Origin of the sequence: Amycolatopsis xylanica (assembly GCF_900107045.1) — a bacterium.
In the GTDB taxonomy this organism is placed as follows: Bacteria; Actinomycetota; Actinomycetes; order Mycobacteriales; family Pseudonocardiaceae; genus Amycolatopsis; species Amycolatopsis xylanica.
On the sequence record NZ_FNON01000002.1, the window covers coordinates 1,185,489 to 1,241,618 of the forward strand.

56 protein-coding genes and 1 tRNA gene (2 of these 57 running past the window's edge) are annotated in these 56,130 nt (G+C 68.7%); 36 read left to right on the forward strand and 21 right to left on the reverse strand.

Translation table 11 applies throughout. The features are described 5' to 3' along the window. The 5 genes from BLV57_RS13430 to BLV57_RS13450 form a co-directional block, all read right to left on the reverse strand. Window positions 1-685 carry the beginning of a glycosyltransferase family protein gene (locus BLV57_RS13430; protein ID WP_245757294.1) on the reverse strand. It extends 1,106 nt beyond the left edge of the window, so 685 of the gene's 1,791 nt are visible here — the first part of the coding sequence; its start codon is at window positions 683-685; its stop codon lies off the left edge, out of view. After that, the gene (locus BLV57_RS13435) at window positions 682-1,059 is read right to left on the reverse strand and encodes a hypothetical protein (protein WP_091288954.1); all 378 of its coding nucleotides are present in this window, start codon (window positions 1,057-1,059) and stop codon (window positions 682-684) included. Before BLV57_RS13435 ends, BLV57_RS13430 begins: the two co-directional genes overlap by 4 nt. Next, the gene (locus BLV57_RS13440) at window positions 1,052-2,953 is read right to left on the reverse strand and encodes a glycosyltransferase family 4 protein (protein WP_091288955.1); all 1,902 of its coding nucleotides are present in this window, start codon (window positions 2,951-2,953) and stop codon (window positions 1,052-1,054) included. Before BLV57_RS13440 ends, BLV57_RS13435 begins: the two co-directional genes overlap by 8 nt. Window positions 2,954-2,994: 41 nt before the next feature. After that, entirely contained in the window at window positions 2,995-4,302 is a 1,308-nt protein-coding gene (locus BLV57_RS13445) for a flagellar basal body-associated protein FliL (protein WP_091288956.1), read from the reverse strand. A 129-nt stretch (window positions 4,303-4,431) separates the two neighbouring features. Further along, window positions 4,432-5,517 (reverse strand): hypothetical protein, encoded by a 1,086-nt coding sequence (locus BLV57_RS13450; RefSeq protein WP_091288957.1) that lies wholly within the window; start codon window positions 5,515-5,517, stop codon window positions 4,432-4,434. Between the two features lie 264 nt (window positions 5,518-5,781). Here BLV57_RS13450 and BLV57_RS13455 point away from each other — a divergent pair, with 264 nt between their 5' ends. Further along, window positions 5,782-6,072: a helix-turn-helix domain-containing protein gene (locus BLV57_RS13455; RefSeq protein WP_245757295.1), complete on the forward strand. Its 291-nt coding sequence runs from the start codon at window positions 5,782-5,784 to the stop codon at window positions 6,070-6,072. Between the two features lie 59 nt (window positions 6,073-6,131). Here the strand turns inward: BLV57_RS13455 and BLV57_RS13460 are convergent, their stop codons facing one another. After that, a complete protein-coding gene (locus BLV57_RS13460; RefSeq protein WP_143047049.1) occupies window positions 6,132-6,590 on the reverse strand; it encodes a DUF6247 family protein in 459 nt (152 codons plus the stop codon). A gap of 167 nt (window positions 6,591-6,757) precedes the next feature. Between BLV57_RS13460 and BLV57_RS13465 the strand changes: the two genes are divergently transcribed. From BLV57_RS13465 to BLV57_RS13495, 7 genes are all read left to right on the forward strand, one after another. Further along, entirely contained in the window at window positions 6,758-8,260 is a 1,503-nt protein-coding gene (locus BLV57_RS13465) for an LVIVD repeat-containing protein (protein WP_143047050.1), read from the forward strand. 60 nt (window positions 8,261-8,320) lie between these two features. Further along, window positions 8,321-8,659, forward strand: coding sequence for a DUF2750 domain-containing protein (locus tag BLV57_RS13470; protein WP_091288961.1), 339 nt, complete (start codon window positions 8,321-8,323; stop codon window positions 8,657-8,659). 235 nt (window positions 8,660-8,894) lie between these two features. Further along, complete coding sequence (locus tag BLV57_RS13475) at window positions 8,895-10,409, forward strand: serine/threonine-protein kinase (RefSeq protein WP_091288962.1); 1,515 nt, start codon at window positions 8,895-8,897, stop codon at window positions 10,407-10,409. Window positions 10,410-10,449: 40 nt separating this feature from the next. Beyond that, a complete protein-coding gene (locus BLV57_RS13480) occupies window positions 10,450-10,854 on the forward strand; it encodes a hypothetical protein (RefSeq protein WP_091288963.1) in 405 nt (134 codons plus the stop codon). Window positions 10,855-10,991: 137 nt separating this feature from the next. Next, the gene (locus BLV57_RS13485) at window positions 10,992-11,549 is read left to right on the forward strand and encodes a DUF2716 domain-containing protein (protein WP_091288964.1); all 558 of its coding nucleotides are present in this window, start codon (window positions 10,992-10,994) and stop codon (window positions 11,547-11,549) included. A gap of 1 nt (window position 11,550) precedes the next feature. Then, window positions 11,551-11,961 (forward strand): Imm7 family immunity protein, encoded by a 411-nt coding sequence (locus BLV57_RS13490; RefSeq protein ID WP_091288965.1) that lies wholly within the window; start codon window positions 11,551-11,553, stop codon window positions 11,959-11,961. Between the two features lie 59 nt (window positions 11,962-12,020). Beyond that, window positions 12,021-12,314: a YiaA/YiaB family inner membrane protein gene (locus BLV57_RS13495; RefSeq protein WP_091288966.1), complete on the forward strand. Its 294-nt coding sequence runs from the start codon at window positions 12,021-12,023 to the stop codon at window positions 12,312-12,314. Here BLV57_RS13495 and BLV57_RS13500 read toward each other — a convergent pair. Both BLV57_RS13500 and BLV57_RS13505 read right to left on the reverse strand, forming a co-directional pair. Beyond that, on the reverse strand, window positions 12,311-13,777 hold the full coding sequence (locus BLV57_RS13500) for a phosphocholine-specific phospholipase C (RefSeq protein WP_091288967.1): 1,467 nt from the start codon (window positions 13,775-13,777) through the stop codon (window positions 12,311-12,313). The genes BLV57_RS13495 and BLV57_RS13500 overlap by 4 nt on opposite strands. Before the next feature lie 245 nt (window positions 13,778-14,022). Further along, a tRNA-Gly gene (locus tag BLV57_RS13505) sits at window positions 14,023-14,095 on the reverse strand. Window positions 14,096-14,280: 185 nt separating this feature from the next. Between BLV57_RS13505 and BLV57_RS13510 the strand changes: the two genes are divergently transcribed. The 3 genes from BLV57_RS13510 (at window position 14,281) to BLV57_RS13520 (ending at window position 17,176) form a co-directional block, all read left to right on the forward strand. Next, complete coding sequence (locus BLV57_RS13510) at window positions 14,281-15,762, forward strand: sigma-70 family RNA polymerase sigma factor (RefSeq protein ID WP_091288968.1); 1,482 nt, start codon at window positions 14,281-14,283, stop codon at window positions 15,760-15,762. A gap of 104 nt (window positions 15,763-15,866) precedes the next feature. After that, window positions 15,867-16,307 (forward strand): DUF983 domain-containing protein, encoded by a 441-nt coding sequence (locus tag BLV57_RS13515; RefSeq protein ID WP_091288969.1) that lies wholly within the window; start codon window positions 15,867-15,869, stop codon window positions 16,305-16,307. Between the two features lie 17 nt (window positions 16,308-16,324). Then, window positions 16,325-17,176, forward strand: coding sequence for an Fpg/Nei family DNA glycosylase (locus BLV57_RS13520; RefSeq protein WP_091288970.1), 852 nt, complete (start codon window positions 16,325-16,327; stop codon window positions 17,174-17,176). Window positions 17,177-17,284: 108 nt separating this feature from the next. Here the strand turns inward: BLV57_RS13520 and BLV57_RS13525 are convergent, their stop codons facing one another. Then, window positions 17,285-18,325, reverse strand: coding sequence for a serine hydrolase domain-containing protein (locus BLV57_RS13525; RefSeq protein ID WP_091288971.1), 1,041 nt, complete (start codon window positions 18,323-18,325; stop codon window positions 17,285-17,287). Window positions 18,326-18,468: 143 nt separating this feature from the next. On the opposite strand from BLV57_RS13525, the gene BLV57_RS13530 reads away from it, so the two are divergent. From BLV57_RS13530 to BLV57_RS13575, 10 genes are all read left to right on the forward strand, one after another. After that, a complete protein-coding gene (locus tag BLV57_RS13530; RefSeq protein ID WP_091289136.1) occupies window positions 18,469-19,755 on the forward strand; it encodes a sensor histidine kinase in 1,287 nt (428 codons plus the stop codon). 17 nt (window positions 19,756-19,772) lie between these two features. Then, window positions 19,773-20,618 (forward strand): S49 family peptidase, encoded by an 846-nt coding sequence (locus BLV57_RS13535; RefSeq protein ID WP_091288972.1) that lies wholly within the window; start codon window positions 19,773-19,775, stop codon window positions 20,616-20,618. A 197-nt stretch (window positions 20,619-20,815) separates the two neighbouring features. Then, the gene (locus BLV57_RS13540) at window positions 20,816-22,240 is read left to right on the forward strand and encodes a glycoside hydrolase family 16 protein (RefSeq protein WP_091288973.1); all 1,425 of its coding nucleotides are present in this window, start codon (window positions 20,816-20,818) and stop codon (window positions 22,238-22,240) included. Between the two features lie 154 nt (window positions 22,241-22,394). Then, window positions 22,395-23,231: a LytR/AlgR family response regulator transcription factor gene (locus tag BLV57_RS13545; RefSeq protein ID WP_091288974.1), complete on the forward strand. Its 837-nt coding sequence runs from the start codon at window positions 22,395-22,397 to the stop codon at window positions 23,229-23,231. Between the two features lie 4 nt (window positions 23,232-23,235). Next, the gene (locus tag BLV57_RS13550; protein WP_091288975.1) at window positions 23,236-23,742 is read left to right on the forward strand and encodes a DUF485 domain-containing protein; all 507 of its coding nucleotides are present in this window, start codon (window positions 23,236-23,238) and stop codon (window positions 23,740-23,742) included. Window positions 23,743-23,772: 30 nt separating this feature from the next. Further along, a complete protein-coding gene (locus tag BLV57_RS13555) occupies window positions 23,773-25,599 on the forward strand; it encodes a sodium/solute symporter (RefSeq protein WP_091288976.1) in 1,827 nt (608 codons plus the stop codon). 192 nt (window positions 25,600-25,791) lie between these two features. Beyond that, the gene (locus tag BLV57_RS13560; protein ID WP_091288977.1) at window positions 25,792-26,124 is read left to right on the forward strand and encodes a DUF485 domain-containing protein; all 333 of its coding nucleotides are present in this window, start codon (window positions 25,792-25,794) and stop codon (window positions 26,122-26,124) included. Then, window positions 26,121-27,755: a solute symporter family protein gene (locus BLV57_RS13565; protein WP_091288978.1), complete on the forward strand. Its 1,635-nt coding sequence runs from the start codon at window positions 26,121-26,123 to the stop codon at window positions 27,753-27,755. The genes BLV57_RS13560 and BLV57_RS13565 overlap by 4 nt, the downstream gene beginning before the upstream one ends. 33 nt (window positions 27,756-27,788) lie before the next feature. Beyond that, the gene (locus tag BLV57_RS13570; RefSeq protein WP_091288979.1) at window positions 27,789-28,139 is read left to right on the forward strand and encodes a rhodanese-like domain-containing protein; all 351 of its coding nucleotides are present in this window, start codon (window positions 27,789-27,791) and stop codon (window positions 28,137-28,139) included. Between the two features lie 3 nt (window positions 28,140-28,142). Then, on the forward strand, window positions 28,143-29,081 hold the full coding sequence (locus tag BLV57_RS13575; RefSeq protein ID WP_091288980.1) for a DUF4328 domain-containing protein: 939 nt from the start codon (window positions 28,143-28,145) through the stop codon (window positions 29,079-29,081). 106 nt (window positions 29,082-29,187) lie between these two features. Here BLV57_RS13575 and BLV57_RS13580 read toward each other — a convergent pair whose 3' ends face one another. Beyond that, a complete protein-coding gene (locus tag BLV57_RS13580; protein WP_091288981.1) occupies window positions 29,188-30,345 on the reverse strand; it encodes a cytochrome P450 in 1,158 nt (385 codons plus the stop codon). Window positions 30,346-30,401: 56 nt separating this feature from the next. Here BLV57_RS13580 and BLV57_RS13585 point away from each other — a divergent pair, with 56 nt between their 5' ends. From BLV57_RS13585 to BLV57_RS13600, 4 genes are all read left to right on the forward strand, one after another. After that, on the forward strand, window positions 30,402-31,277 hold the full coding sequence (locus tag BLV57_RS13585; protein WP_091288982.1) for a DUF5926 family protein: 876 nt from the start codon (window positions 30,402-30,404) through the stop codon (window positions 31,275-31,277). Next, window positions 31,274-31,627, forward strand: coding sequence for a DUF952 domain-containing protein (locus BLV57_RS13590; protein WP_091288983.1), 354 nt, complete (start codon window positions 31,274-31,276; stop codon window positions 31,625-31,627). The genes BLV57_RS13585 and BLV57_RS13590 overlap by 4 nt, the downstream gene beginning before the upstream one ends. A 197-nt stretch (window positions 31,628-31,824) precedes the next feature. After that, the gene (locus BLV57_RS13595; RefSeq protein ID WP_245757296.1) at window positions 31,825-32,331 is read left to right on the forward strand and encodes a SigE family RNA polymerase sigma factor; all 507 of its coding nucleotides are present in this window, start codon (window positions 31,825-31,827) and stop codon (window positions 32,329-32,331) included. Beyond that, window positions 32,328-33,152 carry a hypothetical protein gene (locus BLV57_RS13600; RefSeq protein ID WP_091288984.1) on the forward strand — a complete coding sequence of 275 codons (825 nt, stop codon included), beginning with the start codon at window positions 32,328-32,330 and terminating at the stop codon, window positions 33,150-33,152. Before BLV57_RS13595 ends, BLV57_RS13600 begins: the two co-directional genes overlap by 4 nt. Window positions 33,153-33,234: 82 nt before the next feature. On the opposite strand, the gene BLV57_RS13605 is transcribed toward BLV57_RS13600, so the two are convergent. Beyond that, window positions 33,235-33,786 carry a ferritin gene (locus tag BLV57_RS13605; RefSeq protein WP_176968589.1) on the reverse strand — a complete coding sequence of 184 codons (552 nt, stop codon included), beginning with the start codon at window positions 33,784-33,786 and terminating at the stop codon, window positions 33,235-33,237. A 151-nt stretch (window positions 33,787-33,937) separates the two neighbouring features. Beyond that, window positions 33,938-35,149, reverse strand: coding sequence for an arginine deiminase (locus BLV57_RS13610; protein ID WP_425425991.1), 1,212 nt, complete (start codon window positions 35,147-35,149; stop codon window positions 33,938-33,940). 107 nt (window positions 35,150-35,256) lie between these two features. On the opposite strand from BLV57_RS13610, the gene BLV57_RS13615 reads away from it, so the two are divergent. After that, complete coding sequence (locus tag BLV57_RS13615; protein ID WP_091288987.1) at window positions 35,257-35,769, forward strand: DM13 domain-containing protein; 513 nt, start codon at window positions 35,257-35,259, stop codon at window positions 35,767-35,769. Here the strand turns inward: BLV57_RS13615 and BLV57_RS13620 are convergent. Further along, window positions 35,766-36,566, reverse strand: coding sequence for a CPBP family intramembrane glutamic endopeptidase (locus BLV57_RS13620; protein ID WP_091288988.1), 801 nt, complete (start codon window positions 36,564-36,566; stop codon window positions 35,766-35,768). The two genes, BLV57_RS13615 and BLV57_RS13620, sit on opposite strands and share 4 nt — an antisense overlap. A 23-nt stretch (window positions 36,567-36,589) precedes the next feature. On the opposite strand from BLV57_RS13620, the gene BLV57_RS13625 reads away from it, so the two are divergent. Then, window positions 36,590-37,051 carry a PPOX class F420-dependent oxidoreductase gene (locus BLV57_RS13625; protein WP_091288989.1) on the forward strand — a complete coding sequence of 154 codons (462 nt, stop codon included), beginning with the start codon at window positions 36,590-36,592 and terminating at the stop codon, window positions 37,049-37,051. Between the two features lie 112 nt (window positions 37,052-37,163). Here BLV57_RS13625 and BLV57_RS13630 read toward each other — a convergent pair whose 3' ends face one another. Next, window positions 37,164-37,952, reverse strand: a complete 789-nt coding sequence (locus BLV57_RS13630; protein WP_091288990.1) for a DUF2470 domain-containing protein — start codon at window positions 37,950-37,952, stop codon at window positions 37,164-37,166. A 109-nt stretch (window positions 37,953-38,061) separates the two neighbouring features. Between BLV57_RS13630 and BLV57_RS13635 the strand changes: the two genes are divergently transcribed. Beyond that, a complete protein-coding gene (locus BLV57_RS13635; RefSeq protein ID WP_143047051.1) occupies window positions 38,062-39,093 on the forward strand; it encodes a hypothetical protein in 1,032 nt (343 codons plus the stop codon). A 10-nt stretch (window positions 39,094-39,103) separates the two neighbouring features. Continuing rightward, window positions 39,104-39,718, forward strand: a complete 615-nt coding sequence (locus BLV57_RS13640) for a LysE family translocator (protein ID WP_091288992.1) — start codon at window positions 39,104-39,106, stop codon at window positions 39,716-39,718. Here the strand turns inward: BLV57_RS13640 and BLV57_RS13645 are convergent. The 3 genes from BLV57_RS13645 to BLV57_RS13655 form a co-directional block, all read right to left on the reverse strand. Then, the gene (locus BLV57_RS13645; protein ID WP_091288993.1) at window positions 39,704-40,441 is read right to left on the reverse strand and encodes a hypothetical protein; all 738 of its coding nucleotides are present in this window, start codon (window positions 40,439-40,441) and stop codon (window positions 39,704-39,706) included. The genes BLV57_RS13640 and BLV57_RS13645 overlap by 15 nt on opposite strands. A 13-nt stretch (window positions 40,442-40,454) precedes the next feature. Next, window positions 40,455-42,236, reverse strand: coding sequence for a substrate-binding and VWA domain-containing protein (locus tag BLV57_RS13650; RefSeq protein WP_091288994.1), 1,782 nt, complete (start codon window positions 42,234-42,236; stop codon window positions 40,455-40,457). Window positions 42,237-42,304: 68 nt separating this feature from the next. Then, window positions 42,305-43,477, reverse strand: a complete 1,173-nt coding sequence (locus tag BLV57_RS13655; RefSeq protein WP_091288995.1) for a homogentisate 1,2-dioxygenase — start codon at window positions 43,475-43,477, stop codon at window positions 42,305-42,307. An 85-nt stretch (window positions 43,478-43,562) separates the two neighbouring features. On the opposite strand from BLV57_RS13655, the gene BLV57_RS13660 reads away from it, so the two are divergent. Both BLV57_RS13660 and BLV57_RS13665 read left to right on the forward strand, forming a co-directional pair. Beyond that, complete coding sequence (locus BLV57_RS13660) at window positions 43,563-44,417, forward strand: hypothetical protein (protein WP_281244411.1); 855 nt, start codon at window positions 43,563-43,565, stop codon at window positions 44,415-44,417. Beyond that, a complete protein-coding gene (locus BLV57_RS13665; RefSeq protein ID WP_091288996.1) occupies window positions 44,414-45,043 on the forward strand; it encodes an IclR family transcriptional regulator in 630 nt (209 codons plus the stop codon). Before BLV57_RS13660 ends, BLV57_RS13665 begins: the two co-directional genes overlap by 4 nt. Here BLV57_RS13665 and BLV57_RS13670 read toward each other — a convergent pair. Together BLV57_RS13670 and BLV57_RS13675 are read right to left on the reverse strand one after the other, a co-directional pair. Further along, window positions 45,024-45,605 carry a DUF998 domain-containing protein gene (locus BLV57_RS13670; protein WP_091289139.1) on the reverse strand — a complete coding sequence of 194 codons (582 nt, stop codon included), beginning with the start codon at window positions 45,603-45,605 and terminating at the stop codon, window positions 45,024-45,026. The genes BLV57_RS13665 and BLV57_RS13670 overlap by 20 nt on opposite strands. A gap of 123 nt (window positions 45,606-45,728) precedes the next feature. Continuing rightward, the gene (locus tag BLV57_RS13675) at window positions 45,729-46,322 is read right to left on the reverse strand and encodes a TMEM165/GDT1 family protein (RefSeq protein WP_091288997.1); all 594 of its coding nucleotides are present in this window, start codon (window positions 46,320-46,322) and stop codon (window positions 45,729-45,731) included. Window positions 46,323-46,501: 179 nt separating this feature from the next. On the opposite strand from BLV57_RS13675, the gene cutA reads away from it, so the two are divergent. From cutA to BLV57_RS13700, 5 genes are all read left to right on the forward strand, one after another. After that, complete coding sequence (gene cutA, locus BLV57_RS13680; protein ID WP_091288998.1) at window positions 46,502-46,816, forward strand: divalent-cation tolerance protein CutA; 315 nt, start codon at window positions 46,502-46,504, stop codon at window positions 46,814-46,816. A 126-nt stretch (window positions 46,817-46,942) separates the two neighbouring features. After that, window positions 46,943-48,433 carry a cytochrome ubiquinol oxidase subunit I gene (locus tag BLV57_RS13685; protein ID WP_091288999.1) on the forward strand — a complete coding sequence of 497 codons (1,491 nt, stop codon included), beginning with the start codon at window positions 46,943-46,945 and terminating at the stop codon, window positions 48,431-48,433. 271 nt (window positions 48,434-48,704) lie between these two features. After that, on the forward strand, window positions 48,705-49,697 hold the full coding sequence (gene cydB / locus BLV57_RS13690) for a cytochrome d ubiquinol oxidase subunit II (protein WP_091289000.1): 993 nt from the start codon (window positions 48,705-48,707) through the stop codon (window positions 49,695-49,697). Then, entirely contained in the window at window positions 49,694-52,627 is a 2,934-nt protein-coding gene (gene cydD / locus BLV57_RS13695) for a thiol reductant ABC exporter subunit CydD (protein ID WP_091289001.1), read from the forward strand. Before cydB ends, cydD begins: the two co-directional genes overlap by 4 nt. 14 nt (window positions 52,628-52,641) lie before the next feature. Next, a complete protein-coding gene (locus BLV57_RS13700; protein ID WP_091289140.1) occupies window positions 52,642-53,754 on the forward strand; it encodes a GAF domain-containing sensor histidine kinase in 1,113 nt (370 codons plus the stop codon). 3 nt (window positions 53,755-53,757) lie between these two features. On the opposite strand, the gene BLV57_RS13705 is transcribed toward BLV57_RS13700, so the two are convergent. Next, window positions 53,758-54,381: a response regulator gene (locus tag BLV57_RS13705; RefSeq protein WP_091289002.1), complete on the reverse strand. Its 624-nt coding sequence runs from the start codon at window positions 54,379-54,381 to the stop codon at window positions 53,758-53,760. 9 nt (window positions 54,382-54,390) lie between these two features. Next, window positions 54,391-56,130 carry the 3' portion of a helicase-associated domain-containing protein gene (locus BLV57_RS13710; protein WP_143047052.1) on the reverse strand. It continues 636 nt past the right edge of the window, so only the last 1,740 of its 2,376 coding nucleotides appear in the window; the start codon falls outside the window, past its right edge; its stop codon occupies window positions 54,391-54,393.

The following is a 56,130-nucleotide window of genomic DNA, read 5'->3' on the forward strand; positions in this document are numbered from 1 at the left end:
AGCCGTTGGACATCGCTTCGAGCGTGCGCACCCATTCGAGGGTCTGCTTCTGCTCGCGGTGCAGATTGAGGATGAACCGCGAGGCGGCGAGGTGCTCGAGCTTCGCCTTGCCAGGCAGGAAGTCGACGCGCGCGGTCGCCATCATCTCGTGCGGCGGCGTCAGCAGCCGGGTGCGCAGGCCCGCGAGGTCACGCGCGTACGAGGCGAGCAGCTTGGAGCGGCGTCGCTCGGCCGTGGCGAGGTAGGTGACGTCGATGTCGCGCGTGCTGTCGGGGTCGCCGCCCCAGAGGTCCCACAGCGGGCTGTAGCCCAGCTGGAAGTGCTCGACCTTGATGCCGCGGCGGTTCAGCTCGGCCGTCGAGTCGTGGTTGATGTCGACGGCCCCACCCAGGCCCTGCACCAGCGCGGCGTTGCGCTCGAAGGTGTCCGTGCCGGGGTGTTCGACGCAGAAACCGATCGTGCGGCGGCACTGCTCGGCGCTGGGGAAGTCCGCGTCGGGCGCGACCACGAAGTACTCATGGGGGACGACGACGTAGACCGTGTCGGGCTCGGCTTCGGGAAACCGGCCGACGACCGACCGGGCGCGGCCGCCCGCCGACCGCACCGCGTCGGCGACGACCTCGAGCAGCTCTTCCATGAACGCCGAGCCACCCTCGGCGGAGACGAAGCAGAGATCAGCGCTCACGGCCGGTCCATCTTCTTGCGGACCGCGCGCAGCGGCGCGGTGACGCGCCAGCTGACCGTGCGGTGCGTGGCGTCCAGCTCACGGGCCATTTCGGCGGCGCGGCGCTCGGCCTCGAACAGGCGCTGGCGCTCGGGCGTCTGGTCACCGGTGACGTCGAAGCCCGCCGCCTCGGCGCCGCCAGCGGACAGCACGAGCTCGGCGTCTAGCAGCGCGAGGCGCATCTTGTCGCGCTCTTCGCGGGTCGCGGCCAGCTCGGCGCGCAGCGAAGCACGCTCCTGGCGCAGCACGGCCAGGTCGGCTGCCAGCGCCTCGGCGCGGTCGGAGATCTCCTTGTGCTCGGCGCGCAGCTTGGTGATCTCTTCGTGCTCAGACATGGTGACCCCTGGCGAGTTCGGTCAGGATGTGGGAAAAGTCGCGGGCGTAACCGGATGGGTCGAGCCAGGGTTCGAGCTTCTCGTACGCGGCCTTCGCCATCTCGCGCCTGCGCGCGGGCGTCGCGTCCAGCGCGCGGAGCAGCGCCGCCGCCATCGCGTCGACGTCGTTGGTCTCGAAGAGCCAGCCGGTCTCGCCGTCGGTAATCATCTCGCGCGCGCCGAACACGTCGGTCGCGGCGACCGGCACCCCACAGCAGACGGCTTCGAGGATCGACCGCGGCAGCGACTCGATGTCCGAGCTGTTCACGAACAGGTCGGCGGCCTGAATCCAGCGCAGCGGCTCCGGCGTCACCGGGATCAGCTTGACCACGTCTTCCAGCCCGGCGCGCTCGACGGTGTCCTCGAGCGCGAGGCCGTAGGGCGACGGGTGGTGCCCGACGATGTTGAGCTTGGCGTTCGGGTGGATCCGGTGGATCCGCTGCATGGCGCTGATCAGCGGGCCGTTGCCCTTGCGGGACTCGACGATGCCCAGGTTGATCATGACGAAGTCGTCCGGCGAGAAGCCGAGCGTCTGCCGGGCCTGACGCCGCGTCTCACCGCGGGTGCGGCCCTTGAACTTGTGCATCGGCGTGCCGTAGCGGACGGTCTGGCACCGCTCCGGCTTGCTGTACGGCAGGAACATCTCGCGCGTGGCGTCCGCGACGAAGATCAGCTTGTCCGCTTCGCCGAGCGCGCTGACCCAGCGCTGCCAGACCGCGTTCGGCGGCTTCGCCGGTCCCCAGTTCTGGTACGCGAACGTCGGCAGCTCGAAGCTCTCGTGGATGACCCACGCGGTCGGCAGGCCGGCGCGCTTGGCCGCGTCCGCGCCGACGAACCCGCCGAGCGTGTTGACCAGCGCGACCCCGGCGCCGGAGCACTTCGCGAACCGGGCCATCTCGGCGACGTGGCCTTCATAGCCCGGCACGGTCTGATAGCGGTAATGCGTGGTCACGTGCACGGGGATGCCCAGCTCGGCGCAGTCCGCGCGCAGCGGGCCATCGGTCTCGCTGACCAGGCTGATCTGCCAGTCGTGCTCCTTGACCATGCGCGTCAGTAGTTCCTGCAGCCACAGCTGACCGCCGCCGACGCCGAGGCTGTGCGTGAAGACCAGCAGATGCTTCGGGTCGGTCTGGACGTGCACACGCGCCATCGCCTTGGCCGTGTCGCCCGCCAGCTCGTCGGCGAGCTCCGCGTCGTCGAGGTCGGCCTCGGGGTTGCGCAGCAGGAACGGCCGCTTGGCCGAGACGTGCTCGCCGACGCCATCGGTCCGGTAGCGGACGCGGATCGAGAGGTTCCGCTCCTCACCCGGCTCGATGTCGATCGGCACCCAGGCCTCGAATCCGCTGACCCCGGCGTCGTCGAAGGCGGGGAACTCCTTGGCGACGTCCTCACGCGGCAGCCGCGTGCGCGCGCGAATGGTCCGGCCGCCCTCGACCATGACCTCGATCAGGCTCGGCGCGCGGCCGTCGAGCAGCGCCCAGCCGGTCACGTAGACGACCCGGCCCTCGGACACCTTCGTCGTCTTCGGCGCTTCCAGCTCACCGAGCCACAGCGGCTCTTCACCGGGCAGTACGCCGACGAAGAACGGGCTTTCGGTCAGCGTCTCGCCGTTCGGGCCCTCGACGACCACCTTCTGCGCGCCGGACGGCACCCAGCTGCTCGGCACCGCGCGGAATCCGAGCGCGCCGGCGGGCGCGCCGGGGCACGGCTCGGGGTGCAGGTTCGCCTCGACCTCGCCGAACTTGACGGTGACGTCGTCGACCCTGCTGACCCCACTCGTCCAGCCGCGTAGCTCGAAGAGATGGCCGACCGGCCGGTCCGGCGCCAGGATGGCGGCGGTGTAGAGGGTCATCATCTTCCTAGCTTGTCAGGTCCACGTGCTGGTCGAGTGCGTTTTCAGGAAGCGGGGAACGGCGTGAGCGTCTTCTTGACCGCGCGCTGGTAGCTGCCGCTCAGCGCCTTCTCGTCCTCGATCTTGTCGGTGGGGAACTGCTGGTCGATGCTGACCCGGATGACGTTGTCGCCCGAGACCCAGGTGCCGCGGTAGATGCCGGAGGTGTCGCCGGTCTTCTTGTGCAGCGCGACCGACTCCGGCATCTCCGGCAGCGGCTCAGAGATCAGCGTGAACCCGTTCGCGGCCTGATAAGCGCGCAGCTGCTTGAGAAGCTCCGCCGCGGCAGTGGGGCTGCCGACCGGGATGACCATGACCGAGATCTTCGCGGGCTGCGGGCCGAACTCGTCCGGCTGCTTCTGTGAGCCCTTCCAGGCGACCTCTTTGACGTTCGCCGCGGTCAGCAGGTCGACCTCGCCCTGCTCCAGCACGCTCGTGCCGACGAGCTGGCCGACGCCGAGCACGTTGTTCTTCGGGTCCGGCTCGCCGCTCGGGTTCGGGATCTTGTCGAGCAGAAGCTCCATCGGCGACTTCTGCTTGGGCGGGGGCGCCGCCTGCGAAGTCGGGGCAGGCGCGTTGGTCTTCTCGGCCTCGGGGGTCTCGCCCGACGGCTTGAACAGGAAGTAACCGCCGACGCCGAGACCCGCGAGCACGAGCAGCGCGACCACGACCATCACGGCGATCTTGCCGCCCTTGCCACGGCCGGTGCGGTCCTCGAAGACCTCGGGACCCTGTTTCACCCATTCGGAACTGCCCGCCGGTGCGATCGGCGGGAAGTCGGAGCCACCCCACGGCGGCGTGACGTCCTGGTCAGGCGCGTTCCAGGCAGGCTGCTGCTGGTACTGCGGCTGCTGGAATCCGCCTGCGGGGGAGTGCGGCTGCGGGAAGCCACCGGCAGGCGAGTTGGGCACGACCTGGGTGCGGTTCGGGTCGGCGTGCTGCGGTTGCTGCTGCCAGGAGTTCACGACCTGCGTGCGCTCCGGCGCGACATCCGCGCTCGACACGATCTGCGTCGACTCCGCGTTGGGGTTGCCCTGCGGCGGGCTGACCGGCGCGATGATCTGCGTCGAGTCGGCCGAAGGCTGCGGCGGGTTCTGCTGCCCTTGCGGGGGCTGCGGCTGCTGATACTGCTGCTGCGCCGGCTGCTGGTACTGCTGTTGCTGGGGCTGCTGCGGCGCCTGCTGCTGACCGGAGTCGCCGTACGCGACGGCTGACGACAGCACCTGGTCACGGCGGACGCGGTAGTCGTCGGCGGAGAGGCGGCCCGATGCGAGCTCCTCGTCCAGATTGCGCAGTTCCTCCTGCCAGGACAAGGCAAGCCCCCTTATCTTTTAGTGCCCAGACGGCGCACTCCCGGCCGTCGTGATACCACTTAGTACGGTGACGTGAGCATTGTGCACGTCCACGCCGTGGCGCGCAGGCGCGGGTCCAATCGTGACCTGCTACTTCCCCGGCAGTGTTTTCTGGATCTCCGCCACCGTCTTGGCCAGCCGCTGGTTGAGCGCGGCGGGGTTCCCGTCGAGTGCCTGCGAGACCCACGCGGTCACCGCGAGATCCCCGGAGACGTACCCGGTCCCGCTCATCTGCCCGTTGGCGTTCTTCCCGGTCAGCGCGGACAAGGCGCCCACCTTCTGCTCCTTGAGCCCGCTGCCGAGCGAGTTGTCACGCAGGTACTTGAGGATCGCGGCGGCGTCGGCCGGGTTCTTCGCCGGAATGACCAGGATCAAGTACCCGTTCGAGCCATCGGCCGAGCCGCGGAAGACCACCTCGGTCACGCCTTTGGTACCGAAGAACTCGGCGGCTTCCTTCGAGTAATGCCCCAGCTCGGCGCCCTTCGCGACGGACATGATCGAGTTGTCCTTGTCGGGCGTGCCGGGCAGCACGGGCAGCTTGTCCTCGAGCGTCGGCTCCTTGACGCTGTTGCTCGGCGCACTGCTGGTCGGCACCGCCGGAACCGGGCTGGGCACGGGCGGCGCGGCGGTGTCCTCGGTCTTGCCGCTGTCGAACCACCACACCCCGCCCACGATCAAGGCGAGCACCAGCAGCACCCCGACCGCCAGAAAAGCCCAAACCGGCTTACGCCTGTTCTTGAGCGGCGCGGGCCGGAATCCGTCCTCGATGGGCGGCGGAGGCGGCGCCGCGTGCCGAGGCGCCGCGATCGGCGGAATCGGCTGCACGGCCGCATGCACGATGGTCGGCTGGTCGAACGGGTTCGGATACGCGATCGTCTCGGTCGGCCGCTGATCGGCCGGACTGGGCGCGGTCGTCCGCCGCCCATTGGTCAACGCCTCGTGCAACGGCTTCGGCGGTTCAGCCCGCGGAGCAGCATGCCCCGGATTCGCGCTCTGCCATCCCTGCTGCTGCCGCTCACCGGCAGGCCGCCGCAACGGCGAGGCGACCGGCGAAGGTGAACCCCCACCCGAAGCACCCGCGAGCAGCTCATCACGAAGCTTCCGGTGCTGATCGTGACTGAGCTTGCCGGCGGCCAGTTCGGCATCCAGCCGTCGCAGCTCTTCCTGCCAGCTCATGGACCAACCCCCTGCCCTCGTGGGGCCACAGTGTTACACGGCGCTTCCCGCACGCGACGCGCTCGGTTCCGCGGCGTGCGCCAGCAGTATGTCGTGCCCCAGCCCCCGGCGACACGGTCCTTTTCCCGCCCCGCCCACCCGGCCGCCCACTCCGCACGAACGTGACAAGGGCGGCTTTCGCCCGGTCGACAACTCGCGTATTGACGGTGGGTGATGAACCCTGCGCGAAGCGTAGGTACGACGGAGGGAAGAAAATGCCTGAGCGTGCTGGCTGGAGCCAGCTTCGGGACGAGCGGATGGGCCGAACCCGGAGCGGCCGAGGCCTACGAGGCGACTCGGCTTGCCTTCGAGCTGGGCAAGACGGTCCGAGAACTGCGCGACCACCGCGGTTGGACCCAGGCGCAGCTCGCGGAGGCCGCGCGGATGACCCAGCCCGCTATCGCCCGGTTCGAAGCGGGCGGCACGGTGCCGACGATCCCAGTCCTTGAACGGCTTGCCAGCGCACTGGGGGCCGAGTTGATCGTGCGGTTGTCGCCGCGATCATCGGTGGCGTGACTCGCGATCAGTCCGTCGCCTTTGGATGTGACGCGATCTCCGCGTTTCGCGGGCATCCGTCACCCGTCCACCGGAGGCGCGACCGGTCCGAGATCGTCACCAAGCGGTTCGGAAAGCCGTCGCGCGAGCTTCGGGTCGGCGTGGATCGCCGCGGTACTGCGCCATTCCCTGACCGTCTGCTCCAGTACGGACCACTGGCCCAACTCCGCGGATGCCTGAAAGGCCCTGGCGAAGTCGGACACGAACTGTGCGCGTTCCTCTTCGGGAAGGACGTCCACCCAGGGAAACTCGTCGAGCAGGGCCTTCGCCGCGATATCCGCTGGCAGGTGGGCAAGCACGTTCCGGAGTGCCCGCGCGGCTGAAACAGCGCCCTCGGCCGCCGAACTCGCGCGGTCCTCGCGGGTGAGCAGCAGCGCGGCACCATCACGACGCCGAACCCGCACGTCGCCGCTGTCGGCAAGCGCGGCGACACTCTTCGGGTCGCGCTGGAGCTCACTCCACTGCACTTCGGTAGTCACCTCTCAATTCTGAACTTTTTCAGAAGTCTCCGCAAGTCTAACTGACCACCCTGTAAGTGATAACGAAGGGTGATCGCCGCGAACGGTGGGTAGCATGGCTGGAATCGGACAGTTCAACCGACCTTCGTACGTAGTCGGGTGATCACCGCCGCTGACACGCTCTGCTTATGAGAGTTCTCGCTACGTTGACAGCAGGCCTGTTGATGGTTCTCACCGTCCAAGGCACCGCCACCGCAGCCCAGAGCACTGAGCAGCCCGCTCTTTCCGCGGCCGACAAGAACGTGAAGCTGCGCAACACCCTGCCCGGCACCGAGCGGGCGATCTCGATCGCGTTCGCCGAGTACGGGCGCAAGGACGTCGCCTTCGTGAGCGGCGAGTTCGGTTTGAAGACCTTCGACGTGACCGACGTCGAGCATCCGAAGTTCCTCGATCACCTGACCAAGCAGGAGATGGCGCTGCCGGGTGACGACCCGAGCCAGCGGTTCTGGGAGAACGAGGACGTCAACGTCGACCCGAAGCGCAAGCTGGTCTTCCTCGCCCGCGAGGTCAACTCGTTCGGGCGGAAGCTGCCGGGTGACCGGCCGACCGGGAACTACCTGGTCTCGGCCGCGGACCCGGCGAACCTGGAGCTGCTGGGCTTCCATCGGCAGAACACCGGGCACACGACCACGTGCATCAACGACTGCCAGTACCTGTGGACGGCCGGGCTGGACCGGTCGGACGCGAAGACCGGGCGGATCTTCGTCACGGACATCCGCGATCCGCGCAACCCCAAGGAACTGCCGGTCTCCGTCGACGTCCGCGGCACGCCGGGGCAGGGCAAGATCACGCATGACGTGCAGGTCGACGCTCTGGGCATCGCCTGGGTCGCCGGCGACGACGGCACCCGTGGCTACTGGACCGATGGCTGGCACAAGGATCCGCTGACCGGAAAGGTGCGCTGGGCGACCGCGGCCGACCCGGTCCCGTACGCGGGTGGCGCCGTGCCGAAGATCGACATGCCGACCTCGTTCACGCACAACTCGTTCCGCCCGGTCGGCCGGACGCTGGCCGACGGGCCGAAGCCGTCGGCGGCCAACCCACCCGGCAGCCTGCTGCTGCACACCGAAGAGGCGTTCGGCTCGTCGACGTGCAAGGACCAGGGCCGGTTCGTGATCTCGTCGCTCAAGGGCACCGAGCACGGCGAAGGCTGGGGCACCAAGCCCGCCGAGATGAAGACCGTCGGCGTGTGGAGCCCTGACGACCAGGAAGGCACCATTCCCGGCGACGTCACCTGCTCCGCGCACTACTTCGACGTGCAGAAGCGGATCGTCGCCTATTCCTGGTACGAGCAGGGCACCCGGTTCCTCGACATTTCGAACCCGGCCAAGCCGATCCAGATCGCTTACTGGCGACCGGAAGCCGCGATCTCGTGGGCGCCCTACTGGCACAAGAACAACGTGTTCATCGCCGACCTCCAGCGCGGCGTGGAGATCGTTTCGCTCACTAAGGGCGCTTATGACGCGCAGGACAGCGGCACCAACGTCCAGCTCGTCTCGACGCCTGGCAAGGCGAAGCCCGGAAAGCCCGCGCGGCAACGCCTGCCGCTCGCGCCGGACCCTGACTTCGGCTGGGCCTGCCCGATGCTCGCCGGGCGTGAAGGCGACTGCTCGCCGGGCGCCTGCTGCTGACAAAACCGCTGGGAGCCCTCGTTTCGGCGAGGGCTCCCTCGCGTCGGTACCGTCGACGTCGTGAGTCAAAGTGCGGCGCACGCCGACGCGTTCTTCCGAGACATCGCACGGACCGGCGTCGTGTGGCAGGTCCGTGACGACCAGGGTTCGCCGTCGCCGACGGACGAAAGTGGTGCTCGGGTGCTGCCGTATTGGTCCACCCAGGCGCGAGCGGCACGGGCCGCGAAGGTCTGGGGTGGTGGGCTCAAACCCGCGTCACTTCCGTTGGCGCATTGGGTCGAGCGTGAACTCGCCGGGATTGAGAAGGACGGGTTCCTCGTCGGACTCAATTGGTCTGGCCCGGGCATGACCGGCTTCGCGCTGACCGCCCGCGAAGTGCTCGCGCGGCTGTCCGGCTGAGCGTTTTACGAAATGGATACGGGTATTGACTGAGGATCACTCGATCGTGTGGGCCTGCGATCGAGAAAGCCGTGATCGACCGTCCGATATCGACTGATCGAATTCGTCCTACCGGCGCGTATCAGCCCGTTGACCAGCGGGTTCGAGTCCAGTGAGCACCGCCGGAAATGCGCTCGGGTCGCTGAATCGCCGCGGATTTCGGCTGCTTAGCCTTACTGCCTCGAAAGGGGCTGGCATGAGACTCGTCGCGGGTAGGTACGCGGTGCTCGGCGAGCTCGGCCGTGGCGGCATGGGTGTCGTCTGGCGGGCCGAGGACCGGGTGCTGGGGCGGCAGGTCGCGCTCAAAGAGCTGCAGACACCGCCCGGCACGACGCCTGCGCAGATCGAGCGGGTGATGCGCGAGGCACGCACGGCCGGGCGGCTGAACGATCCCGCCGTCGTGACCGTGTACGACGTGGTCGCCGAGCCCAAGGCGACCTACATCGTGATGGAGCTGGTCAGCGCGCCCACCCTCGATGACCTGCTCGAACGGAGTGGCGCGCTGCCGGGCAGCCGGGTGAGCGAGCTCGGGCTCAGGATCCTCGGCGCGCTCGAGACGGCGCACGCGGCAGGCATCGTGCATCGGGACGTCAAGCCGAGCAACATCATGGTGCTGCCGGGTGACCGGGTGAAGCTCGCCGATTTCGGGATCGCGCGTGCGATGGACGATCCGGGGCTGACGCAGTCCGGTGGCGTGATGGGCTCGCCCGGGTACATGGCGCCCGAATTGTTCGCGGGCGCCAGGCCGACGCCCGCCTCGGATCTCTGGTCGCTCGGGGCCACGCTCTATCACGCCGCGGAAGGGCGCGCGCCGTTCGAACGCGAGACGACCGCTGCCGTCTTGCACGCGATCATGTACGAGACGCCGGTGCTGGAGCACACGACCGGTGCGCTCGCGGCCGTCATTCGCGGCCTGCTCGCGCAGGCGCCGGAGGAACGTGTCGACGCGCGGCGGGTGCGGGCACTGCTCACCGGGAAGGCCGAGGTTCCGGTCGAGCCGCCGACCGTCTACATCGAACCGGTCAAGCCCGTGGAACCCAAGCCACGGCGGCGTTTCGCGCTCGCCGGTATCGGCGTCGCGGTGGTCGCCGCGCTGGCCGCGATCTATTTCCTCAGGCCTGACAACGAAAAGCAAGCCGTCGCGGCGCCGGAGCCGAACACGGAAGCCACGGTCACGCAGACCACCGTGCCCAGCAAGGTGAAAGCCGACGCGTCATCGACGGAAGCCGCTAAGTCCACTGAGGACAGTGCGCCGCCATCGGGCGCGGCCGGGCCAGCCGGGGAGAATCCGCCAGAGGCGCCCAGTCCGTCGGCGTCCAGCGCCGCGCAGCCGGAGCGGAAGCTGGTGCCATTGACGCGGTATCGCGCCGAGCGCGGGCACTCGACGGCCAGTCGCAAGGTGCAGGCGCCGAAGGGGTTCGCCGCGGACGGTTCGCTCGGCGCCGTGGTCGCCAAGGCCGAGCCCGGCACCGCGAAACTCTTCGCCTGCAAGGCGAGTAACGACGACGACTGGTTCACCGCGGTCGGTGGCTGTGCTGGCCAGGAGACGCTCGGGCAGCTCGGCTTCATCTTCACCGCGCCTCCCGCGACGGGCACCGCGCAGCCGCTCTACCGGTGTAACGCGGGCAACGACCATTTCGACTCGCTGAGCGCGGGCTGCGAAGGGAAAGCTCAGGAGACGACACTCGGATACGTGCTCATTTCCGTGTAGGTCCATACGGGTACTTGCGCGCGTCGCTAACGTGTGCGGGATGAGTTATGAGCTGAACTTCGTTCGCAGAGAGCCGGGCCAGTCCTGGGACGAGGCCTTCGAGGAGATGGCGGAGAACGCTTCCTCCGGTCCGCTCTCGGCGAAATGTGCCGGGCAGTGGGACCGCATCTTCGCGGAGGCGACCACGCTGCTGGGCACGCTCGAGCACGTCGACGGGGGCGATTCCCGCGAGCTCACCCACGAGCCGACCGGCATCCAGCTGAGCTTCTCCGATGGCGACGTGACCATCACCGTTCCCCACTGGCACCAGGGTTCCGCCGCGACCAAGACGAAGGTCGACGTCTACGCGCTGGCCGACATCGTCGAGCGCGAAACCGGCCTGGAGGGCTACGACCCCCAGCTGGACCAGCCACTTTCGGAATTGCGCGCCGTCTCAGCCGGGTAACCGAGTGTGACGGTGGCACCGACCACAAAGATCAGTTTCGCAGCCTTTACAGTGACTGTACGCAGACGCGTAAACGGGCCGTTTCGTGTTCCGCGAAGCTCTCACCCGTCTATCCGGCCGAGTATCAGAGGTCGCTCGTGAATCCAGCCTGGGAACAAGTATCGAGGGTCGTCGACGAACCCGCGTGGTACTGGGTGTACGACAAACTCCGCTTCTGGCCGAGTACTTTTCCGCACGCCTGGCCGGGTTTCGCCGAGCCATCACCTTCGGTCACGTGGGACCTTTCGGCGAGTGACGCCGACCGCGGGTCGGCGGAGTTCCGCCTCGGGCCGAACTCGATCGAGGCCGACGAGGTCAACCGGATCGCGCTGCACGCGCTGCGCGACTGCGTGAAGCTCGACGAGTGGGTGTGGGTGCTGCACTGGCAGCACCAGTCGTACAAGTTCTATCCGCACCGGATGGGCGAGGGCCAGCCGTGGCCGGTCTCGGTGTTCCCGCAGGGCGACTACCACCTGTTCCTCGCGTCGGACTACCGCTTCGGCACGCTCGGGCATCCGTGGGAGCGCTCGTTGTGCGTCTACGGCAAGGATTTGACGACCGCGTTCGAGCGGCACGGCAAGGAGAAGTTCGCCAAGGAACTCCGCCGCGACGGGACCGCTCTCGATAGTGGATCGACCGCACGCCTAGGCTCTTGACGTGTACGAATACCACGGCTGGGTGACACTGCAGGCGACCTCGTCCGGCGACGACGACCCCTCGCTGCTCGAGCGCATCGTCGAGCGCGTGCACCGTGCGGTCCGCGACTTCGGTGAACTGGACGTCGTCGATCTGCAGTGGATCAACGGGGTCCCGCAGCTGCACCTCGGCGGGCTGGCCAAGCACGGCGCGACGTTCGGGCCCGATCTGCTCGAGCTGTACACCCGCGTCGGCGAGCTGGCGCCGGGTTCCTATGGGCTGCTGCACGTCTGGGACGACCAGGACGAGGACCACGACAACGACTTCCGCGTGCACCGCATGGCGCGCGGGCAGGTCACCGAGGTCGCCGACAAGCACCTCTCGCCGGTCGCGCCGACGGTCATCGACGGGTATCCCGAATTCGACTCGTGACCGGCTTTTGAGTAGCCGTACTCAAGACAGCGCGGCCGCCGTGGCCGAAATTCGGGGACATGACCAAAACCGTGTCCCCGAGTTCCCCCACGACGACCGCGTTCTACGCGCAGGCTGGCCTTTCGTTCGGCCTCGCGCTGACCGCGGTGACCGGCGGCATCGTCTACCTGCCGGTCAGCGGCTGGGTGCGTGCCTTCCTCGCGGTCGGCATGCTGTACCTGGTGACGTCGGCGTTCACGCTGGCGAAGGTGATCAGGGATCGCCAGGAGGACACCTCCGTCACCAAGCGCATCGATCAGGCCAGACTCGACAAGCTGCTCGCTGAGCACGACCCGTTCAAGGAAACCGTCTAGCGCTTCGGCACGTGCGGCCGCCGTCCCGGCTCCTGCCACGGCGGCTGCTGGTCCGCGCCGGGGAAGACCGGCGCTGGCAGGTTCGCCGCCTCGTACTTGGACAGCGTGAGCGGACCACTCGTGTCGGGCAGCGTCGGCGGCTTCGCCTGGTGGTCGTCGAAGCGGAACGCCGACGTCAGGTCGCCGAACGTCCGGCGGCGCCACGCGCTGATGTTCGGCTCGGCGACGCCGGTGACCTTCTCCAGGAACTGCAGCACCGAGGTGTGGTCGAAGTTCTGCGAGCAGACCCAGCCGCCCGCGGTCCACGGCGAGACGATGATCGCGGGCACGCGGTACCCGGCGCCGACCGGCAGGCCGTTGCCCTTGGTGCCACCCGGCGAGGTCTTGGTGACGAACTCGCCCGGTGTGCCCGCCGGCGGCGTCGGCGGGATGACGTGGTCGAACAGGCCGTCGTTCTCGTCGTAGTTGAGGATGAACGCGGTCTTCGCCCACAGGTCGGGGTTGGCGGCGATCGCGTCGATCTTGCTGGCCACGAACGCGGCGCCCTCGGCGGGCGTGTAGTTCGGGTGCTCCGAAGCGGTCGAGGTGCAGATGATCCAGGAGACCGTCGGCAGCTTGCCGTTGCGCGCGTCGTACTCGAACTGGCCTTCCGGCCGGTGCGTGAGTCCGTTGACCGCGAGCGGCGAATCCGCCGGCGCCTGGCGGAAGCTCGCGAACTGCTCCAGCATGTTGCAGCCGTAGGTGTCGGCCTGCTCGTAGACCTTCCAGCTGACGCCTGCCTCCTGCAGCCGCTCGGCGTAGGTCTTCCACGTGTAGCCGCCGGCCGGCGCCTTGTTGTCGAGGATCGGCCCGCCGTGCTCGCCGTCCGGGTCGATGGTGCCGGTCATCCACATCATGCGGTTCGGCCAGGTCGGGCCGAAGACCGAGCAGTGGTAGGCGTCGCAGATGGTGAACGCCTCCGCCAGCGCGAACTGGAACGGCAGGTCGGCGCGCTTGTGGTAGCCCATCACGTACGGGCCGTTCTTGCCGTCGGCCTTGCGGTGGGCCGGCAGCCAGTTGTCCATCTTGCCGCCGTTCCAGGCGTCGTGCTGGACCTGCCAGGCGTGCGAGGTCGACGGGATCTTCTGCGCGTTGGTGGCGTGGGTGTCGAGGTGGAACGGCAGCGCGTAGCCCGCCGGGTTCTGCGCGTCCGGCTGGTAGAAGACCGAGCGGCCGTTGGGGAGTTTCGCGGCGTTGGGATCGGCGAAGCCGCGAACCCCGGAAAGCGTCCCGAAGTAATGGTCGAATGATCGGTTCTCTTGCATCAACAGCACGACGTGCTCGATGTCGCGCAAGGAGCCATGGCGCGGCGGGCCTTCGGCGAGCGCGCGCTGGACGTTGGGTGGGAGGAGGGTGGCCGCGGCCGCGGTGGCGGCAGCTCCGGCGGCGATACCGAGCAGGCGTCGACGAGTCAGTTCGGTCATGCCTGCCACTGTTCGGCGAGCGGGCGCCGGTTGCCAGGTAACGAACAGCGAACTTTGAACGACTAATCCTGCCGAACCGGACAGTCCACGCCAACGGCCTAGGCATACGTGCGTCTGGGTGGTGGGTACCAGGTCAACGGTGACCGTCAGCGATCTTGACGGCTGAACAACACGTGCGGAGCTGTGACCGATGTGGTCTAGACATTGCTCCAAATGGCCGTACGATGGCCAGTGGAAGAGGAGAGAGCGGATGACGGGATTCGAACCCGCGACCCTCACCTTGGCAAGGTGATGCGCTACCAGCTGCGCTACATCCGCATGCACCCCGTGTGGGCGGTGCGGGAGCTACTCTATACCGGAGGCCGTTGCCGCTTTTACCCACCCCCGGAAACGCTCTGTGGTGTTACACCTGGCGTACAAGAGGTGACGATTGCGGGTTCGCTCCGTATGGTGTCCCCATTCGACCGAATGGTTTGTCCTTCGGGGAGGAGGTGCCTGGCCGGATGACCGAGCAGGGCACTGTGCCGCAGATGGCGGCCTCGGGATCCGACGAGCAGGCACTCCTGCAGCGGCTCCGTGACGGTGAGGACGCTGCCTTCGGGGAGCTGTTCGAGCTGCACGCCGCCGCGGTCAGACGTCTTGCCCGCAGCCTCGCCTCGGACCAGTCCGAGGCCGAGGACATCACCGCGGAGACCTTCTTCCGTGTGCTCCAGGCGCTGCGCAGAGGCGCCGGTCCACGCGACTACATCCGCGCCTACCTGCTGACGGTCGCCCGTCGCGTCTCCTGGGAATGGCACGGCGCGCGCCGCGACGTCCCCGTCAGCGACGACGAGCTGACCTTCCGCGCCGGAGCCGGCGCGGACACCAACGCGCGCACGGCCGAGCACTCGCTGATCACCCGTGCCTTCACGAGCCTGCCGGAGCGCTGGCGGACCGTGCTGTGGCAGACCGAGGTCGAGGGCGAGCAGCCCGCGATGGTCGCGCCGCACTTCGGGCTCAGCGCCAACGCGACCGCCGCGCTCGCCAGGCGCGCCAGGCAAGGACTTCGCGCCGCGTACCTGCAGGCGCACCTCTCGGTCGGCCGCAGCTCCGACGGCTGCCGCGCGGTGGTCGAGAAGCTCGGCGGGTTCACCGCCGGCAGTGTCACCGGCGCCGAAGCCCAGCGGATCAGGGCGCACCTGGTCGGCTGTTCGTCGTGCCGGAACACCCATGACGAGCTGCGCGACGTCTGCTCCTCGCTGCGTGCGAACGCGGGCGCGGTGCTGCTGCTGGTGCCCGCGTCGGCGTTCACCGTCGGCAAGGCGGGCGGCGGCGCGCTGGCCGCGGTCAAGAGCCTGCTGATCGGCTCCAAGGTCAAGGTCGGCATGGCGCTCGCGTCCACCGCGGCGGCAGGCGCGTTCGGTATCGCCGTCGGGCCCGCCATGTTCGATTCGGACCAGACCCAGGCCATCGGGCTGGAAGGCCGTGGCGGCGGCGGGCCGGAGCTGGGTGTGGTCAAACCGGCCGTCGAGGTGCCGGACACGCCCAAGGTCGAGCCGATCAGCGATCACCTGACCGTGCACGGGCCGAACGCGGTCGCGGGTGAACCCGTCGAACCGAGGCTCGGCGGAGACGTGCCTGCCGACATGCCCGAAATCCCGGCAGGCGGTCAGCCGGGCGTCCAGATTCCCGCCGGCCAGGCGTCCGCGCCGCCGAGCGGCACCGTGACCGACCCGAGGTCCGACACCGGCACGCACGCGCCGGTCGCGGGCGGCACCACGGCGTCGGACACCTCGCCGATGCGCTCGGACACGACCACGACCCCGAGCGACAAGACGGCCGTCTCGCCGACGACCACGTCCACTCCGACCACCACGACGAAGTCCTATGGCAAGTCCTGGTCCGCGTCTTCGCTGCCGAGCACCTGGAGCTCTTCGCGGGTGATCGGCGACGACGCGACGACGGCCGAGGACGAGACGCCCGCCGCAGATCAGCCGTCCGAGTAGCTCGTACTGGGGATTTGCGTGCATCTGGCAGTCGCGCTCCCGGTCATGATCACGGTACGGTTGAGCGTGCTCACCCGGAGCGAGCGTTGTGCGGGAGGACGTGGATGAACCGGCTGGTTCAGGGCGAAGACGGCCGGGACTGGGTGGTCAGGGCCCAGCTCGAGTGGCGGCCACCGGCCACCGCGGACGATTTCGAACACGACGTCGCGGGTAGCTATGGCCCGGGTGTCGCGATGATCTTCGTGACCGTGCTGCTGGCCGTGGTGCTGGTGGTGTGGACGCCGGTCGGGGTCAAGATCCCCGCTTGGGTGATCCTGACGCTGGTGCTGGTGATCCTGTTCTTCCCGCTGCGCTGGATCCTGCGCAGGCCATGGACCGTGGTCGCCGAGACCGAAGGCGACATGGCGGGCGATCACCCGTCCGAGCGCTGGGTCGGCACCATCCGCGGCATGTTCACCGTGCGCGGCGAGGTCACCAAGATCGCGAAGACCATCCGCAAGCACTCCTTGCCCGACTTCGACGGGCCGTTGCATCCGGTCGAGTAGCGAACGAGACTGGGCGTATGCCGGAGCTGCCGGAAGTCGAAGCACTCGCCCACCACCTGCGTGAACACGCCGTCGGCAGGTCCGTGAGCCGGATCGACGTGGCCTCGCTGAGCGTTCTGAAGACGTTCGACCCGTCCACGATGGACCTGCACGGCCGCGAAGTCACCGACGCGACGCGGCACGGCAAACATCTCGACCTCGTCCTGGGCGACCTGCACCTGATCACGCACCTGGCCCGCGCGGGCTGGCTGCGCTGGTCGGATTCGCTGGCGCCGGCGCCGCTGAAACCGGGCAAGGGCCCGATCTCGTTGCGGGTGCACCTGGGCGGCCCGGGTTTCGATCTCACCGAGGCCGGAACCAAGAAGGGCTTGGCGGTCTGGATCGTCCGCGACCCGTCGGAAGTGCCGAGCATCGAGCGGCTCGGCCCGGACGCGCTGTCACTCGACCGGGCAAAACTCGGCGAGCTGTTCTCGGGGCGCACCGAGCGGCTGAAGACCGCGCTGACCGACCAGCGCGTGATCGCCGGCATCGGCAACGCCTACTCCGACGAGATCATGCACATGGCCAAGCTGTCTCCCTACGCGACGCCGGGCAAGCTCCCCGACGAGGCGCTCGACCGCCTCGCCGACGCGATCCACGAGATACTGACCGGCGCGGTCGCCCGCTCGGTCGGCCAGTCCGCCGCCCGCCTCAAGGGCGAGAAACGCTCCGGTCTCCGCGTCCACGCCCGCACCGGCCTCCCCTGCCCGGTCTGCGGCGACACGGTCCGCGAGATCTCCTTCGCCGACAAGTCCTTCCAGTACTGCCCGACCTGCCAGACCGGCGGCAAACCCCTGGCCGACCGCCGCATGTCCCGCCTCCTCAAGTAACCCCGGGAAAAAAATCCCAATGTGGCTTTCGTCAGGTTTGAGCTGACGAAAGCCACATTGGCGGCCTGAAAACTGACCAATGCCACATTGGGATTTTTTTCCCCCAGGTCAGGGGCAGAGGGCGGCTGCCAGGGCGGCGGCTGGGCGGGTGGGGGCTACGTGGTCCCAGTCGCCTCGGAGGTCGGCGGCGAGGTCGTAGGTGGTCAGCGCCAGGGTGATCTGGCGGCGGTTGTCGGGGCTGTGGAGCGAGAAGCTGAAGTAGCCGGGGCCCGCGCCGGTGTGACCCCAGACCGTTCGGGTGCCGCCTGGGCAGGGGAGCGGCAGGGTTTCGACGCCGGGCAGGTCCGGGGAGAGCGTGCGCTGGAACGTGGCGACGTCGTCCACTGTGGACACCATCGCGCCCGCCGTCCAGTCGTAGGACGGGCTGAACGTGGTCATGTCGTTGCCCGCCATGTCGTAGCCGTGCAGATGCGGCCCGTGCAGGTACGGATCCGTGAGGGGAAACGACGTCTGGCGCAGACCGAGCGGGCGCAGGAGCCGGTCGCGGATCTCGGAGCGGACGTCGTGGCCGGTGACGCGTTCGATGATCCGGCCCAGCAGCAGGTAGCCGGTGTTCGAGTACTCCACATGCGGCGGGTCGAGCAGCGACTGCCGGATCACTTCGTCGACCGTGTAGACGTAGCCCCGGTCGCCGCCCGGCTTCAGGTAGACGTCGAAGAACGCCGGGTTGCGCGGGTCATGGATGCCGCTCGTGTGCGTCAGCAGCTGGCGGACGGTGATCTCGGACGGCCGGTAACCCGGGCCGCGGACGACGCCGGGCAGCAGCGACTCGACATCGGCGTCCAGTGACAGCCTGCCCGAGGAGACGAGCTGCATGACCACCGTCGAGACGAAGGCCTTGGTGTTGCTCGCGATGCGGAAGCGGTCGGTGACGCGGGCCGGTCGCCCGCCGAGGGAAGCCACCCCGGCCGCGTAGTGCCGGACGCTTGCATCCTCCCGGACGACGGCCACGGCGGCCGGGAAACCGGCGCGGACGAGTTGCCGGATCTCGGTTTCGACCCGATCGTTACCTAAGGCCGAAGCGGGCATGGCGGTTACCCCCAGCAATGCGGCGGTGGTCGCCGCGGTCAGCCACCTGCTCAAAGTCATGCTCAGAGCCTTGCCGACGGATACGGGGTGTGACCACCAAGGGAGCCCCCGGGTCATGGGTAGGGTTGACCCCACCGTCAGTCCCCGAAGCGGCACAGAAAGTAGGAGAGTAAGCCTTGCACCCGGTTGGCCGAGCGCAGAGCATTGACGCCGTGTCCGGGTTGCCGATTGCGCAGATCATCCCGTGGGGAGTCGCGCTACTGCTCGCTGTGCTGGTCGTGGTGCTGCTGATCAAGTCGCGACGGCCGGGCAACGTGGTCGACGACGCGGTGCTCGAGGCCGTCCACGGCCTCTCGAAGGCGACCCCCGATCTCCGCGAGGGGCTCGACGAGGAAGCCGCCGACAAGATCACCACGCAACTGCTCGAAATGCTCAAGTGCGTCGCCGTCGGCATCACCGACAGCGAAGGCACCCTGCTCTCCTGGGACGGCGAGGCCAACGACCACTACGTCGATCTGGTCGACGCCATCGGCAACGCGATCCGCAAGCACCGCCGCGAGGTCGTGCAGCACGACCGGATGCCGTGCAACCACCGCGGCACATGCAAGATGCGCACCGCGGTCATCGTGCCGCTGATCGTCGAAGGCGAGACCGAGGCCGCGCTGATCGTGGTCGGCCGGACCCGCGGCCGCCTGATCCAGATGGCCGACGCGGTCGCGCACTTCGTGTGCACCCAGTTCGAGCTGGCGCGGCTGGAGGAGTCCAAGCACCAGCTGCAGCAGGCCGAGATCAAGGCACTGCGCGCGCAGATCTCGCCGCACTTCGTCTACAACGCGCTCAACACCATCTCCTCGCTGATCCGCACCGACCCCGAAGAGGCGCGCGAGCTGCTGCAGGACTTCGCGGACTTCACGCGCTACTCGTTCCGCACCTCGGGCATGTTCACCTCGCTCGCCGAGGAGCTGCGCAACATCGACCGGTACCTGACCATCGAGAACGCCCGCTTCGGCGGACGGCTGACCGTGCGCCTGAAGATCGCGCCGGAGGTCCTCAGCGTGGTCGTGCCGTTCCTGATCATCCAGCCGCTGGTGGAGAACGCCGTCAAGCACGGCCTCGCGAGCAAGCCGGGCGGCGGCACGGTCACCGTCATCGCGCAGGACTACGGCGCCGAGGCGCTGATCAGCGTCGAGGACGACGGCATCGGCATGGACCCGTCGCGCCTGGCCGAGCTGCGCAGCTCGCACCGGACCGGCGCGCACGTCGGGCTCGGCAACATCAACCAGCGCATGCAGCAGGTGTTCGGCAGCGACTACGCGCTGATGGTCGAGACGGCGCCCGGCGCGGGCATGAAGGTCACCCTGCGGGTGCCCAAGTTCGTCCCCGGTGTGCGGCCCAACCTGCCCGACTACTCGGCCGAGGTGCCCGAGCAGGAAGCGCGCGACGCCGACGAATTCAGCGGCTCGCGAAGCGGAATGCTCGACGCGTCGTAGGTCCGTACGCTGGGCGCATGAGCGTCACGGACAAACTCGCCTCCCGTATCCCGATGCTGGCCGACCGGGTCGAGCACAAAGACGTGGTGGCCGTGGTGAAGCTGCACGGCGTCATCACGCCGTCGCCCTCACCGCTGGGCCGGGGCGCGATCAACCTCGCCGCCGTGGAGTCGGCGCTGACCAGGGCGTTCGCGCACGACCGGCTCAAGGCGGTCGCGCTGCAGATCAACTCGCCCGGCGGCGCGCCGACCCAGTCCGGCCTGGTGGCCGAGCGCATCAGGCAGCTCGCCGACAAGAAGGACGTGCCGGTGCTGGCCTTCTGCGAGGACGTCGCCGCGTCCGGCGGGTACTGGCTGGCCTGTGCGGCCGACGAGATCTACGCGCACCGCACCTCGATGGTCGGCTCGATCGGCGTGATCAGCGGCGGTTTCGGCTTCACCGGGCTGCTGGAGCGCTTCGGCATCGAGCGCAGGCTGCACACCGCCGGCGCCAACAAGTCGCGGCTCGACCCGTTCAGCCCGGAAAAGCCGGAGGACGTCGAGTGGCTCAAGAAGATGCACACCCAGCTCCATGAGTTGTTCGTGGAGTGGGTGAAGGAGCGTCGTGGCGCGAGGCTCACCGACGCCGAAGATCTTTTCACCGGCGATGTCTGGCTCGGTCAGAAAGCCGTCGAACTCGGGTTGATCGACGGCGTCGGCAGCCTGCGTGAAATCCTCGCCGACCGGTACCCGGACGCGCATATTTCCGTTGCGGAGCCCAAAAAAGCCCTCCTCGCGAAGCTCGGCATCGGCGCGCCCGCCGCGGCATCGGCGATTCTCGACGCCGTCACCACCAAGGCAGCTTGGTCCCGCTTCGGCCTTTGAGGCCCCTTCACGGCGGTTCACGATTCTGAACCGAAGCGGGCAAATCGGTCCTCTCACTATGTGATAGGAGTCACAGCTTCACCTGAATGGCGGATAGGCGCTGGTCTAGACCTTGGGTTCTGATGGGCGCAGGCTTTGTTGTGACCGGCAACAAATCCTGACGCATCGGCCGGTTCGGGTTGACGAGGAGGTCACCCATGCCCGTCAGTTTCGCCATACGCAGGCGTCGAATGTGGACCGCGCTCGGCGCGGCCGCGGCGGCGGCAGCGATCGCCGTTCCGCTCACCATCCACTCCGCGCAGGCCGCGGTCCCACCCCCGGAAGCGGGCTGGACCACCGTGTTCGCGGACGACTTCAACGGCGGGGCGAACACCTTGCCGTCCGGCGCGAACTGGATCATCGACACCGGACACTCCTATCCCGGCGGGCCAGGGAACTGGGGCACCGGCGAGATCCAGAACTACACCAACAGCACCAGCAACCTGTCGCTCGACGGGGCGGGCAACCTGCGCATCACCCCGCTTCGCGACGGCGCGGGCAACTGGACCTCGGCGCGCATCGAGACGCAGCGGCTCGACTTCAAACCGCCTGCCGGTGGCGTGATGCGGATCGAAAGCCGCATCCAGATGCCGAACGTCACCGGCGCCGCCGCGCTCGGCTACTGGCCCGCGTTCTGGGCGCTCGGCGGCCCGTATCGCGGCAACAACTGGAATTGGCCGTCCGTCGGCGAGTTCGACATCATGGAGAACGTCAACGGGATCAACTCGGTCTGGGGCGTGCTGCACTGTGGCGTGAACCCCGGCGGCCCGTGCAACGAGACCACCGGCATCGTGAACAACCGCGCCTGCCCAGGCACGACCTGCCAGGCCGGGTTCCACACCTACCGGTTCGAATGGGACGCGAGCGTCAGCCCGCAGGTCTTCCGCTGGTTCGTCGACGGCCAGCAGTTCCACTCGGTCAGCCAGAACCAGGTCGACGCGGGCACCTGGACCGCGATGACCGGCCACGCCGGGTATTTCGTCCTGCTCAACGTCGCGATCGGCGGCGCCTTCCCGAACAACAACTCCGGCACCACCACCCCGGGCCCCGGCATCGTCCCCGGCCACCCGATGGTCGTCGACTACGTGACCGTGACGACCAAGGGATCCGGCGGCGGGACCACCACACCGACGACCCCGACCACGCCGACGACCCCGACCGGGCCCGGCGGCGGTGACGCCTACGGCACGATCCAGGCGGAGTCGTACACCCAGTCCGCTGGCGTGGCCAAGCAGACCACGTCGGACACCGGCGGCGGACAGAACATCGGCCCGCTCGGCAACGGCGACTGGGCCATGTACCCGAACGTCGCTTTCGGCAGCAACGCCGCACACCAGTTCCAGGCGAGAGTCGCGTCCGGTGCGGGCGGCGGCGTGAGCGGACTGGTCGAGGTCCGGCTCGACAGCCTGACCAGCGCGCCGGTCGGCAGTTTCGCCATCGCGAACACCGGCGGCTGGCAGAGCTGGCGCACCGTGCCCGCGAACGTCAGCTCGATCACCGGGACGCACAACGTGTATCTCACCTTCACGAGCGGACAGCCAGCCGACTACGTGAGCGTGAACTGGTTTACTTTCGCGCACTGATTGAGAAATCCACTTTCGACACTGAATTACTCGAGGTGTCGGTGTCCCCGGCGCGGGGGACACTGACACCGAGAGTTGAGTGGCCGGTTTCGACTCCATCTCATCCGGGCAAGGGGGCCGGGCGGGCTGGACATCGTGACTCGCAATAGGCAGGATGCGAATCACTGTGAGTGCTCAAGATGACACCCGCCGGCTCGTTGTCCTCGCTGTCGACGACGAGCCCCACGGGCTGACCGCGTTAGTCCACTGCCTGACCAGCAACCCGAACATCGGGAAGGTGTTCAGTGCGGTCGACGCCTCCGAGGCCCTGCGCCGCCTCATCGCCTCCGACGGCGACGAACTACGTGCCCGTAAGGAAAGGGGACTACCGCCGGTCGACGCGGTGTTCTCCGACATCCACATGCCCGGCCTGTCCGGGATGGAGATGTCACGGGTGTTCGCCGCGTTGCAGCCGCCGCCGGTGCTCGTCTTCGTCACGGGCCACTCGGAGGAGGCGGTCAACGCCTTCGACCTGGGCGCGGTCGACTACGTGCTCAAGCCGTTCAACCAGGAACGCTTGGACAAGGCCGTCAAGCGGGTGCTGGAGAAGCTGAACACCCGGCCGATGCCGCAGGCGGCTGGCGGCGGCCCGGAGCCGGTCAAGGACGACGGCGAGGTCATCCCCGTCGAACTCGCGGGCACCACCAAGCTCATCCCGCGCTCCTCGGTGCGCTGGGTCGAAGCGCAGGGTGACTACGCGCGGTTGTTCACCGCCGACGGCAGCCACCTGGTCCGCATCCCGCTCGCGCAGCTCGAAGAGCGCTGGGAGAAGGCGGGCTTCGTCCGCATCCACCGTTCCTTTCTGGTCGCCTTGCCGCTGATCACCGAACTGCGGATGGCGCAGGGCGGTTACCAGGTGGTCATCGGCAACGAGGAGAAGGTGCTGCCGGTCAGCCGCCGTCACACCCGTGAGCTGAAGGACCGACTGGTCGGCTCCGGCCGAAACGGCTAGCGAGATGACCAGCGAGGACTACTACCGGCGGGTGAACGGGGTCCGCGAACCGGACCCCACTTTGGGCAAGAAGGCGAATCTCACGCCGGAACGCGCGGTCGTCGAACCGGTGGCCGCCGCGCCGACCGAGCCGATGCCGCAGCCGGAGCTGCCGAAGATCAAGCGCACCAGGGTCATCCTCGCTGACCCGCGCCAATCGGCAGGCACCTTGCGCGCGCGGGTCGAGCTCGAAGAGCAGACCAGCTGGGGCGAACTGCTGATCAAGGACCTCGTGAAGGCGCAGCTGAAGACCGGGATGCTGCTGTGGGGCCTGGTCATCGTGTTGCTGGGCTCGTTGCCCGCGCTCTTCTACTTCCTGCCGGGGTTCGGGCGGGTCACGCTCATCGGGGTCCCGCTGCCCTGGCTTTTACTCGGGGTGGCGCCGTTTCCGCTGCTCTTCGGCGTCGGCATCTGGTACAACCGGCTCGCCGAACGACATGAGCGAGACTTCGTGGACATGATCGAAAACTAGTTTTCCGAGCGCTCATGCGAGGATTCCCCCGTGCAGCTGAACCCATGGGCGTTGACCGGCATCGTGCTGGTCGCCGTGGCGACCTTTTATCTCGGTCACCGCTCGTCCCGGTTCGCCGTCACCACCCATGACTTCCTCGTCGCGCGGCGCACCGTCCGGTCGCGCCGCAACGCCGCCGCGATCTCCGGTGAGTACCTGTCCGCGGCCTCCTTTCTCGGTGTCGCGGGCATCGTGCTCAAGGAAGGCGCGGACGCGCTGTGGTTCCCGATCGGGTTCACCGCTGGCTATCTGGCGCTGATGCTGTTCGTCGCCGCGCCGCTGCGGCGGTCCGGCGCGTACACGCTGCCCGACTTCGTCGAGGCGCGGCTCGGGTCGAAGTCGCTGCGCAAGTTCTCCACCGCGTTCGTGGTCTTCATCGGGATCCTTTACATGGTCCCGCAGCTGCAAGGCGCCGGGCTGACGCTCGCGACGATCCTTCCGGTGCCGCCGTGGTTCGGCGCGGTGCTGGTGATGTTCCTGGTCGCGTTCAACGTGATCGCGGGCGGCATGCGGGCGATCACCGTGGTGCAGGCCTTCCAGTACTGGCTCAAGCTGTTCGCCATCGCGGCGCCGACGTTCGTGCTGTGCCTGGTGTTCGTCACCGGCGGCAGCCCTGGCGGCACGCGCGGGCTCGGCGATCCGGCGCCGCCGGTGTTCCTCGAGAACACCACGGTCACCGTGCAGGCCGACGTGATGGTCAGCGTCACCACGCGGACCACGCTCGAAGCGCACGGGACCGTCGACAGAGGACCAGCCGACGGCGAGGCGATCTGGGCGCCGGACATCAAGCACTCGGTCGCCGAGGGCACCAGGCTGGTGTTCAAGAAGGGCACGCCGGTCCCGGTGATCAGCGACGCGCCGACGACCAACGCGAACTGGCTGCGGCCGAGTTCGGGCAGCGGCACCGATCTGGCCCAGACGTACTCGCTGATCTTCGCGCTCTTCCTCGGCACCATGGGCCTGCCGCACGTGCTGGTCCGCTTCTACACGAACCCGGACGGCAAGGCCGCGCGCCGCACGACCGTGCACGTGCTGCTGCTGCTCGGGCTGTTCTACCTGTTCCCGACCCTGCTGGGCGCGCTGTCGCGGATGTACGTGCCGGAGCTGCTGGTCACCGGCAAGACCGACGCGGCCGTGCTGCGATTGCCGTCGGCGATGCTGCCGGGGTTGCCAGGCCAGATCCTCGGCGCGGTGACGGCCGCGGGTGCGTTCGCGGCGTTCCTGTCCAGCTCGTCCGGCCTGCTGGTGAGCGTCGCCGGGGTGGTGTCGACCGACGTGCTGCCAGGGCGGGTGCGCGACTTCCGGGTGGCGACCGGGATCGTGGCGATCGCGCCGATGGCGCTGGCGGTGCTGCTGCGGCCGGAGGACATCTCGCTTTCGGTGGGGATGTCGTTCGCGCTGGCCGCGTCCACCTTCTCGCCGCTGCTCGTGCTCGGCATCTGGTGGCGGAAACTCAGCTGGCCCGGCGCGATGGCGGGCATGGTGGTCGGCGGCGGGATGGTGCTCGCCGCGCTGGTGGTGAACATCGTCAGCGGCTACACCGGCGGCTGGGCGCCGTGGTTCGCCGTCCAGCCCGCGCTGATCACGGTGCCGTCGGCCTTCTTCACGTGCTGGTTCGTCAGCAGGGCGACCAAGTACGGCGTCCCGGACGACCTCAACAGTGTCATGTTGCGATTGCACGCGCCTGATCCGCTCGGTTTCATGCGTGACCGCGCGGTCGCGCGGTTCGGTCAGGCGGAAGAGAAGCATGACAAGGCCGAGAAGGCCGAAAAGGTGGAGAAAGCCAAGCCCGCGACCCGCGGCAGGCACCGCAAGTAATCCCGTCAATCATCCGAGTGGTCAGAGCGTGACGACCTGATTGTTATACGAAGAGTCATGTCGTTCACTCGATCGGATTATCAGCATTCTCGCTGACCAGGAGCATGATCTCCCTAGCGTGCCGCTCAACGAGGATTCGACTAGATTTGTTGATCGGCCCGTCACCTGAATGGTTGAACGAGGAGGTCCGACATGAGCACGGAACAAGACCTCAACGATGACACGGAGTGGGAACGGATCCAGGCCAGTCCTGAATTCGTCGAGTTGCGGCGGAGACTGCGCAACTTCGTCTTCCCGGTTTCGGCGCTCTTCCTCCTCTGGTATCTGCTTTACGTGCTGCTGGCGGACTACGCGCACGAGTTCATGGCCTCGAAGATCTTCGGGAACATCACCGTCGGCCTGGTGCTCGGCCTGCTGCAGTTCGTCTCGACCTTCCTCATCACCTGGCTGTACGTCCGCTATGCCAACCGCAAGCTCGACCCGGTCGCGGACGAACTGCGCGCGAAGATCGAACGGGGCGAGTGATGACACTCGCGGCAGGCGTGGCGGGCAGCAGCCCGGCGCTCAACATCGGCATCTTCGGCGTGTTCGTGGTGATCACCCTGGTGATCGTGTTCCGCGCCAGCCGCAACAGCAAGACCGCCTCGGACTACTACGCCGCCGGGCGCGCGTTCAGCGGCCCGCAGAACGGCATCGCCATCTCCGGTGACTATCTGTCAGCGGCCTCGTTCCTCGGGATCGCGGGCGCGATCGCGATCAACGGCTATGACGGGTTCCTGTACTCGATCGGCTTCCTGGTCGCGTGGCTCATCGCGTTGCTGCTGGTCGCGGAGCTGCTGCGTAACACCGGCAAGTTCACCATGGGTGACGTGCTGGCGTTCCGCATGAAGCAGCGCCCGGTGCGCGCCGCGGCTGCCACGTCGACGCTGGTCGTCTCGTTCTTCTACCTGCTCGCGCAGATGGCGGGCGCCGGCGGCCTGGTCGCGCTGCTGCTCGGCATCGAGGGCAAGGCGGGCCAGGCGCTGGTCATCGCCGTCGTCGGCGTCGTGATGATCGTGTACGTGCTGGTCGGCGGCATGAAGGGCACCACGTGGGTGCAGATCATCAAGGCCGCGCTGCTCATCGTCGGCGCGTTCGCGATGACCATCTGGGTGCTCGGGAAGTACGGCTTCAACCTGTCTTCGCTGCTGCAGAGCGCGGTCGACAAGGCGGGCAAGGGTGGCGAGGCGATACTCGGACCGGGCAAGCAGTACGGCAAGACCGGCACGACCAAGCTGGACTTCCTCTCGCTCGGCATCGCGCTGGTGCTCGGCACCGCGGGCCTGCCGCACGTCCTGATGCGCTTCTACACCGTGCCGACCGCGAAGGACGCACGTCGCTCCGTGGTGTGGGCCATCGGCCTGATCGGCGTGTTCTACCTGTTCACACTGGTGCTCGGCTACGGCGCGGGCGCGCTGGTCGGGCCGACGGCGATCAGCAAGGCGCCCGGCGGGGTGAACTCGGCGGCGCCGCTGCTCGCACAGGCACTCGGTGGCCCGGTGCTGCTCGGGTTCATCGCGGCGGTCGCGTTCGCGACGATCCTCGCGGTGGTCGCCGGGCTGACGATCACGGCTTCCGCTTCGTTCGCGCACGACGTCTACGCCAACGTCATCAAGAAGGGCAAGGTCGAGAACCCGGACGCCGAGGTCAAGGTCGCCAGGATCACCGCGCTGGTGATCGGCGCGGTCGCGATCGCGGGCGGCATCCTGGCCAACGGGCAGAACATCGCGTTCCTGGTCGCGCTGGCGTTCGCGGTGGCGGCGTCGGCGAACCTGCCGACGATCCTGTACTCGCTGTTCTGGAAGCGGTTCAACACCCAGGGCGCGCTGTGGAGCATCTACGGCGGCCTGGTGGTCACGATCGTGCTGATCGTGTTCTCGCCCGCGGTGTCCGGCAAGCCGGTCGACCCGAAGACGGGCAAGAGCGCGTCGATGATCCAGGGCGTCGACTTCCACTGGTTCCCGCTCGACAACCCGGGTCTGGTCTCGATCCCGGTGGCGTTCTTCCTCGGCTGGTTGGGCACCGTCTTGTCGAAGGAGCACAACGAGAAGAAGTACGCGGAGATGGAGGTTCGTGCGCTGACCGGGGCCGGCGCCGAAAAAGCCGTTGAGCACTAGCCTCACACGCGCGATACGTCCGCCCATGGGAGCATGGAGAACGTGGTGAGCCCTGCAGAAATCCCGGCCGTGAACATCGCCGACCTGCCAGCCGACGGTGTGCTGCTCGACGTGCGCGAGGACGACGAATGGCAGGCCGGGCACGCGCCCAAGGCCGTGCACATTCCGCTCGGCGAGCTGCCGTCGCGGGTCGGTGAACTGGCCGATCTGCCCGAGGGGCCGGTCTACGTGGTCTGCCGCAGCGGCGGCCGGTCCGCGCGCGCGACGGCGTGGCTCAACGCCAGCGGCTGGGACGCGGTCAACGTCTCGGGCGGCATGAAGTCGTGGGACGCCGAAGGCCGCGAGGTCGTCAGCGAATCCGGCGGCGAGCCGGAGATCCTCTAGCCCATGCAGCCAGGTCAGTTCCCGCAGCAGGCCCGGCCGCCGCAGTATCGGCCGGTCCGGGTCCGGTGGGTGGCGACGCCACCGCCGGGCGCGATGCCCCAGCGCCGCGCCGTGCCGCCGGAGCGCTACCACGGCCCGCCGCGCTACGCGACGACCCCGCGGTGGGGTTTCCCCAACCTGACCTGGCGTTCGCCGACCGCGGTCCCCGGCACGGCCTCGGACGTCCAGAGCCCGGTCCAGCGCCTGCGCGTGATCGCGCGCAGCACGTTCGGCTCGCTGTGGTTCCTGGCCTGCCTGGCGCTGGTGGCGGGTGGCGCGGAGATCTGGCGTTACGTGCTGCTCGTCCAGTCACGCAGCTCGGCGCTGACCACGAGCGTGGTCCAGGCGTCGGACACTCTCGTGGTGACGGCTGGCCTGCTGGCGACGATCTTCTCGCTGGTCCCGGCGGGCTTGACGCTCTGGTGGCTCTTCGTCGCCCGCGTCGCGGCCGCCGATGCCGCAGGCGAAGAGCCGTCCCGCACGTCGCGCGAGGTCCTGCTCGGCATGCTGGTGCCGGGCCTGAACCTGGTGATGGCCGGCTCGATCATGGCCGAGCTGGAGCATTCGGTGCTCCGCCGTTCCCGTGACCGTCGCCCGACCCCGTCCCGCCTGGTCTTCACCTGGTGGGGCCTCTGGGTGCTGAACTGGCTCCTGCTGGTCATCGCGCTCTGGTGGCGCATGCGCGACGGCATCCAGGCCATGGCCGACTCCGTCGTCCTGGTCGCGTTGACCGACTTCGCCGCCGCCGCACTAGCCATCGTCACGGCCATCCTGGTCCGCCGCACGACCGAGCTACTGGCCCCCATCACCCTGTCCAACGTGAAGGCCCGCCAAGTCCTCAAGGTCACCGGAGCCCCCGACCCAGAGCTCCGCCCCACCCGCCCCTTCGGCACCCGCCGCTAGACCCGGAAAAAATCCCAATGTGGCGTTGGTCAGCTTTGAGCTGACGAATGCCACATTGGCTGGCTGGAATCTGACGAATGCCACATTGGGATTTTTTTTCCCGGGGTCAGGTGGTGACCGGGAGGGTTTGGAGGCCCCTGATCACGAACTCGGGGCGCCGGGGTGGGGGAGCCGCGAGGCGTAGGCCGGGCAGGCGGGTCGCGAGGGCATCCAGTGCGGCCGAGATCTCGACTCGCGCCAGTGGGGCGCCGACGCAGTAGTGGATGCCCGCGCCGAAGCCCAGGTGGGCGTTCGGGGACCGGGAAATGTCGAGCGTGTCCGGGTCGGTGAAGACCAGCGGGTCGCGGGCGGCCGCGCCGAGGAGCGCGCCGATCTTGTCGCCGGGCGCGAGCCGGAAGCCCGCGATCTCGACGTCCGTCGTGGCGGTCCGCTCGAACAGCTGCAGCGGCGCGTCGAAGCGGATGAGCTCCTCGACGCAGCTGTCCAGCAGGCCGCGGTCCGCGACCAGGCGTTCCCACTGCGCGCGGTGCGTGAGCAGCGCGGAGACGCCGTTGCCGAGCACGTTGACCGTCGCCTCGTGCCCGGCCATCAGCACCAGCACCGCCGTCGCGACCAGCTCGTCCGGCGTCAGCTCCGACCGCAGCAGGTCGCTGATCAGGTCGCCGGAGCGCGGCTTCGTGGCTTGCGAGCGGACGTACTCGACGAACTCGCCCGCCGCCGCTTCGGCCGCGTCGCGTTCGGACTCGGGGATGCCGTACTCGTACATCTTCACGACGGCATTGCTCCACGCGACCATGCGCGGTCCGTCGGACTGCGGCACCCCGAGCAGCTCGGCGATCACCGCGACCGGCAGTGGCTGAGCCACGAACTCGAGCAGGTCGGCGGAACCGTCAGCGGCGATCTTCCCGGCGAGCTCGTCCACCATCGCCGACGCCAGCGCGGCGATCCGCTCGTTCAGCCGCTGGACGTGACCGCGGGCGAACGCGCCCGAGATCTGCTTGCGCAGCCGGGTGTGCGCGGGCGGTTCGCTCTCCAGCAGCGAGTTGCGGTGCAGCAGGTTGAACGACGCGAAGCGCTCCAACGGCTGCGCGTCGCTCCAGATCCGGCCGAGCCCCCGGTGCCGCAGCACGGCCGAGGTCGCCGCGTGCGACACGGTCACCGCCATGCCGAGACCGTCGTGCCGGTGCACTTCGCCCTCGGCACGCAGCTCGGCGAAAGCCGGGTACGGGTCGGCCAGGAAGACGGGGTCGCGGGGGTCGAACATGGCGCGAGCGTAACCCTTCGATAGCGTCATCGCGCTGAACCTATGAGGAGGCTGACGTGGGCAAGGGCGGGCGCAAGAAGGGTCCCAAGACGACGGACCGCAAGCCGAAGGTGCGCGACGTTTTCGTCGGCCAGCCCTTCGAGGGGCTCGCCGCGGAGCCCGAGCTCATCGCGCTGCGTGAGTTCGTTCCCTCGGCGACGGCGAAGCTGACGCTTTCCGGCAGCGACAAGAAGGTCACGCTCGGCACCGTGCTGCCGATGGCCGCCGCCGCGTTCGTGCGTTCCGATGGCGAGGCGTTCATCGGGATGCAGGTGCAGACCCGGTCCTCCGACATCTCCCGCGACCTCGGCCGCGCGCTCAAGTGGGTGCTCGACGCCAAGCCCGGCGACGTGCTGGCCGTGCCGGACACGCTGAGCGAGCCCGGTGAGGGCGAGCGGCTGCAGGACCTGCTGGTCGCCGAAGCCGAGCTCGAGGTCGAGCTGCACCAGGACTTCGCGTGGTGGCTGCCGGAGGACGCCGACGCCAGCGGTGAGGTCGCGCTCTCGCTGGAGCGGGCCAACTCGGCGATCATGCCGACCGAGCGGCTCGGCACCGGCTCGTACTGGGTGCTCGCCGGCGAGAAGGCGCACCTGCGCTGGGTGCGTCCCGAGCCGGAGAACCTGCTGCTGCAAGCGCTTGCGCGGCTGTCGGCCGCCGGTGAGATCGGCCTCGGCGAGGGCTCGCGTTACGCGGGTTCGTTCCGTGCGCACGGGCTGCTCGTGCCGGTGTGGGACCTCGACACCGAGGCGCACGCCCGTGAGTGGGCCGATGGCGCGGCGCAGCTCGGCACCCGGCTGGACGGCGCGCTGAAGTCGCTCGACACCGAGCCGCTGAACGCCGCCGAGCGCCGCTCGCGTGACGGTCTCATCGGCCGCCAGCTCACCCTGCGGTGATCCTGCACATCTGCACCGCCGCCGAGTGGGCGGCGGTGTCTGATGGCGGCAGTTATCGGGCGGCTTCGCTCGAGGACGCCGGATTCATCCACTGCTCTGATTTCGGCACCTTGCATCTGCCGGCCAACGCGCTTTTCGCCGGGCAGAGCGGGCTCGTTCTGCTGGAAATCGACCCCGCGAAACTGGACGTCCCGCTACGGTGGGAGCCGGGGGTTCCCGAGCAGCCCGACGGCGTCTGGTTCCCGCACGTCTATGGACCGATTCCGCAGGTGGCGGTGCTCGCGGTGCATGATTTCCCGGCGGACGGCGACGGCAGATTCCGGCTTCCGGTAACACTTGCGCGGCGTTGACGAAAAACGGAACGAGAGCGTTCATCGGACGTCTTTTCCAACTGAGCGCGATGTGAAGGCAACCTCTGGGGGCTGTGGTGCGTTTTCCGGGTGGCGACAGAGCGACGCCAAGAGACGTGCTGGAGGGAGGCGACGCGGTGACCGCTGCGGCTACCGCGCTACCCGGGTCGGAAGCCTGGTCCGTGACGGGTGGGAGAGTGTCGGAGCTGGTCGATTTCAGCTCCTTCGTCGAGGCGAGCCTGCCCGGGCTGCTCCGCTACGGCTACGCGCTCACCGGCAACCCGCACGACGGCGCCGACCTGGTCCAGACCGTGCTCGAGAAGATCGGCTCACGCTGGACGCACGTCCAGCGCAAGACCGGCGACCCGATCGCCTACGTCCGCCGCTCGATGGCGAACGCGCACGTCAGCCGCTGGCGCCGCACCCGGCGTGAGAACCTGGTGGCCGACCTGCCGGACACCCAGCCGTTCGCGCCGGCCGACCCGTTCGAACACGAGCCACTGTGGCAAGCGCTACGCGCGCTACCGCCGCGGCAACGAGCGGTGATGGTCCTGCGTTATTACGAGGGACTGTCCGAGGCGGAGATCGCGGCCACGCTCGGCGTCACACAGGGCACCGTGAAGAGTCAGGCGAGCAAGGCCATCGCATCGCTGCGTACGAAGCTGGCGCTGCCGGAGATCCGCGAAGGGAGGGAGGCAAGTTGATCGCGTCCGATGACGAGCTTGACGCGAAGCTGCGGCTGCTGTTCGCCGACGACCGGCTCGGTGGCCTCCAGCCCAAGGCGGATGCGAGCGAGACGATCGTCGCGGGTGCGCGACGGCGGCGGAACCGCCGCAAGGCGATCACCGCCGCCGGTGGCGCCGCGGTGGCGGCCGTACTGGTCGTCGGCGGGGTCACGTTCGCGAAGGTGCAGGAACGCGACACGCAGGCCGCGCTCTCGCCGGGAGACACCCAGACCCTCGCGACCGGTGGCGCGCCGCCGACCGGCGAGGTGGGCGGGACGGTGTCGCCCGCGTCGCCGGGACAGACGTCGTCGAGCACCTCCGCGGCTGCCACCAGCTCGAACTCGCCGAAGACCACGCCGTCGAGCGGCTCCGCGAACCCGGACGGGCCGGCCAAGGTGCTGACCGGACAAGTGCTGGGGCATTCCGGGATCGGCAACCTGGCGCTCGGGATGACCGAGGCGCAGCTGACGGCGACCGGGATCACGTTCAAGAAGGAGTCGGGCAGCAGCCCCTGCGTATTCGGCACGGTCGCCAACGTGTCGGGGCAGTCGGGCGACATCCGGGTCTACCTGTCCGACACGTCCGGGGTCACGCAGATCCTGCCGATGCTGTCGCACACACCGGAGGGCGTCGGGACCGGCTCGACGGTGGAAGACGTCACGAAGATCTACACGAACGCCACGACCGCGCCGAAACTCAGCGTCAACCTGGGCAGCACCAGCTATGAGTTCGCGCTGAGCTCGGGGAAGGTCAAGGGATTGGTCCTGAAGACCAACAACGGTCAGGGCTGCGGCGCCTAGGCAGTCCGTACAAGGAAGAACCCGGGCCATCCACAGGGGGAGGGCCCGGGTTCTTCTTGTGGTGGGAGCAGTCGTGCCGGTCCTACAGCGCGCCGCCCGCGACCGGCGGCATGGCGGGGTCGCCGCCACCGTCCCCGACGGTCTCGCGGTGCAGATGCGCCTCGATTTCGAAAAGGTTCCCGCCCGCGCGCTTGGCGATGGTCACCAGCGTGTTCATGGCGGCGATTTCCTCGACCTGCTCCTTGAGGAACCACTGGGTGAACTGCTCGCCCATGTAGTCCTCTTCGGCGCGCGCGGCCTTGGCGATCTGCTTGATGTCGGCGGCGACTTCCTTTTCCTGCTCGAGTGCGAGCTGGAGCAGTTCGCTCACGTCGGAGAAGTCATTGCGGACCTCTCCGGTCGACGGGATTTCCACGTGGTGGTCGGTGTCGAGCATGTACTGCACGAGCGCCATCGCGTGGTTCCGCTCTTCGACCGACTGCCGGTAGAAGTGCTTGGCGAGCTGGGGCAGGTCCTCGGCGTCGAACCAGACCGCCAGCGCGATGTACTGCTGGGAGGCGTTGAACTCGTTGTGCACCTGCGCCTGCAGCAGTTCGTAGAACTTCGAGCGCGGTTCTTTCTTGAGGAGGGCCATGCCCATAACGATAATGGAACCAGTCCAGTTTTTCCAATTTGAACTGGTGATCTACCCCCTATTAGGCTACCATTCCCAAAGCGAGGGGACACTAATTTTGGTAAGCCTCACCTAATTGATTTGCAAATCAATTAGGTGAGGCTTATCTTATTTACAGCGGATCGCGCTGAACCGGGCAGGACATGCAGCGCGGTCCGCCGCGGCCGGAACCCAACTCCGAGCCTGCGATCGGCAGCACCTCGATACCGGCGGCGAGCAACCGTTCATTGGTCTCGACGTTGCGCTCGTAGCCGACGACCACGCCGGGCGCGAGCGCGAGCGTGTTGTTGCCGTCGTCCCACTGCTCACGCTCGGCGGTGACCGGGTCGAGGCCGGTATCGATCACCCGCAGCTTGTCGATGCCCATCGCCTCGGCCGCCGCGGTCAGGAACGGCTTCGGGCCGTCGACCTCGACCGAGCCCTCGCCTTTCGGGCGCATGGTGAACGCGGTCAGCGAGTCGCGCGACAGCGGGTACATCACCACCGCGTCGCGGTCGACCATCGTGCACACGGTGTCCAGGTGCATGGTCGCGCGCGACTGCTCGATCGGCACGGCGAGCACGGTGTGCGCGATGTCGTCGGCGAAGACGGACCTGGCGAGCGACTCCGCTCCGGCGGCCGTGGTGCGCTCGCCGACGCCGATGGCGAGCACGCCGGGCGAAAGCAGCATGACGTCACCGCCTTCGATGGGCGCCGAGTGCGCGCCGTACGCGCGCGCGGCGTGCCGGAACCGAGGGTGGTAGGCGTAGATGAGGTCGAGCAGCGCGGTCTCGCGGCGCCGGGCTGGCATCGTCAGCGACGAGATGGCGACGCGGTCGCCGATCCACGCCGACGAATCGCGCGTGAAGAGCAGGTTCGGCAGCGGATCGACCGCGAAGTCGTGCGGGTGGATCATCTTCCGCACCAGCGACGCGCCCTCGGAACTCGGCAGCTCCTCGAAGGTCATGCCCGCCATGAGCGCTTCGGCCAGCGCCGGCGCGTCCACACCGGACAGATGGGAGCGCAGCGAGTCGCCGAGGTCGTTGCCGAGCCTGCGGTCGTCGACGGCCGCGTGCACCCCGGCCGCGTGCGCGCGCGGGTCCTCCAGCGCGGTCCGTAGCGCGTCGGCGAGCAGCAGCACCTCGACGCCGCGCCCGCGCAGCACCTCGGCGAACGCGTCGTGCTCCTCCTGCGCGCGGTCCACCCACGGGATCGAGTCGAACAGGAGCTGGTCGTTGTTGCGCGGGGTGAGCCTCTTGAGCTCGTTTCCCGGCCGGTGGAGCAGAACCGCGCGGAGCGGTCCGACTTCGCTGTCGACGCGGGGCGCGCTTGCGGATTCACTGATCACGGTAGACGAGCGTAATGACTCGGTAAGGGAAATGGGGATGATAAAGAACGCATCCGGCCGTTTTGATAGAAGAATCTGACCGGGTGGCGGAATGGAGTTGACGGATGCGTGCCCTCTTGCGGAAAAAGAGCACCAAACTCGTGCTGGCGATCGCGGTGGTGGCGCTCGTGGCGGGACTGTGGGTGTTCGAACCATGGCGCGCGTTCACGCACAGCAACCTCGACGAGTCGCTGCCGGTCGTCACCGCTTCCCAGCCGGTGGAAAAGCCGGCGCCGGCGCCCGTGGAGCTGGCCTCAGGAACATTCGTCAGCCAGGAGCACGAGACGAAGGGAACGGCGCGAGTGCTCGACGTCGGCGGGTCGCGAGTGTTGCGGCTGGAGGGCCTGTCCTCGTCGGATGGTCCTGACCTGCACGTTTGGCTGACCGACGCGGCGGCGGGCGGCTCGTGGGGCAAATACGACGACGGCCGGGTCGTCAAGCTGGGCTCGCTCAAGGCCACCGACGGGAACCAGAACTACCCGATCCCGGCGGACGCGAACCTGGCCGGGCTGCGCAGTGTGGTCATCTGGTGCGACCGGTTCAACGTCGCGTTCGGCTCGGCGCCGCTGGCGCTCTAGGGTAGCCAGGAGATCTTGTTCTTCAGCAGCGCGTAACCGACGAACGACACGAAATCGAGCACGGTGTGCGCGGCGACGAGCGGCCAAAGACGGTTGGTCTTCTGCCAGAACCGGCCGAAGACGAGGCCCATCACGAAGTTGCCGATGAATCCGCCGAAGCCTTGGTAAAGGTGGTATGACCCGCGCAATACCGCCGCGGTGAGCAAAGACGAGTTCTCGCGCAGGCCGAGCTGGCGCAGCCTGGTCAGGAAGTAGGCGACCACCAGCACCTCCTCGGCGAACGCGTTGCCGAACGCGGAGATCGTCAAGGTGATCGGCCGCCACCAGGTGTCGCCGAGCGTCGACGGCAGCACGGCCAGGTTGAAGCCGAGCGCGTAGCCGACGAAATACAGCACCAGCCCGGGAATCCCGATCAGCGCGGCCAGCCCGACGCCGTGCAGCAGGTCGCGGCGGGGTTTCCGCTTGTCGAGACCGATGTCCTTGAGCTTCAGTCCCGCCCGCCAGAGCAAGTACACCCCGAGCGCGCCCCAGCCGACCAGCTGCGCGGCGCTGAGCAGTTGCTTGAGCAGATCGACCAGATCGAGCGTCGCCTGCGGCACGTTGATCGCGACCTGTTGCTGCTTCAGCGGAACCGGCTTCAGCAGAGAGTCCACAAGGGACAGCAGACTCCGCGCGCCGGACAGGCCGAGCGTGATCCCGAATACGATCCACAGCTCGATGATGATCGCGCGCCGCTCGGCGGGATCCTCGATCTGCTCTGGCAGTGTCGGACGCTCGGGGTTCAGCCATTGACGCACCCGCGCACGTTACCTTTCGAAGCATGTCTCGCAACATCGCCACCACCAGCAAAGTCGACCGCGAAGCACTCGTCGAATTCCTGCGCACCCGCCACCGCGCCATCCTGATGACCACCCGGGCCGACGGCGGGCCGCAGCTCTCGCCGGTCACCTGTGGCGTCGACTCCGAAGGCCGCCTGGTCATCTCGACATACCCCCAACGCGCGAAGGTGGTGAACATCCGGCGCTCGCCGCGGGTGTCCGCCTGCGTGATCTCCGACGAGTGGAACGACCCGTGGGTCCAGCTCGACGGCTCGGCCGAGGTGCTCGACCTGCCCGACTCGGTCGAGCCGCTGGTCGAGTACTTCCGCAGCATCTCGGGCGAGCACCCCGACTGGGACGAATACCGCGAAGCCATGACCCGCCAAGGAAAAAGCCTCATCCGCGTGACGATCGACCGGTGGGGCCCCATCGCCACCGGCGGCTTCCCCGCCTCCCTCGCCTGAGACCCGCCCAGGTAAAAAAATCCCAATGTGGCTTTCGTCAGGTTTGAGCTGACGAAAGCCACATTGGCGGCCTGAAAACTGACCAATGCCACATTGGGATTTTTTCCCGTGGTCAGGGGGTGCGGCGGGCTAGGAAGGGGCAGCCGACCAGGCGGCGGAGTTCGGCCGCGAGCTGGGGTGGGCCGTCGACCGGGCGGGAGAAGGCGAGGCGGACGTCGTGGTCGCCCGTGTCGGCTTCGACGCGCAGGCGGAGGCCGTAGCGGTCGAGGCCGAGCGGGCGGATGACGCCGTCGCGCAGCGCTGGCGGGAGGTGCTTCGCGAGCTGGTCGACGACGTCGGGGTGGCTGGTTTCGAGGTGGCGCAGCCACTGGGTCTCGTAGTCGTGGAACGGGTCAGGCGCCGCGGCGCTGAACATGTGCGGCCGCAGCGAGTGGGTGCCCTCGGCGTCGGCGAGCACGAGTGAGGCCGGGGTCAGGCGCAGCAACGTCATGCCGTGGCCGACGTCGAGCAGCCGATGGTCAGGGCGGGTCTCCGCGATCGAGATGGCGCGGGCGCGCGCCGCGTCCGGCTTGAGCGGGCGTAGCCAGCCGGTGATCCACAGCAGGCCGCGGACCGGCTCGCGCAGGTCGATCGGCGCGTTGTCGGTCAGCTCGACCATCACGGCGAGCTCGCCGCGTGAGGTGGTCTTCGTGGCGGTGACCATCGAGTGGTCGTCCGGCAGCAGGACGCTCACGCTGCCGCTGACATGCACGTGGTGCAGCACGGGGACGACCCGTTCGGTCTGCCGGTTCTCGGGCTCGACGGTGGGCATCAACGTCGCCGGTCCGTTGCGGGTGGCGATGGTCTTCGCGCGCTCCGCGGGGTTCGGCGCCGGCGGGCGCCTGATGGATGTCTCGGTCACGGCTCACCTCCTACTTAGGTGAGCCTAACCTGACTTTGGCGAATTTGTGAAGCCCCGCGAGAGGGTGACGGATATCCTGCCGCTGAACCAACACCAGGGGGATTGACCAGTGGAAACAGAGCGTGTGCAGGTCCGCGAGGTGCGGACCGACCAGCCGGCGGGCGCCGATCCCGTGATGAGCGGCCAAGTCTCCGCAGCGCGGAAGAAGTCGATCACCCTGATGATCACCTTCCCGTTCTTCATCGCGGTGATGGTGTTCGCGGCGTGGTACCTCGACAAGGTCCTGCTGTTCGCGATTCCCATCGTGCTTTTCCTCTACATCTGGGCCGTCGTCCTGTACGGCTGGTTCGCGGGAGTGCGACGGGTACTCGGGTTGCAGGACGCGTACTTCCGCGAGGTGCCGCTGGCCGAGGGCGCCGTGCTGGTGGCGAAGTCGAAGGTGAGCGTCCCGCTACCGGAAGGCGGCTGGGCGGTCGGCCGCATGTCGGAGCCGAACCGGGTGCTCATCGCCGGGCTCCGCCGGATCTGGGTGCTCGGGCCCGACAGCGATGGCTGGCTGATGCTCGCGCTGCCCGGTGGGTTCACCGGCCACGCCGCCAAGGTCCGCCAGGAGCCGGCGCCGGGCTCTCAGCCGATGAGCGTCCAGCGGACGCCGCAGCCGCCGAGCGCCGATCCCGTGCTGCACGCGTTCGCGCGGGCGCTGAACCGGGTGCTGGTGGTCGGCACGATCACCAGGCTGCTGGCCGTCGGCTGGATCGTCTGGCTGGCGTTGGACTACGACAACGACCTCGCGCGGGTGCCGGTCTTGGCGATGGCCGTGGTCCTGCTGGTCATCACGCTCATGGTCCCCAAGACGATCTTGGCGATGCGGAACGCCATGCGCGCCTCGCACTGGACCGAGCTGGCGGCCGTGCTGGACGCGCCGATCCAGTACACCGGCACGCTGGTGGCGAGCGGACACGGCCGTGTCCAGCTCCCCGATGGCAGGCAGGTGCCGCTGACCATGAACCGGGTCAACGTCAACCTGCTGGTGAACGTCGAGGGGACCGGCCGGTTGTGGGTGCTCGGCACGCCGCGACTCGGCCGCGTCCAGGTCGGGCTGCCCGGTTATCCACTGATCGGCACCGTGAAACTGGGCTAACGTCGACGGCATGACGACTTGGGGGCAAGTTCTCGGTTTCGCCGGTGTGGTCCTGCTGGCGGCGATGTCGCCCGGCCCGGACTTCGCGATGGTGCTCAGGCATTCGCTGGTCTCCGGCCGCAAAGGCGGCCTCGCCGCGATGCTCGGGGTGGCGGCGGGCGTGCTCGTCTGGTCGGTCGTCGCCGTCTTCGGGCTCGCCGGTCTGCTCGCGGCGTCCGCGGAGGCGTACCTCGTGGTCAAGCTGATCGGCGCGGCCTACCTGCTCTACCTCGGCGTTCAGGCATTGCGAGCCGCGCGGCGCGGCGAATACACGGAGCTGCCACGCGCCGACGGGACCAGCACGCGTGCCTTCCGGCAGAGCATGGTCGGCAATGTGCTCAACCCGAAGTGCGCGGTCTTCTTCGTCGCGCTCGTGCCGCAGTTCCTGCCCGCGCACGCGAGCTTCGCCAACGCCGCGTTCTTCGTGCTGGTCCCGGTCGCGGTGACGGTCGTGTGGTTCACCGTGGTGGCGAACGTCGTCGGCGCGATGCGGCGGATGTTCACGAAGCGCCGGGTCCGCCGGGCGATCGACACGGTCACCGGTGGCCTGCTGGTCGCGCTCGGGGTCCGGCTAGCCGCCCAGTGACCGCCTGGTCGCCTCCTCGGTTTCGACGACGCCGCGCCTGATGCCTTCGAGCTGGTCGGTCAGCTCGGTGATCGCGAGGGTGTCGACGTGCGCGTCATCGGTCACCGCCGACAGCTCGACGACCCTGGCGACCAGGCTCTCCAGCCCGAGCGCGCCGGACTGCAGCTGCGCGAGCAGCTTGGTCCGCGCGCCGGTGAGCCTGGCGTGCACATCCAGCTGGGTCTGCACCGCGTCCATCGCCTGCTGAAGGTCCAGGCGGACGTCGTCGGTCGCCGTGCGCAGGTTGGCTTTCAGCCGTGACCGTTCGGCGGCCAGCGCCGCGGCGTCGATCCGCCCCAGCGCCTTTCCCGTGGTCGACGCCCGGCCGGCGAGCCGGTGCAGCGTCGTCACCGTTTCCTGGACGGTGCCGCCCATCGAGCCGACGCGGTCGGCCAACGGACCGTCCACAAGAGACTCACTGATCGACTCGAAGCCGCCGGCGGCCGCTCGCGCCCTGGTGAGCCAGCGCCCTTCGTCCGACCGCTCGTCGACATCGGGGAGCGGGGCCGCGAGTGGCTTCCGAGGCTCACGGCTCAGCGACGCGACGCCAGCGCGTGCGGCGAGCACGACGACACCCACCCCGATGGCCGCGAACGCGGGCAGCTGGACCGCCCACGCCGCACCCGCCGAGGAGGCGGCCAGCAGCAGGCCCCATCGGTCGATCAGCTCCTTGCCGAAGCGCATAAGCGATTCTGACTCAGAAGTTCGAGATGACGGCGGTGAAGACCTGGTCGATCGTGTCCGGTTTGGACGAGTCGTACTCCGAGGCGTCCGTGGCCTGCGAAACCCGCTTCAGGATGTCCTGGTCGGCGTCAGACCCATAAGCGATGGTGAACAGCCGAACGGTCTCGCTGCCGCTCTCGGCACGCAGCTGCGCCGTGAGGTTGTCGATGTCGATACCGCCGGGGTCCTCGTTGCGGCCGTCGGTGAGCACGACGACCGCGTTGATCGCGTTCACGTCCAGATGCTGCTTCACGTACTGATAAGCGGCGAGAGACGAGTCGTAGAGGCCGGTGCCGCCCTGCGGGATGAGCCCGCTGAGCCGGTTCTTCATGTCGTCGCGGCGGCTGGCCATCGGGCCGATCGGGATCAGCTCTCGGTAGTCCTTGTCGCCGTCGAGCTTGGTCGAGAACGACCAAAGCCCCACTTGGTCGCTGTCGGAGAACTGGCCGAGCGACGAGATGGCCGCCTGCTTGGCGAGATCCATCTTGTTCTTGCCGGTGCCGCCGACCGCGTCGCTCATCGAGCCGGAGACGTCGACGACGAGCAGCACGTTGGCCTTCTTGCGTAGTTCGCCCCACGAACCGAGCAGCTTGTCGAGCACCGGCGGGCCCGGCGGGCGGATCAGGTTGAGCTTCGCGTCGGCCTGGACGCCGTTGTCGGAGGTCGCCTGCGGCCCGGTCTTGTTGTCGAAGCCGCGGAAACCCGCGTCGAGCAGCTTCTTCTGCGCGTCCTCGCCGCGAAGCACGGTCAGGAAATCGGCCGCGACCTGCTTGTGCACGTCATCGGCCCAGGTCAGCACCGTGTACGGGTGATCGGAGTTCAGCGTCCCGTCGCTCGGGTTGACCGCGACGATCGGCACCTTCGGCCGCGGGTGCGCGCCCGCCTTCGCCGGGTCGTTGGTCGGGTTGCCCTGGTTGTAGCCGACGAGCGAGTTCTCCTCGACCGCGACCGCGGAGATGTAGGACATCGCGGCGCCGCGGTCGTCGGCGGCGAGCAGGTTCGTCAGGAAGGTCAGCGTGTTGTCGCCGTAGTGCACGATCGACTGCTCGACGTTCTTGACGAAGGCGCGCACGTCCGGCTTCTCGATGTCGGCCGCGGTGAGGTCGGACGACGTCCCGGTGGCCGCGAAGTACGCGCCGATCGTGGCGTTGAGGCCGGAGGTCGAAATGTTGGGATTGGTCTTGCCCAGTTTGAACTTGCCCCACTCCGGGTGGCCGTACTTCGCCCAGCCCTGCGGGTCGGTCGCGAGCGCGGAGAGGTCGCGCCAGCCGATGCCCTTGCCGGGCCAGCCGAGCGCCTCGGCCATCGGCTTCGGCATGGCGATGACCAGCGGCGCGTTGGCGACCGACGGCAGCTCGCCGTCGGCCACGATCGACGGCCGGTCGGCGGCGGCCAGCCGCTGCTTGAGCAGGTTGACCCAGCCGGACGCGGCAGGCGTCCAGACATCGGGGCGTGGCCCGTCGACGGCCTCGTTCCAGCCACGCGCGAGCGCCTGCATGGCCGTTCCGGAGCTCTTCGACTTGACCTCGACCTCCACGCAGCGACCGGCGACCGTCCGGCCGCTGTAGTCCTTCGCGACTTGGCCGACGATGCCCGCCTTCTCCGGCGACGACGCGATCGACAGCTTCACCGAGTCGGCGCCGGTGCACTTGGGCTGGTCGGAAGCGGTGTCGTCAGAGGTCCATAGACGCAGGCCGACGATCAGCCCGATGGCCACCACGATCGCCGCGAGGAACGAGAGGGTCTTGCGGGACATCGGACCTCCGCATTGTGCCGCTGGAACACCATTCTCCAGTGACACGATGCGGAGCAGCCCCGCGTTGCCTAACCGTTAGGACCCCTGCGTGACCAGGTCCAGGCATATCCGGGATCTTCGGACGCGTCCGCGGCCTCGCCGAGCTCCAGCGGGGCGAAGGTGTCGATCATGACAGCGGTCTCGTCGAAGTAGTCCGCGCCGATCGAAGCCTCCGCCGCGCCCGGCTGCGGGCCGTGCGTGAAGCCCGACGGATGCAGCGACAGCGAGCCGATGCTGATGCCGGAACCCTTGCGGGCCTCGTAGTTTCCGCCGACGTAGAACATCAGCTCGTCCGAGTCGACGTTCGCGTGGTTGTACGGCACCGGGATCGACTCGGGGTGGTAGTCGACCTTGCGCGGACAGAACGAGCAGACCACGAAGTTCGGGCCCTCGAACGTCTGGTGCACGGGCGGCGGCTGGTGCACGCGGCCGGTGATCGGCTCGAAGTCGCGGATGTTGAACACCCACGGGTAAAGGCAACCGTCCCAGCCAACGACATCGAACGGGTGGGTGGCGTAGGTGTACTTCGTCAGCCCGGCGCGGTGGCGCACGAGCACCTCGACGTCCTCACCCTCGACGAGCAGCGGCGCCTCGGGGCCGCGGATGTCGCGCTCGCAGTACGGCGAGTGCTCGAGGAACTGGCCCTTGTTGGAGAGGTAGCGCTTCGGCGGGCCGACGTGGCCGCGCGCCTCCAGCGCCATCAGCGTGATCTCACCGTTGGGAATCACCCGATAGGTACAAGACGTCGGGATCACCACGTAGTCGCCGTCCGCGACGTCGAGCACGCCGTAGATGGTCTCGAGGCGAGCCGATCCGCGCTGGACGTAGAGCAGCTCGTCGCCGATCGCGTTGCGGTACAGCGGGCTGGGCGCGGTCGCGACCACGAAGCCGATCGTCACGTCCGCGTTGCCGAACAGGCGGCGCCGGTCGTCGACCGCGTTGGCGTCCGCGCCGAACTTGAGGTCCTGCGACTTGAAGTGCCTCGGCTTGAGCGGGTGGTTCGGCTGCAGCGGCCCGCGGTCTTCGGGGACGGCGACCGCGTCGACGATCGCGGTGGGCAGGCCGCGGTGGTAGAGCAGTGCGGAGTCGTTGGAGAAACCCTCCACGCCCATCAGCTCTTCCGCGTACAGCCCGCCTTCGGGATTGCGGAACTGGGTGTGCCTCTTGTGGGGGATCTCGCCTACCCGACGGTAGTAAGGCATCGATTCGCTCCGTAGAAGTGTCCGACTATCGAACGATTTTGTCCTCTTAGCGTACGCTACTAGCGTGTCAGCTGTGTCAAGCGCTGTGGAACTCACTCCTCCAGGTCCCCGTGGAACTCCTCCCCTCTTCGCGCGGCTTGTCGACGACTCGGCGCTCTTCCCTCCCGCCGAGGTGAAGATGCCGGACGCGCTGCGGGCGCACTTCGAGACGAGGGCCGGCGAACACGCCGGTGTGCTGGGTGTTTTCCTGTGTCAGGCGTCGCGCCTGCCCGAGCTCATCACCGAGTTGATCAAGATCAAGCCGAAGCAGCCGCTGCCGCTTTCGCTGATCATCGACACCGGGCTCGGCGGGGTGCCGAAGGCCATTTCGATCGTCGAGTCGCGCAGTGAGCTGCTCGCGCTGCGGATGGTCGAGATGCCGGCGCCGTCGGACGTCGACGAGGTCTGGCTGGAGCGCGTCTCCGAGTTCGTGCCGGAGGACGTCATCCGCGTGGTCGAGCCGCGGCGCGGGGTCGGCTGGCTCGACGGCGTGCGGAAGGTGATCGAGCACGGCAGCTGGCCGAAGATCCGCTGCGGCGGCCAGGCTGGCGAGAACTTTCCGAGCGTCGACGAGGTCGCCGACTTCCTGTCGGTGGTCAGTGGCGCCGAGGGCGCGTCCTTCAAGGCGACGAACAGCCTGCACCGCGCGGTGCGGCATACCGCGGAGGACTCCGGCTTCGTCCATCACGGCTTCCTGAACCTGATCGTGGCGTCCGCCCGCTGCCTGTCCGGTGGTGACGTGCGTGCCGCGCTCGAGTCGACGGACGGCGACGCGCTCGCGAAGGAGGCGAAATCGCTGTCCGAGCCGGCCGCCAAGGCCGTGCGCGGGCTCTTCGCGTCCTACGCGGCGGCCTCGTTCGACGAGCCGGTCGCCGATCTCGGGGAACTCGGGCTGTTGTGACCGAGGGGTCGCTGACGCTCGATCGCGGGCTCGCGCTGCTTCAGGCGGTCGCGGACGCCGGTGGCGAGGCGGCGACCATCTCCGAGCTCGCGGTCGCCATCGGGGCCAGCCGCGCGGCCGTCTACCGGCTGCTGGTCCCGCTGTCCGAGCGCGGGCTCGTCTGGCGTGACGGGAACAAGGTGCGGCTCGGCGTCGGGCTGCTGCGGCTGGCGGGCGAGGTGCTGCCGCAGCTGAGGCAGGCGGCGCATCCGGTGCTGCGCGACCTGGCCGAGAAGGTCGGCGCGACGGCGCACCTGTCCGTCGCGCAAGGCAATCAGGCGCAGGCCGTCGCCGTGGTGGAGCCGTCGTGGACCAACTTCCACGTCGCGTACCGGGTCGGGAGCAGGCATCCGCTCACCGCGGGCGCCGCCGGGAAGGCGATGGCGTTGCGGCCGTCCGACCGCCAAGCGTGGATCACGACCGTCGGCGAGCTGCAGTCGGGCGCGGTCGGCGTCGCGGCTCCCGTGCGCGGATTGCCGGGGTTGCGCGCGAGCGTCGGCGTGGTGTCGCTGGAGACGCTGGACGAGACCGTCGTCGGGCCTCAGGTGGTGGAGGCGGCCGCCGCGCTCACCGAGGTGCTGCGCTGAGCAGTGGCCGCACCATGGTCGCCAGCAAGGCCAGGTCGATGGTGAACAGCAGCCGCTCGAACAGGCCGAGCGTCAGCTGCGGGCCGGTGAGCAGCTTGAACAGGAAGCCGCCGAAGACCAGCGCGATGCTGACGATGCTCGCGGTCGCGAGCCTGCGGATGGTCGTCCGGCGCGGTTCCCACGGGCAGTTCACGTTGCCGGCGCGGGTGAGCGTCAGCGCCGCGGACGGCAGCGCGATGAACGCGGCCAGCGCCGCGTAGTTGTGCACCTGCCCGGACAGCGAACGCGCCGCGCCCTCCGGGTCGACCGGGAACGCGGCGACGATCAGCAGGCCGAGGCTCCAGACACCGAGCAACACGAGCACCGAGCGCTGACGGCGCGCCTTCGCGATGCCGGCCAGCAGCGCGACCGAGCCGAGCGCGAGCGCCAGGCACATCGCGCTGAACAGCGGCGCTGCCGACGAGCCGCCGTAGACGTACTCGCTGAGCGTGTGCCAGACCGGGCTGATCCGGCTCGACAGCCGCAGGTGCAGATCGGCCGCGATCGCGACCGCGACGGCCATTCCGGCGAGTGCGAGCCGCCCGTGCACGGGGGAGACGGGGGTGCTCAGAGCAGGCTCCAGTTCATCGCTGGTTCATCTGGACGTTCTGTCCAGGCTACCGAGCGGACCTGTGAGAGCCAAAAATTACGCGAGCAACAGTGCCTGAATGGCCGCGAAAAGGGCGAACCCGGCGAAAATGAAGCCCGCGACGCGCTGAATCAGCTTCGGCCGGATCCGGCTGCGCACCTTCGCGCCGATGAACACCGCCAGCCCCGCGACCGTGACCAAAGCGACGAAAGCGCCGAGACCGACCGCGAACGGCTGACCGAGCCGCGCGGCCAGGCTGGCCGTCGCGAGCTGGGAAGCGTCACCCCACTCGGCGGCGAACAGCACGCCGAACGAGGTCAGCGCCGACCGCGCGAAAGTCGCGGCAGACGGCCCGGAGCGCGAGGCGTCCTCGCCGCCGTCCTTGCCAGGGGTGAAGCCTTCGCGCAGCAGCATGAACGCGCCGATCCCGAACAGCACGGCCACGATCGCGGCCAGCAGGATTTCCGGCAGCAATTTCAGCGCGCTGCCGAACAGGACAGCGAAGAGACATTGCACGGCGAATGCGACGCAGACGCCGGCGAATACCGGAGCGGCACGGAAACGCGTTGTCAGCACCAGGGTGGCGACCAATGTCTTGTCCGGCAGCTCGACGGCAAGCACTAGGCCGAATGCGCTGATCAGCGCCCACATCGCGGGTGACATCGGTTTCTCACGCCCCTTCCTCTGCAACGATAAAGGGCGCGTTCAGAGGATTCAAGGAGATCGGATTTGCGAATCGACGGTTTTGGTGGCGATCCATTTGTTTTGTCGGCCGGGCGGAAATGCGTTTTCGGCATGCCGAATTCCGATTTCCGGGTAGGGTGACTCTTATGGAACACGTTGTCGTGACGACCACCGCCGGGTCCGAGGAAGCCGCCCGCGCGCTCGCCACCGGCGCGATCGAGGCCCGGCTTGGCGCCTGCGCCCAGATCGTCGGCCCGCTCACCAGCGTCTACCGCTGGGAGGGCGTCGTCCAGACCGAGACCGAGTGGCGCGTCGAGATCAAGGCGGCGGCCCGGCGCGCGCCGGAGCTGACCGAGTACCTCAAGACCGAGCACGCCTATGACGTGCCGGAGGTCATCGTGACGCCGATCGTGGGCGGCAGCGCCGAGTACCTGGCGTGGCTCACCGAAGAGACCCGCTGAGTCGTGAGTGATACGGCCGGTTCTAACCGGCCTAAACACTCACGACCCCTGGGCAGGACCTAAGTCCCGGCATGATCAGGACCACTTGAACTGGCGGCGGGGACCACGGCGGAGCACGCTCGGTTCGTGGACGTCTTGGCACTCGCTCGCTGGCAGTTCGGTATCACCACCGTCTACCACTTCCTGATGGTCCCGCTGACCATCGGACTCTCCCTGCTCGTCGCCGGTATGCAGACCGCGTGGGTGCGCACGGGGGACCTGAAGTACCTGAAGATGACCAAGTTCTGGGGCAAGCTGCTGCTGGTCAACTTCGCCATGGGCGTGGTGACCGGGCTGGTGCAGGAGTTCCAGTTCGGGATGACCTGGAGCGCGTACTCGCGGTTCGTCGGCGACGTGTTCGGGGCGCCGCTGGCGATGGAGGGCCTGTTCGCGTTCTTCATCGAGTCGACGTTCCTGGGGCTGTGGATCTTCGGGTGGGACCGGCTGTCCAAAAAGGTCCATTTGGCCTGTGCCTGGGCGTTTTCGCTGGCGACCATGGCTTCCGCGTACTTCATCCTGGCGGCGAACTCGTGGATGCAGCACCCGGTCGGCGCGGAGATCGTCGACGGGCGGCCGCGGCTGACGTCGATCGGCGCGGTGCTCACCAACAACACGGCGCTGGCCGCCATCCCGCACACGATCGCCGGTGCTTTCTCGGTCGCGGCCGCGTTCCTGGTCGGGGTCGCGGCGTGGCACCTGTGGCGCAAGCGGGAGCAGGCGGACGAGCCGCACCGTGACGTCTGGCGGGCTTCGCTGCGGCTCGGTGGCTGGGTCGGCGTGGTCGCGTTCGCGGCGCTGGCCGTTACGGGTGACGCGCAGGGCAAGCTGATGTTCGAGCAGCAGCCGATGAAGATGGCTTCGGCGGAAGCCTTGTGCCACACCGAAAAGCCGGCCAGCTTCTCGATCATCGCGATCGGGGACGTGCGCGGGGCGAACTGCGAGGACGTCAAGACGTTCAGCGTGCCCGCGCTGCTCTCGTTCTTGGCGCACAACGACTTCTCGACCGAGGTCAAGGGTGTCGAGGACCTGATCACCGAGTACCAGGCGAAGTACGGGACCAACTACCCGGTCGACCCGGCGCTCGGCGAGCTTTCGGGCAAGCCGATCGACTACGTGCCGAACCTGCCGGTCACCTACTGGGGCTTCCGGATGATGATCGGGTTCGGCGCGGTCGGGGCCGGGGTCGGCGTGCTGGCGCTGTGGTTCACGCGGCGCGGGCGGATCCCGTCGACCAAGTGGGGGCCGCGGATCGCGATGCTCGCGATCGCGACGCCGTTCCTCGGCAACAGCGCGGGCTGGATCTTCACGGAGATGGGCCGTCAGCCGTTCGTGGTGGCGCCTAATCCGTCCGGTGTGGACGGAGTGTGGATGTTCACCGCCCGCGCGGTGTCGCAGTTGTCCACAGGTGAGGTGTGGACATCCTTGATCAGCTTGACCCTGGTCTACGCGGCACTCGGGGTGGTCGAGCTCTACCTCATGCGCAAGTACGTCACCGGGGGCGTCGACGCGGTCATGCCACCGCAGAAACCCAAGAGCCCCAAGGAATCCGGCACCGAACCACTGTCGTTCGCCTACTAGGAAAAGCCGTGAACCCCAGCATCCCATCCCCCGCCACTCCCAGGGGGCCGGCCCCACGTCCATCGTATCGGCGCCAGGCCTCCGAGCGGCTGTCCACAGGTGATCTGTGGACAACCATCCCCATTGTGGATAACTCCGGGGTGCCGGGCCGGATTCGCCCGGAAGTGTCAGTCGGCCGTGGTATTGGCGACGCAGCGGGACTGTGGGCCCATCGGGGGCGCCCACAGTCCCAGCGCGGAGAACACCGCGGAGAACAACGAAAGGACGCGGCATGAGCCTCGAAACGCTGTGGTTCTGCGTCATCGCCCTCTTCTGGCTGGGCTACCTCTTCCTCGAGGGCTTCGACTTCGGCGTCGGCATGCTCCTGCCGTTCCTCAGCAGGGACAACACCGAACGCCGCCTGATGATCAACACGATCGGCCCGGTCTGGGACGGCAACGAGGTCTGGCTGATCGTCGCGGTCGCGGCCACCTTCGCCGCGTTCCCCGGCTGGTACGCCTCGCTGCTTTCGGGCAGCTACCTGGTGATCCTCCTGATCGTGCTGGCGCTCATCGGCCGCGGCGTCGCGTTCGAGTACCGCGGCAAGGTCGACTCCGCCAAGTGGCGCGCAGCTTTCGACAAACTGATTGTCTTCGGCTCCTGGGTGCCGCCGCTCGGCGTCGGGCTGCTGCTCGCGACCACGGTCCTCGGCCTCCCGCTCGACGCCAACGGCAACCGCATCGGCTCGCCGTTCGAGGCGATCCGCTGGGACACGCTGCTCGGCGCGCTCGCCATCGTCGGCTTCTCGCTCGTGCACGGCGCGACCTTCCTCGCGCTCAAGACCAGCGGCGACTTCCGCGAACGCGCCAAGAAGACCGCGCTGCGACTGTTCCCCGCTCTGCTCCCGCTCCTCGCGTTCCTGGTGCTGATCCAGGTACGCGAAGGCGAAGCCTGGACGGTCATCCCGCTCGTCATCGCGCTCGTCGCGGCACCGATCGCCTGGTGGCGACTGCGAAGCGACCGTGACGGCCAGGCGTTCGCCGCGCTCGGCCTACTCATGGTCGCGACGGCCGTGACGATGTTCGGCGCGCTGTTCCCGGCGGTCCTCCCGTCGACCGGCGATCCGGCCAACACCCTGACCGTCGCCAAGGCGGCCTCGAGCCCGTACACGCTCGAAGTGATGACCTGGGTCTCCGCGTTCGGTGCGCCCGCCGTGCTCATCTACCAGGGCTGGACCTACTGGGTGTTCCGCAAGCGGCTGTCCACCGCGCACATCCCGTCATGATCATCCCGAAGCGCGCGCTGGCGGCGACCGGCGCGCTCGCGCTGGTCAACGCCGGATTGCTCGTCGCGCAGGCATTCCTGCTCGCCGACGCGCTCGCCCAATTGGTCCACAATGGACGCCCGGACAACCTGGCGTTCCTCGCCGCCACGGTCATCGGACGGGCGGGCATCAGCTGGGCGACCAAGGTCGTCAGCGCCCGCGCGGCCGCCGGCGCCAAGGAGGAGCTGCGCGCCAAGGCCGTCGACCACGCGCTGCGCCTCGGCCCGGAGTGGATCCAGCGTCATGGCACCGCCGAGCTGACCACGTTGACCACCAAGGGGCTCGACGCGCTCGATGCCTACTTCACCACCTACCTGCCCGCGCTGGTCACGGCCGCGGTCGTGCCGCTCGGCGCCGGCGCCGCGGTGCTGTTCGCCGACTGGCCGTCCGCAGTGATCCTCGTGGTGACCGTGCCGCTGCTGCCGATGTTCGCGATCCTGGTCGGCAAGTACACCGCCGACCGCGTCCCGAAGGCGACCGACGCCGCGCACGCGTTGTCCGCGACGCTGCTCGAACTCGTCCGCGCACTCCCCGTGCTCGCCGCGTTCCGGCGCGCGGAAGCGCAGGCCGAGACCGTGCGCCGGGTGTCGGACCGCCATCGCCGCGCCACGGTCCAGACGCTCAAGACCGCCTTCGCCTCGGCATTCGTGCTTGAACTCGCGGCCACGCTGTCGGTCGCGGTGGTCGCCGTCGTCATCGGCGTGCGGCTCGTGTCGGGCGATCTGTCGCTCGCGATCGGGCTGGGCGTGCTCATCCTGGTTCCCGAGTGCTACCAGCCGCTGCGTTCGGTCGGCGCGGCCTTCCACGCCAGCGAAGACGGCGTCGAAGCCGTTCGCCGCGTCACCGAAATCCTCGACGAGCCCGCGCCTGCCGAGGGCACCACGAAGCCGTCGAAAGGCCTGGTCCGCGTCGACGGCCTGCGCGTGGGAGACCGTGAGGGCGAGTCGTTCACCGTGCGGCCTGGCGAGATCGCCTGGCTCCGCGCGCCGAGCGGCGCCGGGAAGTCGACTACCTTGGCCGCGCTGCTCGGATTCGTCCAGCCGACGGACGGCACGATCACCGTCGACGGCCACGCGCTGGCCGGCTTCGACCGCGTCGCCTGGCGCAAGGAGATCGCCTGGGTCCCGCAGTCGCCGCGCTTCACCGGCGGCACGGTGCGCGGCGAACTCGAACTCGCGGGCGAGTTCACCGACGTCCCGCTCGGCCTCGACGATTTCCTGGACCGCCAAGTCAGCGAACTCTCCATCGGTGAACGCCAGCGCGTCGCCGTCGCACGCGCGCTCGTCCGCGTCCGCAACGGCGCCTGGCTGCTGCTGCTCGACGAGCCGACCGCGCATCTCGACGCCGGGCACACCGCCGAGGTGATGATCGCCGTCCAGGCCGCGGCGGACGCGGGCGCCGCCGTCGTCATCGCCGCACATGACCGCACGAAACCCGTCGAGGTTCCGGCTGGCGCGGCGCCGCCGATCCGCCGCCAGACCGCGAACCGCACGAAACCCAGCCTCCGCGAGCTCATCGACGGCCACCTGCTCGCCGGAGCGGCGCTGGGTTCACTGGCGCTGCTGGCCGGAATAGCGCTGACGGCGACCTCGGCCTGGCTGATCGCCAAAGCCTCGCTCCAGCCGCCGATGCTCACCCTGACGGTCGCGATCGTCGGCGTCCGCGCGTTCGGACTCGGCCGCGCCACCCTGCGCTACTGGGAACGCCTGGTCACGCACGACGCGGCCTTCCGCATCGCGGGCCGCCTGCGCGTGCGCACCTGGCTCAAACTCAGCCGCATCGACGCCGCCGAAGGCCGCCAGCGGCTGGTCGACGACGTCGACACCGTCCGCGATCTGCTGCCGCGCACGCTTACTCCGCCGCTCATCGCGGCGCTGGTCGTCGCGGGCGCGGTCGCCGTCCAGACCGCGATCCTCCCGGCGGCAGGTCTCGTGCTCACCGTCGCCGCGCTCATCGGTGGACTCGCGGCTCCCGCACTCGCGCTCAAGCTCGAACGGAACTCGACGTTCGCGCTCGCCACCGGCCGCCGCCTGGTGACCACGCGACTGCTCGGCCTCTTCGAATCCTCGGCCGAGCTGATGGCGTTCGGCGCGGACCGCCTTCGACGCCGCGAACTCGCCGAAGCCGATGCCACACTCGCCGCCAGCGCGCGACGCCAGGCGTTCGGAGCGGGAGCGGCCGAAGCACTCATCGCACTGGCCATGGGCGCCGCGGCGGTCATCTGCACTTTCATCGCCGCCCCCGGCGTCGAAGCGCCGATCGTGGCACTCGTCCCGCTCGCGCTCGCCGAAGTCCTCGTCATGCTCCCGCCCGTCGCCCAGCATTGGGACGAGCTGCGCCAAGCACACGCCCGCCTCGAAATCCCGGCCGAGCCCCCACTCGAACTCATGGAAATCGAGCTCCCGCAAGGCAAGTACGTCGCCGTCGTCGGACCGTCGGGAGCCGGGAAGTCGACACTGCTCGCCAGGCTCGCCGTCACGCACCGCGTGGCGTGGGCGCCGCAGGAGCCGCAGCTCGTCGCCACCACGGTCGCCGAAAACCTCCGGCTCGGCGACCCCACGGCCACCGACGAGCAACTCCGCGAGGCACTCGACCTGGCCGTTCTGCCCGACATCGCACTCGAACGCCTGCTCGGCAGCGGCGGAACCGGCCTCTCCGGCGGCGAAGCCCAGCGCGTCGCGCTCGCTCGCGCGCTGCTCGCGGCCCCGGACGCCGACGTCGTGCTCCTCGACGAACCCACCGCACACCTCGACGAGCCGACCGCGCGCAAGCTGCGCGCCAACCTCCGGCGCGCGCTCGACGGCCACACGGTCATCCAGGTCACCCACCACGCCGACGAAGCGGATGACGCTGACCTCGTCTGGGAGGTCCGCGCCGGCCAGGTCGTCTAATGTTGACCCAGCTCATGGACCCGACACTCGCCGCGCGCGCACTGTCCGCCGCCACCGAAATCACCACCACCGCGCTGTCCGGCGACGACCCGGGCGCGGTGCTCGAAACGGTCGTCCGCCGCGCCGCCGAACTGGCCGAAGCCGAACTCGGCCTGATCATGGTCCGCACCGAAGACGGCGTCATCGTCGAAGCGGGCAGTGCCGACATCCGCGGCCTGCTCCTCCCGGCGGATTCCGCGGCGGGCCGCGTCGCACGCGGCGGCGAGACGATCGTGACCGACGACTTCACCACCGATCCCCGCACGGCGCCGTTCGTCCCCGACGAACTCAAGCGTTTCGGCCCCTTCGCGGCGGCCCCGTTCGGCGCGAGCGGCCGCGTGCTCGGCGCGCTGACGGTCTACCGCCCGCACGGCGCCGACCCGTTTTCCCCGGCCACCATCGAGGTGCTGACCGCCTTCGCCGCCCAGGCGGGCGTCGTACTCGCGCTCGCCGAGGGCGCCAACGCCCGCCACCGCGTCACGCTGTACCAAGAACGCGAGCGCATTGCCCGCGAACTCCACGACGTCATCATCCAGCGCCTTTACGGCGCGGGCATGCAACTCGACCGCGTCCGCAAACGTATGCGCAAACGCTTCGCCCAGGCCGACGGCGCCCGCCTCGGCGAGGCCATCGACCAGCTCGACCAGACCATCGAAGAGATCCGAGGCACGGTACGCGCCCTGCGCTCACCGGATCCCGAGCCCGAGACCACCGATCTGGCCGAGTCCGTCCGCGGCGAGGTCCGCATCGCGGGCGAGCTGCTCGGTTTCCCGCCCACCCTCGAACTTTCCGGCGAATTCGCCGACATCCCGGCCGAGCGGGCCGACCACGTCCGCGCCGCGCTCCGCGAGGCACTGTCCAATGTGGTCAGACATTCCGGCGCCAGCGAAACCAGGGTCACCCTCACCCGCGACACCGAAGGCGTGAAACTCCGCGTCCGCGACAACGGATCCGGCGTTCCCCAAGGTGTCGCCACGCGCGGCCTGCGCCACCTCGCCGAACGCGCCGAAACGGCGGGCGGCCAGTTCTCGCTCAACTCCTCACCCAGCATGGGCACGCTCGTCGCGTTCGATCTCCCGCTGAGCTGAAACTCAGTCGCCGCGCCGCGCAATCCAGGCCGCGGCCTGCGTCCGTCGCTGCATCCCGAGCTTGGCGAGCACCGAGGTCACGTAGTTCTTGACCGTCTTCTCCGCGAGGAACATCCGTTCCGCGATCTCACGGTTCGACAGCCCCTCGCCGATCAGCACGAGCACCTCACGCTCCCGCTCGGTCAGTGCGTCGAGCTCATCGCCGGGATTGCGCATCCGGTCGAGGATGTGAGCGGTGCTCACCGGGTCGAGCAACGACCGCCCGGCAGCGACCTCGCGCACGGCCGTCACGACGTCCTGGCCACGCACCTGCTTCAGCAAGTACCCCGACGCGCCCGCCATGATCGCGCCGACCATGGCCTCTTCGTCGTCGAACGCGGTGAGCATCAGGCAGTACGGCGGATTCGGCTTCGACCGCAGCTCACGGCACAGCGCGACCCCGTCGCCGTCACCGAGCCGCACATCGACCACGGCCACATCCGGCTCGACGTGCAACGCCACGGCCAGCGCCTCGTCCACGCTCCCCGCCTCGGCGACGACCTCGATGTCGGACTCGTCGCCGAGCAGTTCCCGCAGCCCGCGGCGCACCACTTCGTGGTCGTCGACGAGCAGGACGTGGATCGGCATGACTCCAGGTTACGTCGGGACGATCAGCTTCAAGTCCAGCCGCCGGTATTCGCGGTGCTTCGGCAGCCACACGTCGAGGAACTCGCCGTCAAGCTCGGGGTTGCTGATCACCAGTTTCTCGCCCTGATATCCGATGGTCACCGGGAAACCCGACTCCAGCTGCCAGATCAGCCGCCTCCACTCGGCGTCGCGCTTGCCGGGGAACACGTTCATCAGCGCGCCCCGCTTCAGCGGTTTCGGCGGCCGGTTCGACGCCGCGAGCAGCCGGTCGGCGTGCGCGAACGGGTCTTCGGGCTCGACGGCGTCGGGGACGTGCTTCGGCAGGGCGTCGGGGTCCGGCGGCGGGGCGATGTGCTCCTCCCGGATGACCACCGTCCCGTCCTCCGCCCGGTGCACCGGCGCGTAACCGCTGTCCCGCAGGGCGGCCAAGGTCGCCAAAGCGTCCACAGTGGACGTCAGCACGGTGGGCGCGACCGCGCGCAGGCCGAGTTTGACCAGCTTGCGGTGTGCGGCGATCTCGGCCAGCAACGCCGGATCCTCGCCGACCACGACGCAGCCGACGTCCGTCACGCCGACCTCGCCGTGCCGCCGCGCGACGTCGTTGAACAGGTACGTCAGCGGCTGCGGCAGGTCGCCGCGCGCCACCCCGCGGAGGGTTTCGAGCAGGTCGTCGATCGACGCGCCGTTGTCGTACGCGCGCCGGACGCTCGCAGGGCTGAAACGCCAGGTCGACGCCGAACCCTGGGTCTCGCGATCGGCGACGCGGTCGAGCAGATTGGCCAGCTCCGTGCTCGGCGGCCCGGTGACGATCGCCGTCAGATCGGTGCCGAACAGGGCCGACCCGCACGCACCCGACACGGCGGTATCGGCCGCCTGCTCGAGACCGCCCGTGAGCAGGGCGAACGCCAGTTCGCTCGCCGCGTAGGACGCCGATACGCCGACGATCCTGGCCTCGGTCAGCGCCGCGGCGACCAGCACGCGCAGTGCCTCGCCGTCGATCGACGGCAGGTGCCAGGCGGCGAGCGCGGCGAACTGCTCGGGGTCGATCAGCCCGGTGCCCGGCTCGAGGCCGGCGAGCAGGCGGACGGTGAGCTGCCGGACCAGCTCATGGACCTCGTTGGGATCTTCGCCGACCGACGCGCGGATCGCCTTCTCGTCTGCGGTCGACACGAACGGGAACTCCCACCAGGCGCGCAGCAGCCGCGCCAGCTGCTCGGCCGCGCCGAGCTCGCGGAACCGGCTGAAGTCGTCGCTCGGGTGCAGGAACTCGGGTGGCTTGGGCGCCGGGCGACGCGAGCGTCCCCGCACTTCCGGAACGGTCGCGATCTCGAGTGTCATCAGCCCCGCCGCGCCCGCGAGGTCGAGCGCGACCTTGATCTCGTCGGGGTCGGCGCCGAGATCCTTCGCCAGCTTGGCGATCGTCCGCGCGCCGACCCGGCCGGTCTTGATCAGCGGGATCGGTTCGACGGCCGACGAGCCGACCACGGTGATGACCCGGTCGAGCAGCCGCAGCGCCGCCGCCGAGGACTCGGCCGCGACCCGTTCCGGCGCGACCGGGCAGAGCGCCACCGGCGGTGGGTCCGGCGTGAACGGCAGGTGGTAGTCACGGCCGCGCAGTGCCAGCACGATTTCGACCGGCATGGTCACCGTGCCGCTGTAGGTCGGGTAGAGCAGGCCACGGTCGACGGCCCAGGTCACCGGGGTCTCACGGTGGGTCGGGCTGTCCAGCTGCGCGTAGTGCGTGTGCTG

What these genes read in the sequence shown, in the direction of transcription:
- BLV57_RS13500 (WP_091288967.1), bottom strand. Translation starts at nt 13,777, where the DNA reads ATGACCGAACTGACTCGTCGACGCCTGCTCGGTATCGCCGCCGGAGCT.
- BLV57_RS13520 (WP_091288970.1), top strand. Translation starts at nt 16,325, where the DNA reads ATGCCGGAGCTGCCGGAAGTCGAAGCACTCGCCCACCACCTGCGTGAA.
- BLV57_RS13640 (WP_091288992.1), top strand. Translation starts at nt 39,104, where the DNA reads ATGACGACTTGGGGGCAAGTTCTCGGTTTCGCCGGTGTGGTCCTGCTG.
- BLV57_RS13540 (WP_091288973.1), top strand. Translation starts at nt 20,816, where the DNA reads ATGCCCGTCAGTTTCGCCATACGCAGGCGTCGAATGTGGACCGCGCTC.
- BLV57_RS13670 (WP_091289139.1), bottom strand. Translation starts at nt 45,605, where the DNA reads ATGGCCGTCGCGGTCGCGATCGCGGCCGATCTGCACCTGCGGCTGTCG.
- BLV57_RS13705 (WP_091289002.1), bottom strand. Translation starts at nt 54,381, where the DNA reads ATGCCGATCCACGTCCTGCTCGTCGACGACCACGAAGTGGTGCGCCGC.
- cydB (WP_091289000.1), top strand. Translation starts at nt 48,705, where the DNA reads ATGAGCCTCGAAACGCTGTGGTTCTGCGTCATCGCCCTCTTCTGGCTG.
- BLV57_RS13515 (WP_091288969.1), top strand. Translation starts at nt 15,867, where the DNA reads ATGAACCGGCTGGTTCAGGGCGAAGACGGCCGGGACTGGGTGGTCAGG.
- BLV57_RS13575 (WP_091288980.1), top strand. Translation starts at nt 28,143, where the DNA reads ATGCAGCCAGGTCAGTTCCCGCAGCAGGCCCGGCCGCCGCAGTATCGG.
- BLV57_RS13465 (WP_143047050.1), top strand. Translation starts at nt 6,758, where the DNA reads ATGAGAGTTCTCGCTACGTTGACAGCAGGCCTGTTGATGGTTCTCACC.
- BLV57_RS13615 (WP_091288987.1), top strand. Translation starts at nt 35,257, where the DNA reads ATGCGTGCCCTCTTGCGGAAAAAGAGCACCAAACTCGTGCTGGCGATC.
- BLV57_RS13495 (WP_091288966.1), top strand. Translation starts at nt 12,021, where the DNA reads ATGACCAAAACCGTGTCCCCGAGTTCCCCCACGACGACCGCGTTCTAC.
- BLV57_RS13675 (WP_091288997.1), bottom strand. Translation starts at nt 46,322, where the DNA reads ATGTGGGCGCTGATCAGCGCATTCGGCCTAGTGCTTGCCGTCGAGCTG.
- BLV57_RS13475 (WP_091288962.1), top strand. Translation starts at nt 8,895, where the DNA reads ATGAGACTCGTCGCGGGTAGGTACGCGGTGCTCGGCGAGCTCGGCCGT.
- BLV57_RS13535 (WP_091288972.1), top strand. Translation starts at nt 19,773, where the DNA reads ATGAGCGTCACGGACAAACTCGCCTCCCGTATCCCGATGCTGGCCGAC.
- BLV57_RS13480 (WP_091288963.1), top strand. Translation starts at nt 10,450, where the DNA reads ATGAGTTATGAGCTGAACTTCGTTCGCAGAGAGCCGGGCCAGTCCTGG.
- BLV57_RS13525 (WP_091288971.1), bottom strand. Translation starts at nt 18,325, where the DNA reads ATGACTTTGAGCAGGTGGCTGACCGCGGCGACCACCGCCGCATTGCTG.
- BLV57_RS13650 (WP_091288994.1), bottom strand. Translation starts at nt 42,236, where the DNA reads ATGTCCCGCAAGACCCTCTCGTTCCTCGCGGCGATCGTGGTGGCCATC.
- BLV57_RS13700 (WP_091289140.1), top strand. Translation starts at nt 52,642, where the DNA reads ATGGACCCGACACTCGCCGCGCGCGCACTGTCCGCCGCCACCGAAATC.
- cutA (WP_091288998.1), top strand. Translation starts at nt 46,502, where the DNA reads ATGGAACACGTTGTCGTGACGACCACCGCCGGGTCCGAGGAAGCCGCC.
- BLV57_RS13605 (WP_176968589.1), bottom strand. Translation starts at nt 33,786, where the DNA reads ATGGCCCTCCTCAAGAAAGAACCGCGCTCGAAGTTCTACGAACTGCTG.
- BLV57_RS13545 (WP_091288974.1), top strand. Translation starts at nt 22,395, where the DNA reads ATGCGAATCACTGTGAGTGCTCAAGATGACACCCGCCGGCTCGTTGTC.
- BLV57_RS13435 (WP_091288954.1), bottom strand. Translation starts at nt 1,059, where the DNA reads ATGTCTGAGCACGAAGAGATCACCAAGCTGCGCGCCGAGCACAAGGAG.
- BLV57_RS13655 (WP_091288995.1), bottom strand. Translation starts at nt 43,477, where the DNA reads ATGCCTTACTACCGTCGGGTAGGCGAGATCCCCCACAAGAGGCACACC.
- BLV57_RS13550 (WP_091288975.1), top strand. Translation starts at nt 23,236, where the DNA reads ATGACCAGCGAGGACTACTACCGGCGGGTGAACGGGGTCCGCGAACCG.
- BLV57_RS13560 (WP_091288977.1), top strand. Translation starts at nt 25,792, where the DNA reads ATGAGCACGGAACAAGACCTCAACGATGACACGGAGTGGGAACGGATC.
- BLV57_RS13625 (WP_091288989.1), top strand. Translation starts at nt 36,590, where the DNA reads ATGTCTCGCAACATCGCCACCACCAGCAAAGTCGACCGCGAAGCACTC.
- cydD (WP_091289001.1), top strand. Translation starts at nt 49,694, where the DNA reads ATGATCATCCCGAAGCGCGCGCTGGCGGCGACCGGCGCGCTCGCGCTG.
- BLV57_RS13440 (WP_091288955.1), bottom strand. Translation starts at nt 2,953, where the DNA reads ATGATGACCCTCTACACCGCCGCCATCCTGGCGCCGGACCGGCCGGTC.
- BLV57_RS13645 (WP_091288993.1), bottom strand. Translation starts at nt 40,441, where the DNA reads ATGCGCTTCGGCAAGGAGCTGATCGACCGATGGGGCCTGCTGCTGGCC.
- BLV57_RS13450 (WP_091288957.1), bottom strand. Translation starts at nt 5,517, where the DNA reads ATGAGCTGGCAGGAAGAGCTGCGACGGCTGGATGCCGAACTGGCCGCC.
- BLV57_RS13510 (WP_091288968.1), top strand. Translation starts at nt 14,281, where the DNA reads ATGACCGAGCAGGGCACTGTGCCGCAGATGGCGGCCTCGGGATCCGAC.
- BLV57_RS13580 (WP_091288981.1), bottom strand. Translation starts at nt 30,345, where the DNA reads ATGTTCGACCCCCGCGACCCCGTCTTCCTGGCCGACCCGTACCCGGCT.
- BLV57_RS13570 (WP_091288979.1), top strand. Translation starts at nt 27,789, where the DNA reads ATGGAGAACGTGGTGAGCCCTGCAGAAATCCCGGCCGTGAACATCGCC.